The organism is Pseudomonas sp. RT6P73, from assembly GCF_054897715.1.
This window is the reverse complement of record NZ_JBUBUV010000002.1, coordinates 3,812,604-3,870,274: the sequence shown is the minus strand read 5'-3', so window position 1 is coordinate 3,870,274 and position 57,671 is coordinate 3,812,604. Positions and strand designations below refer to the sequence as shown.

The window sequence follows — 57,671 nt, the reverse complement described above, 5'->3', positions numbered from 1 at the left end:
GGCCTCCCAGCTGTTGTTGCGCCATTCCAGATTGGGCGTCAACTGGGTGCCATGACGGTCGCATTGGTAGAAACGCAACAGCCAGGGAAACGCCTGCAGGTGTGGCAAGGCGCTCAGTGGCGCACGGGCCAGGGCCCAGGCTTGCAGGATGGTCATCAGTTCGCAGAGTTGCTGGCGCATCATCATCAGTCGACTGCGTTCGCCCAGTTTCTGCTGGACATAACGCTGGCGCAGTTGTGCGAAACGCTCGACAAAGGCGTCGGTGGCAAAGAACTCCACTTGCGCCCGGGCGAACAGAAACCCCTGTACGTAACGTGAACCGCACTCCAGGGCGAAATTGAGTTGAGCTTCGGTTTCCACCCCTTCAGCGATGATCCAGCAGCCTGTTTTCTCGGCCATTTGCGCCAGCGCCTTCACCACGTCGCTACTGTGACCGCCCAATGCTGCGGCCTGGAACAGTCGCATATCGAGCTTGAGAATGTCCGGTTGCAGGGCCAGCACACGATCAAGTTGCGAGTAGCCGGCACCGAAATCATCGATGGCGATCCGTGCCCCGGCCTGTCGGTAGCGGGCCACGACGTCGGCCAGGCGCTGGATGTTGCCTCCCAATTCGGTGATTTCGAAAACGATGCGCTGCGGGTCGACGTGGTGCCGGCTCAATTGCATGAGGCTCGGCAGCGCCTGGTCCGGCCGTAGACGGTTGATCCAGCGCGGCGATATGTTCAGGCTCAGAAACCAGTCCGAAGGCGCTTCATGCAGACGGCTCAGGGCGTTGTCGCGAATCTGGCGATCAAGACGACGAAGAGCGATGGCGGGCGTTCGCGGATCGGCGAACAGCGGTCCCACCGAGGCCAGTTGACCGTCGGCCTGACGCAGTCGACCCAGCGCTTCCACCCCCGCGATACGTCCCGTGGCGGTATCGATAAACGGCTGAAAGCAGGCGAGCGGTTGCCCGTCGATCACGAGGCCTCCTTAGTAAGGTCTTGTTTTTGGATTAACCTGCTCACCGGGTAGGCACACAGGATTGAACCTCTCGATAAAGAGGTTAATCCCGGTGGTATTGCAAGAATGCAGCCAGATAGAGGCTCTTCAGTCTTTGCGCGAAGAACCCTGCATGACCAGTTTGATCAAGGGCCCCAGCGTTGTACCGAGACGAACCAGCCGAGTCAGGCTGCTGGGACCGCCGCTCTTGGCGCCTTTTCCGGTCAGAAAACCGAGCAGCGTCACGGCCGCCATGCCCCAGAGCGGGGCGTGCTTGATGCCGAAGCCATCGTGCAGGTTTTGCGTCATCCCGCGTACCCGCTGCAAGGGTTGCAGCAGTTGCGCGGATTCGTGACGAATTTCCTGGCGATGCATTTCCATGCGCAGGCGTATCAGCGCCTTGCGCATTTCGGTGCGCGAGCTGTTATGGGGCAGTTCAGGCAGGCTCATGGCAGCAGACGCTCCCTATCGTTGGCCAATTCTTCCAGAGTGCCGTGGAACGGCGAGGACTCATCGAAAATCGCCGCCTTCAGGCGCATGGCACAGAATATTGCAGCCAGGGTGTAGAACACGCAGAGCCCGATGATTGCAGGCAGGCGGTAGGTGTCCCAAAACAGGATCAGCACCAGCGTCGACAATCCCACCAGCAACAGCAAGGCAAAGACCAGCGCCAGGCCTGCAAACAGCAACAGGCTTACGGTGCGCGCTTTTTGTTCCTGCAACTCGATGCCGAACAGTTCGACATGGCTGTGCAACAGTCCAAGAAAAGCGGCACCCAGGCGCCGCGATGAAGAGCTTGTGCCCGTCGCGGACGAGCTGGATTCACCGATAGACATATCAGCGCCGAGTGGCCAGCAGGCCAATCAGAAAGCCGACGCCCGCTGCAATCCCGACCGATTGCCAAGGATTGGTCTGGACGTAATCTTCGGCAGCGGTAACGGCGGCCTGGCCGCGCTCGCGCAGGGAATCTTCGGTCAGCTTCAGGGTTTCGCGGGCACGCAGCAGGCTTTCGTGTATCTGACTGCGCAGCTCATCGGCCTGATCGCCAGCCAGGGTTTTGGTGTGTTCCAGCAACCGTTCGGTGTCGCTGACCAACGTCTGAAAATCGGTCATCAGGATTTCTTGAGCAGTCTTTGCTTTGATGCTGGCCATTGGTGATCTCCGTAAGTGGCTTCTGAAGCGTTCGAGTATGAGCCCTGTGTGAAGGTTCAGTACAAATGACTGGTACAACTTTTGCTACGTCATGGTGCATCAGCCCGCGCCGTTGCGCTGTTGCCGGGCATGATTTCAGGAAAACCCTGATTCAAACAATCATAACTCGCGTGAAGGTTTCGGCCTTTTGCGCCAAATCGGTTCATCGGGATCCACGCCTTGATCCTGGTGGGCCGCAACTTGGTGCAAAAACCGGCTGCGCGAACCGCTTTGGTGCTTTTTTAGCCTTCAGGTCTGCCAACTCCATGGAAAATATGCAAAGCGCTGTGGACAGTCTGGTCCATAGCTCCAATACGTTGTTCATCCTTATCGGTGCCGTCATGGTTCTGGCCATGCACGCCGGTTTCGCCTTCCTTGAGGTCGGTACGGTTCGACAAAAGAACCAGGTCAACGCCTTGTCGAAGATCCTCAGCGACTTCGCGATTTCGACCCTGGCCTACTTCTTTATAGGCTATTGGATTTCCTACGGGGTCACCTTCATGCAACCGGCGGCGGTGATCAGCGCCGATCACGGCTACGGGCTGGTAAAGTTTTTCTTTCTGCTGACCTTTGCTGCGGCGATTCCCGCGATCATTTCCGGAGGCATTGCTGAGCGCGCCAGGTTCGTTCCACAGTTGTGTGCGACGGCGCTGATCGTTGCGTTCATTTATCCGTTCTTTGAAGGCATGATCTGGAACGGCAATTTCGGGCTGCAGGCCTGGTTGCTGGAGCGTTTTGGCGCCAGCTTCCATGACTTCGCGGGCTCCGTCGTGGTGCACGCCATGGGCGGATGGCTGGCGCTCGCGGCGGTGTTGTTGCTCGGGCCAAGGCAAGGGCGCTATCGCGAAGGGCGACTGGTGGCGTTCGCACCATCGAGCATTCCCTTCCTGGCATTGGGGTCGTGGATCCTGATTGTCGGCTGGTTCGGCTTCAACGTCATGAGCGCACAGACGCTGCAAGGCGTTAGCGGACTGGTCGCGGTGAACTCGCTGATGGCCATGGTCGGCGGCACCGTGGCGGCGCTGATCGTCGGGCGCAATGACCCGGGGTTCCTGCATAACGGCCCACTGGCCGGGTTGGTGGCAATCTGCGCCGGTTCCGACCTGATGCACCCGGTGGGCGCGCTGATCACGGGTGTGATCGCCGGGACATTGTTTGTCTGGTGCTTCACCGCGGCTCAGGTCAAATGGCGCATCGACGATGTGCTGGGAGTCTGGCCGTTGCATGGCTTGTGCGGTGTCTGGGGTGGAATCGCCTGTGGCATCTTCGGCCAGAGCGCATTGGGTGGTTTGGGCGGGGTGAGCCTGATCAGCCAGGTGATCGGCACCTCGTTGGGGGTGATCGTGGCGCTGCTCGGCGGTTTTGTGGTGTATGGCGTGATCAAGGCGTTGCATGGTCTGCGCCTGAGCCAGGAAGAGGAGTTTTACGGCGCGGACTTGTCGGTGCACAAGATCGGCGCCGTGAGCCAGGACTGACTCACTTTTCTTCATCGTCGCTCCCGGGATAAAAACCGTGCAGCAGACGATAACGGTCATGCCGTATCTGGTCGGCCCGTTCCTGTACCTGATGCGCGGGTAAACCCAGCATGATCAGTGCGTGGGAGGCGAGCATCAGGCTCGACTCCAGCAGTTCGGGCACGACTTCGCTGGCGCCGGCCGCTTTCAACTCGGCCAGCTGGCTGTCGTCTCGCGTGCGCACCAGGATCGGAACAGTTGGGTTCAATCGGCGCGCCTCCTGGAGAATCAGTAGCGCGATGTCGGTCTGGTCGACGGCAATCACCAGCAGCCTGGCGCGCGCCAGGCCTACCGCCAGCAGCAGTTCACCGCGCCGCGAGTCGCCGTAGTGGACACAGGTTTCACCGACGGCGGCTTCCTGGACACGCACCGGATCGGTGTCCAGTGCAAGGTAAGGTTGCGTTGCATTGCTTAGTGCTCGGCCGATGGACTGCCCCACGCGACCGTAGCCACAGATCACGACGTGGTTGTGCAAATCGGCGTTGAGCGCGCTGATTTCTGCCAGTTTTGTTTCTTGGTTGGGGTTGCGATGCAGGCGGGTCGCAAGGTGGGGAGCGGCGCGCAGCAGCAACGGAGTGACCAGCATCGAGCAGAATGTCGCGGCCAGCAGAAGACCTCCGAAGTCGGCGGGCATCAGTTTGTTTTGCTGCATCAGCGCCATCAGCGCAAAGCAGAACTCGCCACCCTGAGCCAATGCCAGGCCGCTGCGCCAGGCGGTTTCGCCGTCGCTGCCGCGCCATTTGACCAGCAACGCGACCACTGTGCCTTTGATGAGCAGTAAGCCAAGCGTCAGGCCGAGGATCAGCAGGCCGTGGCTGGCAAACAGCTGCAAGTCGATTAGCATGCCGATGCAGACGAAAAACAACCCGAGCAGGATGTCGCGAAACGGGCGGATGTCTGCCTCGATCTGATGCCGATAGTGGCTTTCCCCCAGCAGCATGCCGGCGAGAAATGCACCCAGGGCAGGGGAGAGGCCAAGTAAGTGGGTCAGCCACGCTGTCAGCAAAACGATGACCAGCGCTAGCAGCACGAACAGCTCCGCGGAGCGGGCGGCAGCGACCTCGTGGAACAGGCGCGGCAGCAACCAGCGACTGGCCATTAGCAGACCGACGAACAGAACCACGGTCTTGCCCAACGTGATCGGCAATGCCCAATACCAGACCTGATCGCTGTTGCCAGCGAACACCGGCACCAGGGTCAACAGCAACACCGCCACCACATCCTGGAACAGCAGCACGGCGATGGCGTTCTGACCGTGGCTGCTGAAAATCTCGCCGAGGCTGCCCAGCTCTTTGCTGACAATGGCGGTGGAAGACAGCGACAGGCCGGCTCCGAGTAACAACGCAGGCGTCGTCGACATGCCAAACAGGATCAGTAACGCCCCCATCAATAGCCCGGACAACAACACTTGCAGGCTGCCAAGTCCAAACACCACCCGTCGCAGTGCGATCATTTTCGACAGGGAAAACTCCAGCCCCAAGGAGAACAGCAGGAACACCACCCCCAGCTCGGCAAGGTCTGGTAACTCTTCGCTTTCATTCACCCAGTTGAACGCAGTCGGCCCGATCATCAGCCCTACGCACAGATAGCCCAGCACCGGTGGCAAACGCAGGCGCTGGAACAGTGCAATCACCACCAGGGAGGAGGCGAGGATGATCAAGAGGTTGGCGAACACTAAAAACTCCGGTGATGGGGCTGGCTACTCAAGCGTAGAGGCAAAATAGCCGCGAGCATCGCGTAAATGAGATTGCGCATGAATGATTTGAGTCAGGGGTTTACCGAAATCTTTTGAGATCGGCCGCTGTCCAAACGACTGGGACGCTGGCTCGACTGCGGTTGCTGGCGGGCCTAGAATGAGCGCCTAACTTGTCTGGTGTTGTTGTCATGCCTCCTGAATGTCAGCTTTTCGGCACCATTGGTTGCCATCTCTGTGAAGTCGCTGAAGCCATGCTGATAGAGTTTGTCGAGCACGGTTTGTTGGTTGAACTCGTCGATATTGCGGAAAACGAAGACTGGGTTGAAGACTACGGTTTACGTATTCCGGTACTGAAGCGTATTGATAACGGCGCAGAACTTGATTGGCCATTCAACGCAGATGAGGTTGTAGCGTTCTTGCGCTGATTCCCGATGCTGTTGGCATCACTCCCGCCCGTCGAGGTCCACGCTGATGCATTGGCGAAAGGCAGATTATTGAGTTACTGTATGTCCGTACAGTTATTCTGATCGCCTGCCGTGCTTTCCCTGTTTCGGGTTTGGGCAAGCGATCCTGGAAGTCAGAGGGATGAGCCTTGGTCAATGTCGAACAATTGAAGAACAGTGTGAACCGGATGTCCGCGGATGTGGTGCGCGAGGCTGTCCTCGAATTGCGTCTGGATGGTTTGGTCCTGGAAGGAAAAACACCCTTCAACAAACTGCACTTCAATACCTGTTTTGCCGAAATCGAAGCGTTGTTCCAGCGCGCGGGTTATCACCGGCAGCTGGATGTCGTGGGTTATCAGGGGTTGCTGTATGCGCTTTATGATCCTGGTCGCTGGGAAGCGGTCGATGTGTTGCGCTGGCTCAAGGAGTACACCGAGGCGGCGGCGCGCACGCAGATACCGGCGTGAGGATTCTCTTCTAGGTTCGTTCCGCCCGCTGTTGGATAATGCTGCCCTGCATTGAGGGTCAGAGCGTTCGTATGTCCACTTCATCTTTTTCTGCTGCACACAACCAGGCCAGCACGCTCTACTTACCGCCAGGTCCGTGGCAGACCGTGCTCGATTGCCTGTGCGAACACTTCAGCGCTATCGGTCGTGAACAATGGCTGGACAGAATTGCTCGAGGTCGTGTGCTTGATGGGCACGGTCAACCGATTGCTCTTGATCTGCGTTACAAGGAAGGCCTGCGGATTCATTACTTCCGTGAGGTGCCGGACGAAAAACCGATCCCGGTGGTCGAGTCGATCCTGTACGCCGACGAACACCTGGTGGTGGCGGACAAGCCGCATTTTCTGCCAGTGACGCCTGCTGGCGAATACGTGGAGCAGACGTTGTTGCGACGGCTGATCCGTCGACTGGATAACCCGCATCTGGTGCCTTTGCATCGCATTGACCGGCATACGGCGGGACTGGTGTTGTTTTCAGCGAACCCTGAGAGTCGCTCGGCCTACCAGTCATTATTTCCTACACGGAATATCGAAAAACGCTACGAAGCGATCGCCCGTGCATTGCCTGAGCTGACTTTTCCATTGGTTCATAAAAGTCGGCTGGTCGATGGCGAGCCGTTCTTTCGCATGCAGGAAGGTCCGGGCGTCAGCAACACCGAGACGGCAGTCGAGGTTCGTGAGAAGAAAGGCGATCTCTGGCGTTATGGACTTTACCCGGTGACCGGCAAAAAACATCAGTTGCGGGTGCACATGACCGCTTTGGGCGCCAGTATCTGCAACGATCCGTTCTACCCGCAGGTGCTCAAGGATATCGAGGATGACTATGCCAATCCGCTGAAGCTGCTGGCTCAGGGGCTGCGGTTTGTCGACCCGGTCACCGGCCAGCAACGTGAATTCGAGAGCACCATCACCCTGCAATGGTGATCACAGTGCTCCAGGCACGAAAAAGCCCGCATAAAGCGGGCTTTTCTGTATCCGGTTGAAGCCGCAAAGATTACAACTCTTTAACGGTACGAACCTGATCCTTGTTGATGCGGGTTTGTTTGCCATCCAGCTGTTCGAACTCGTAAAAACCCGAATCTTCATCGTATTTTGGCGCGTCGACGGCCTGGATTTCGCGACCGTCATTCAAGGTGATCACTGTAGGTGATGCGCAACCGGCGAGGGTCGCGAGGCCCAGTGCGAGCATGAAAGTGGCGAGGGTCCGTTGAGTCATGAGTGTGTCTCCGAATATGAATTCTTTTGGTAACTGAGCTTGAGACGTATACAACGCGCGCAAGTTCCTTCTCGTGTCAGTCTGACACAGTGTTGTGTGCACTTAACAGCTCTGGCGTGTTGAGGTTGGCCAGGCGAGGGTCGTTGTCAGGGCATTGCAGGGCGGTAGCGCCCATTCTGCGCATGAGGCGGCCCGGGCTGCGTTCACCGTCGTTCCAGGCGCTTTCGAACTCTGCCGAAAGTGCCGCGGGGATAATGCACAGCAACGGTTCCCAGTGTTCGTTATGGCGCAGCATCAGCGGTTTGTCCGGATGCTGGCGGGCGGTGTCGCGCATGCTGTGGAGCAAGGCCGCATCGATGCGCGGGACGTCGCATGGCAACACCAGCAGAAAGGGATGGCGGGCGGCTTTGAGGCCAGCGCGAATACCGGCCATGGGTCCCGGGAAGTCGCCCTCGTCGTCATGGACCAATTGGTCGGCGTAAGGCGCGTATTTTTCCAGGTTCCTGTTGCAGGAAATGATCAGGTCGTCGCTCAAGGCGCGGGTCTTGCGATGCAGATGCGCAATCAGCGGCTCGCCATGCCATTCCAGCAAACCCTTGTCCTGGCCGCCCATGCGTTGGCCTCGGCCACCTGCCAGGAGCAAAATGGAGCAGGGCGGCAAATGTGTATTCGAGGTCATGGCAAGTCTCCATGGGGGCGGCGAAAAAACGGGGCGCTGTGATATAACACCGGGCTGTTTATCCTACAACTGGACGAGCCTATGAAAGCCAAGGCTGATGTACCTTTCGCGCCGCTCAACATCGCGGTGTTGACGGTTAGTGATACCCGCACCCTGGAAACCGATACGTCAGGACAGGTCTTCGTCGACCGCTTGAGTGCCGCCGGTCATTACCTGGCCGCTCGGGTTCTGCTTAAAGATGACCTCTACAAAATTCGCGCGCAAGTCGCCACCTGGATTGCCGATGATGTCGTGCAGGTGGTGTTGATCACCGGCGGAACCGGGTTCACGGGGCGCGACAGCACACCGGAGGCGGTGAGTTGCCTGCTGGACAAGCAGGTCGACGGTTTTGGCGAGCTGTTCCGGCAGATTTCGGTCGCGGACATCGGCACTTCGACTGTTCAGTCCCGGGCTCTGGCGGGTTTGGCCAATGGCACGCTGGTCTGCTGTTTGCCGGGATCGACCAACGCTGTGCGCACCGGCTGGGACGGCATCCTCGCCGAACAGCTGGATTCCCGGCATCGCCCCTGCAATTTCGTCGCTCACCTGAAACAGGCCGAACCCTGTGAATCCCGTGGGTAAGCCTGGCAAAACCGGCAGACTGATGGCGGTCGAGGTGGCATTGGCGCGTTTGCTGGAAATGGCTGAGGCATCAAGGATACGTGAGCGTGAGCGCTTGCCGTTGGCACAGGTTCAAGGTCGCATACTGGCCGATGACCTGGTCTCGACACTTGATCTGCCGCCCTGGCCGAACAGTGCCATGGATGGCTATGCCTTGCGCATCGCTGACTGGACCGGAAAACCGTTGGTGGTCAGTCAGAAGATTTTCGCCGGCCAGGCCCCCGAACCGTTGAAGCCTGGTACTTGCGCCCGGATCTTTACCGGCGCGCCGGTGCCGGCGGGTGCTGATTGCGTCGAAATGCAGGAGAACGCCGAGGTCCAGGCGGATGAGAGTGTCCGTTTTGTCGAGACGATGACCAAGGGCCAAAACATCCGGCCACAAGGCCAGGAAACCACCGTTGGTGAGCTTGTTTTGCCGGCTGGCACGCGCCTTGGACCTATCGAGCAAGGCCTGGCCGCGTCGCTGGGATGTGCTGAGCTGGACGTGGTGCGCAAGGTGCGTGTGGCGGTCCTGTCTACCGGGGATGAATTGATAGAGCCGGGCCAGCCCCTTGGGCCGGGGCAGATTTACAACAGTAATCGCGTGCTGCTGTGCAGTTGGTTGCAGCGCTTGGGCTGTGAAGTGATCGATGCCGGAATTCTTCCAGATGATTTAGCCACCACTCGTGCGCGTCTTGGCGAGTTGAAGGATGTCGACCTGATCCTCTCTACCGGCGGTGTGTCTGTGGGGGAAGCCGATTTTCTGGGGATTGCCTTGCGCGAAGAGGGTGAGTTGACCCTGTGGAAACTCGCCATCAAACCAGGCAAGCCGCTGACGTTCGGGCATTTTCGCGGCGTGCCTGTGATTGGTTTGCCCGGCAACCCTGCGTCAACGCTGGTTACATTTGCCCTGTTGGCGAGGCCCTATCTCTTGCGTCGCCAAGGCGTGAACGAAGTAGAGCCGTTGAAGTTTCAGGTGCCGGCAGGGTTCGACTGGCCCAAGGCTGGCAGTCGCCGAGAGTATTTGCGTGGGCGTCTGGAGAATGGTCGGGCAATCATCTACAAAAACCAGAGCTCTGGGGTGCTTCGCAGTGCCGCCTGGGCTGATGGTCTGGTTGAAGTGCTTGAAGACCGCACGTTTATAGACGGCGATTACGTGAACTTCATTCCGCTGAGCGAAGTCCTGGGCTGATCCCGGCCACAGTCTTGCCACGCAAGCCCGGTTGATCGCTCCGGACTTGCGTGCATGGCGAGCGTTTAACGCGCCAGAAGTGACACGACCTGATCGAAGCGGCTGTTGGCGACCCAGCCCAGCAGCCCCAGGACAACGGCTGTTCCACCCGCAGAATAGGCCAACCTGTGCTTGATGGATTTCACATCACCACGGACCTCTTCCATGTCTCTTCTGATGTATTTGAGGTGTGTCTCGAGTTCAATGACGCGAGGTTCCATATCAACTCCTCCGGTAGGCTTTGCGATGTTATTGTATTCAGCCTGATGAGTGGCGCGACTTTCTGGCAATGGTGCGACCTGACTGATGGGTAACCTGATGTCATGACTTTGCATGGACTAAAACGCTCCTTGCCTTAAAGCCCTTTGGCTGGCCGACACTATTGTTGATTGCGCTTTGTGCGGCCCTTGAAGAGGGTCTACTCATTGCTTGCACATCCCTGTGTATTTAATGTTGATGACTGATACCGCGGACACCAAGGTGTACCAATCGCCAAGGTTGGTCAATTGAGCCGATTCCTCACATCTTGTAAGAAAATATCCCCCCCTGTAGGACCGCAAGGCTGCGCGCGTCAAAAAAATTCAATTCCTTTCGACTTTTATAGGGGTTGGTGAGGTCAACATCTTCCATACGGATTCCAAACATGGGAGCGACAAAAATGAGTGAGCGCAAGGCGCTGTTGATTCTGCATGGCAAGCAGGCACTCAACGAGGAGGTCCGAGCGGCTGTCGACGTCAAGCGCCAGCAGGGCTGGGAGTTGGCGGTCCGACTGACCTGGGAGGCGGGGGACGCGCAGCGGCTGGTGGAGGAAGCGCTGAATGCAGGCTATACGCACCTGATTGCCGGCGGCGGTGATGGCACTTTGCGTGATATCGCCGAAGCCATGGCAGCGCATTCGACGCAAGCCAGTCTGGTGCTGATGCCGCTGGGCACCGCCAACGATTTTGCGCGCGCCGCCGGTGTGCCCTTGGAACCCGATCTGGCGCTGGACCTTCTGGAGGCGGCCCCGCACGCGATCGATCTGGGGGAGGTGGGCGGGCAGGTCTTCCTGAACATGGCCACCGGCGGTTTTGGTAGCCAGGTCACGGCAAATACGTCGGAAGACTTGAAAAAAGTCCTCGGGGGTGCCGCTTATCTGTTCACCGGGTTATCGCGCTTCAGCGAGTTGCATGCCGCCTACGGCGAGTTGCAGGGACCGGACTTTCATTGGAGCGGTGAGCTATTGGCGTTGGGGATCGGCAATGGCCGGCAGGCTGGCGGCGGTCATGTGCTGTGCCCGGAGGCGCTGGCTGACGATGGTTTGCTGGATATCAGCATTTTGCCTGCGCCGCAGGAGTTGGTCGGTACGTTGAAAACGCTGCTGGCCGATGGCTTCGGCATCGACAACATGTTTGTGCGAGCTCGCCTGCCATGGGTCGAGATCAAGGTCGCGGAAGGTCTCTACATCAATCTGGATGGCGAACCTATTGAGGGCGAGAGCCTGCGATTCTCGGCGCGTCCAGCGGCATTGCGCGTGCATTTGCCGGAGAACTCGCCGCTGCTGAGTGCTTCGAATACGGCTAGTCGTCCAGGCTGATGATTTGCTCGCGCACTGCAAACAGTACCAGGCCGGCCACGTCATAGATCTGCAAGCGCTTCATGATCTGCGAGCGGTGGGTTTCAACGGTTTTGATACTGAGGCCCAGGCCATTGGCAATTTCCCGGGTGGATTTGCCACGAACAATCAGTCGCAGGATTTCCAGCTGACGGGCCGTCAGGTTGTGCGAGTCCGGCGGCTCGGGCCGATGTTTCTGGTTGCGGATAAGCGCCTGGTTGATAACCGTGTGGGCAATGGCCGGGCTCAGGTAGCGTTCGTTATTGCGCAAGGCATCCAGGGCATGTTCCAGCTCGGTGGCCGTGGTGTCCTTGAGCAAATAGCCATGAGCACCGGACTCGAGCGCCTGCATGATGAGGGCGGGGTCGGTGTGCATCGACAGGATCAGCACCTTGCTTTGCGGGCGTACCTGCTTGAGTCGTTGCAAGGCTTCAAGGCCGCCGGTCTCCTTCATGGAGATATCCAGCAGAACAATGTCCGGGGACAGCTTCTCGACCATTTCGAGTAACTGCGAGCCGTCATTGGCCTCACCAATAACCGCGTAGCCAGGAATATCCAGCACCAGAGCGCGCACGCCTGCCCTGATAAGCGAGTGGTCATCCACCAGAAGTAAGTTACAAGTCAATGCATAACCTTATTCGTACTGGCCCGTTCGAGCGCACGGGGCGCCCAGGGAAAGAGTGCTTCGATTTGAGTGCCTTTGCCCGACTCGCTGGTCACCGCCAGGGTACCGCCCAGTTGATCGATTCGTTCCACCATCCCGGCCATCCCGCGCTGTCCTTCTCGACCTGGATCTGCTGCTGGCGCGAATCCCTGGCCATCGTCGCTGATCAACAGTGACAGTCCCTGGGGCATGCGTTGCAGGCGGATCAACAGGTTTTTCGCGTCGGCGTGACGTAGGATATTGGTCACCGCTTCCTGGGTGATCCGGAAGGCGGCCACCGCCATTTCCTCTGGTATGCCGGTCAAGCGTTGATGACATTCCAGGCTCCAGTGTACCGAGGTATTGGCCAGGGTCTTGAGCAGATGCGCACGCAGACTGGCTTCCAGCCCGAGACTGGCCAACTGCCTGGGATTGAGAATGGCTGAAACATCACGAACCTTGGCCAGGGTTTCGTCCAGTGTGTCGCAGAGCACCGAGTACTGCCCCTGCATGTCTTCAGGCATCCGGCGTTTGAGCCATTCACTTTGAAGTTTTGCAGCGGTCAGCAACTGGCCGATGTCGTCATGCAGTTCTCGGCTGAGCCGGTGGCGTTCGTTTTCCTGTACTTCCAGCAGGCGGTCGGCCAACTCTTGCGGCTGAAACTTTATCGACTTGCGCGAGAGTAAATGTTGAACCCAGACGCAGACGAGCGCGGCAGTATTGAGTACAAGCAGGCTCGCGGGCAGTGGAACAGCCAGGCTGAAGGCCAGCAGGCTGCCAAGTGCCGAGCTGGTGCACAGCAAAAGCGTGAACCGCCGCGCGTTTTTTTGGGAGGGTGGCCAAAGGGTGATTGACTTGAGACTGGCGTACATAGCGGATGGAGCCAATGAATGTTCGCTGCGGGCAGACCGGCCATCGTGGTTGACGGGTCTCTGTCTGAAAATCTGTAGTGACTCGTCTCAAGCAGTGCCGTCCAGGATTGAAACTGCAGCCTTTAACTTATGGGCTGCTCTCATCTGAAGTCACTTTGCCATTAATTGGCGTCAACTAATGGTCGGCATAATACCACTTAAGATACCGTCGGTCGCGTTTGCTATATATGTCCATTCGGTCAGGAATTAAAGTTCTGGACGATAGTTCCACAATGGAAAAGTTTTACGGAGGCGGGATTGTTGTTTGTATCGAACTGTCGTTGAGAGGTATGAAATATTCAATTGCGACATGTGCTCACTCAAGTTAATGAGCGGCAGCATGGCAATAAGACTACGCAACAGGGATTTGTTATCTGGCGAATTAAGCCTGTCGCTCCGAATAGCTAACGAGCGTAAACGGTTTGGAGTTAACCGGTAACTGAAAATGGCTTTGCCCGACCTGAATCGCAAAGGCTTCGATCAGTGAAGTCTGTTCACTGTCATCCAGGCTGAGTTGGCCAGTGGTTTGATCGATGAGTTCGAGTTGCCAGGCCATCAGCGTGAAGCAGTCCTTCAGCGCACCCAAGGCCTCGTCGTGCAGGTCCATGTGGCTTTGGGCGTGGTTCAGCAAGCCATGGATGTGCAGAGAAAATTCGGATACCGCTTCCAATGCCAGAGCGTCGGCCTTGCTGGCCAATTTGAGGAGGCTGCTGAGCATGCAATCGATTGCGTCCTTGTCATTGCTGATCAACTGCAGATGGCTCAGGCACTCCTCCGATTTGGTCAGGAGTGTTTCAGCCTCGACGAGAAACTCCGGAAAGCGCTGAGCCCACTGTTTAGGGTCGTTCGGCATGCTTATCTCCACAACGTCATGTCAAATGAGGGGATGTCGTGTGTGTCGACGAGAATGTCCAACGTCCCGACGCTGCCGTGCCGGCATGAGATCGCGCTCCGGCAGGCCGGGGCGCAGGCTGGGGAACTCGAGAGGGTGGATGGCCACTTACCTGCGATCGCACACAAAAGCCTGACTCCGTTCATGCAATGAGAATGGCGTCACATTAATGGCTATTGGATATTGCGAATATCAGGTTGGGCCTGATTGTTACTAGGGGAATCCCTTACACAGGGGAACCTAACGTGCAAACCGAGGTCGCGCCGCAGGGGATGAAGCAGATGAAATCACGGCGCCAGTAAAGCATGATGTTAATGTGACATCAATGCCCGATCGTGGCATTTTGTCTCAGGGTCAAGGTCTGGCAGAAACAGCCGATAACCCTCTTTAGTGAATTCATCAGTACAAGCCCAGGAGTCATTAATGGCCGGCATTCTCGACACGGTAGACCAACGCACGCAACTGGTGGGTGAGAATCGCCTGGAAATTCTCATGTTCCGGTTGGCCGGTCGGCAATTGTTCGCGATCAACGTCTTTAAAGTGCAGGAAGTGTTGCAACTGCCGAAGCTGACCCTGATGCCCCAGCGCCATCCGTTTGTCTGCGGCGTGGTCAACCTGCGTGGCCAGACGTTGCCGGTGATCGACCTGTCCCAGGCCATCGGCATGCGTCCGCTGGTGCCGAGCCCTACCAGTACGATCATCGTCACGGAGTACAACCGTTCGGTGCAGGCGTTCCTGGTCGGCGGCGTGGACCGCATCGTCAACATGAACTGGGAAGCCATTCTGCCGCCGCCTACCAGCGCCGGCCGCCAGCATTACCTGACCGCCATCAGCAAGGTCGACGATCAGTTGGTGGAAATCATCGACGTCGAAAAAGTCCTGGCCGAAATCGTGCCGTACAACGCTAAGGTCTCGCGCGAGAAACTCGACGACCCGGTGCTGGAACGCGCTCGCGGTCGTGAAGTGCTGCTGGTGGACGACTCCAACGTAGCCTTGTCGCAATTGCGCGACACCCTGGGCCAGTTGGGCGTGAAGATGCACATCGCCAGCGACGGCTTGAAAGCGCTGAACATGCTCAAGGCCTGGGCCGATACGGGCGTGTCGATGACCGACAAGCTGCTGATGGTCTTCACCGACGCGGAAATGCCGGAAATGGACGGCTATCGCCTGACCACCGAAATCCGCAACGACCCGCGCCTGCGTGGCCTTTACGTGGTGCTGCACACTTCGCTGTCGGGCAGCTTCAACGACTCGATGGTCAAGAAGGTCGGCTGCGACAACTTCCTCTCCAAGTTCCAGCCGGACAAACTCGTCGACGTGGTGCGCCAGCGCCTGATGCTCGATGAAGTGCCTGCCTGATTTTGCCCTGAGCAATCAACCTGTGGGAGCGAGCTTACTCGCGATGGCGATGTCGCGTTCAGCACTAATGTTGACTGTTCCGTCGCTATCGCGAGCAAGCTCGCTCCCACAGGTTTTTTCAACCTTTGATTCGGCGATCAAGCTCGTATAGGGTGGCTTTTTTTGCCCACCAGAGAGCTGGCCATGTTGCGTTTGAGCGCGCTTTACCGTTATCCGTTGAAATCCGGCAAGGGCGAGACCCTTCAACAGGTCGGCCTCGACAAGCTGGGGCTGGACGGTGATCGACGCTGGATGCTCGTGGACGAGGCCAGCGGGCGCTTCCTGACCCAGCGCGCAGTGGGGCAGATGAGTCAGTTGTCGGCGCTGTGGAATGCCGACGGTGGCTTGACCCTCAGTGCTCCCGGGCGCTCAGCGATTGAAATTGCCTTGCCGGCCAGCGACGCCGAGCTGCGGGGCGTGACGATCTTCAAAGACAGTCTGCGCGTGCCCGATGCCGGCGATGAGGCCGGTGCCTGGGTCAGTGAGTTCATTGGAAAGCCGACGCGATTGGTGCAAATTCCTTTGGATCGCGCGCGCACCACGCAGGCGGGCTACGGCAGGGACGACGATCAGGTGGCCTTCGCCGATGGCTTCCCGCTGTTGCTGATCGGGCAGGCGTCCCTGGAAGACTTGTCGCAAAAGGTCGGGCGCTCGCTGGAAATGCTGCGCTTCCGACCGAATCTGGTGATCGAGGGCAGCGAGGCGTATGCCGAAGACAGTTGGAAGCGTATCCGCATTGGCGATGTCGAGTTCCGCGTGGTCAAGTCCTGCTCGCGCTGCATCTTGACCACCATCGACCCGCAAACCGGTGAGCGCAGCATTGATCGCGAACCGCTGGCCACGTTGCAGAAATACCGTTCCGAGGCCGACGGCGCGATGTTCGGGCAGAACCTGGTCAACGACAGCAACGGCCAACTTGAAGTCGGTATGCCGGTGACGATCCTGGAATAAACAGACTGAATGAAAAAAGCCCGCGTCCAAAAAGGACGCGGGCAATTTTTTTGTCGCTGTGAAAACCCGGGGGTTTAGCCGCGGTATTCGCACAGGTAAGCGGTGTCGACGGCCACTTTCAACTGGAACTTGCTGTTGGCAGGCACGTTGAACTGGCTGCCGGCGTCGAAGGTTTCCCAGTCGCTGCTGTCAGGCAGTTTGACGGTCAGGGCGCCGGTCACCACGTGCATGATTTCGCGCTGGCTGGTGCCGAATTCGTATTCGCCCGGAGCCATGACGCCAATGGTCGCAGGACCTTCAGCGGTGCCAAAGGCGATCGACTTGACGGTGCCGTCGAAGTACTCGTTGACTTTAAACATGGGCGATTCCTCGAAAAGGGCTAAAAAGGGCCGGCCAGTATGCACAAGGCCTCGAATGCCGTCACCTCTCCTGGGGGAAAACCTGTGGCAACAAACGCGCCGTATTGCGCGCGTCCTCCAGTGCCCGATGCTGTTGGCCATTGAACTGCATGCCCACCAGTTGCAGGGCCCCATTGAGTCCCAGCGGGCGCTCCAGGCGTAGGGCCTTGGCAAAGCGCTGTTTGAGATTCATGTGAGGTACGCTACCCAGAACGCTGACCAGTTTTAGTCGCTGCCATTCCTGAAGCAGTTGCTTGCGATCGTAATCACCCCAACTGGCCCAGCCCTCCAAAACCGATTGATGGCGCCCGAGCCATTGCTCGAAGGACGGCCAGACCTCGCTCAGCGTCTGCGCTGCATCGACGTTAGCCTGAGTGATGTGCGTCAGTTCCCGGCAAAACGGCGTCAGCAGCGGCCGCACCAATGGCCGTACGAAGCATTGGAAACAATCCACTTCGCATCCTTTTCGGTCCACCAAGGTGGCACCGATTTCGATGATTTCCATTTCCGTTACTGGCCAGCCACCGTCATCGGTGGTGGCTTCCAGATCGATCACCAGCCAGTGAGGCATCGCAGGGTTCCTGGTATCCGCGTCCTGATAGGGCTTGAGCGTAGCCAAAGCCGACGGATCCGCCTAGCGGCTTATTCGACCTCCAACAAAATCTGACGATTTTTCACCTGATCGCCGACCCGGACCTGCAAGCGTTTGAGCACCCCGTCGATGCCTGATTTGAGCGGGTGTTCCATTTTCATCGCTTCGAGCACCACCAGCAGCTGGCCCTTGCTGACCGGGCTGCCCTCGCTGACCAGCACGTCGACGATCGCCCCGTCCATGGGCGCCTTGAGCGTGCCGGAGCTGACGCTGGCCTGGCTGCTGACCAACGCTTGGGTGCGATCGACAAGACGCAGGCTGCCGGGGCGGGTGAACAGCCAGAGTCGCCCGGCCGTGAGGCGGTAGGCATGGCGTTGGCGGATGCCGTCGATCATCAGTGTTGCCCAATGGCCGTCGCACTGGATGACCTTCAATTCGAGGGTTCGGTCGCCGACTTGCAAGCGGTAAGGCGCGTCAGGCACTGCGTTCAATTCCACCCGCCAGTCCTGATCCTCCAGGCCGATTCGATAGTGCAGGGGCACGCTGGCGTTGTTTCGCCACCCGGCCAGCGGGGCGTGATGAGCTTGCGCCGAAGCGTGATAGAACAGCGCAGCAGCGATGGCCAGTTCTTGTGCGCTCGGTACCGACGGATGCAGGCAAGGATGGTCGGCGAAACAGCTCGGGATGAACCCGGTGCTGAATTCTCCGCTGATGAACTGCGGGTGTTGCAGCAGGCTGGCGAGCAAGCGCTGATTGCTTTGCACGCCTAGCAACACGCTGTCCTGCACCGCCCGCAGCAGTTTGCGCCGGGCTTCTTCACGGGTCGCGCCATGGGCGATGATTTTGCCCAGCAGCGGATCGTAGAACGGACTGATGTTCTGACCTTCAATCAAGCCATGATCGATTCGCACACCGTCTTGCAACGCAAGTTCCCACGCCTCGATTCGACCGGTTTGCGGCAAAAAGCCCTTAGCCGGATCTTCGGCGTACAAACGCACTTCCATGGCATGCCCGTTGAGCTGCACCTCTTCCTGTTTTAAAGGCAGCGGCAGGCCCTCGGCGACGTGCAGTTGCCAAGCCACCAGATCGAGACCGGTGATCAGTTCTGTTACCGGGTGTTCCACTTGCAGGCGGGTGTTCATCTCCAGGAAGTAGAACTGCCCGCGTGCATCCAGCAGGAATTCCACGGTGCCGGCGCCCACGTAATTCACCGCGCGCCCGGCCTTGAGCGCCGCTTCACCCATGGCCTGACGCAACTCGGTGGTCATCACCGGGCAGGGCGCTTCTTCGATGACTTTCTGGTGGCGGCGCTGGATCGAACAGTCGCGTTCGCCGAGGTAGATCAGGTTGCCGTGCTGGTCGCCAAACACCTGGACCTCGACATGGCGCGGATCGATCAGCGCTTGTTCGAGGATCAGCTCGTCGCTGCCAAACCCGTGCAGGGCTTCGGAGCGCGCGGTTCGCAGCTGTTCCAGCAAATCGCCAGCGCTGTGCACCAGGCGCATGCCGCGTCCGCCACCGCCGGCGCTGGCCTTGATCATCAGCGGGTAGCCGATGCGCTCGGCTTCGCGGCTCAGGGTCGCATCGTCCTGTTCGGCACCCTGATAGCCTTTGATGCACGGCACGCCGGCCGCGAGCATGGCGAGTTTCGACAGCCGTTTGCTGCCCATCAACTCGATCGCTTCGGGGCTCGGACCGATGAAGGTGATGCCGGCGTGTTGGCAGGCGAGGGCGAATTCGGCGTTTTCCGAAAGGAAACCGTAGCCGGGGTGAATCGCGTCGGCACCGCTGCGACCGGCAGCGTCGATGATTGCCGGGATGTTCAGGTAGGACTGCTGCACCGGGGCTGGGCCGATGTTGACGCCTTCATCGGCCATTTGTACGTGCAGGGCATCGGCGTCGGCATCGCTGAACACGGCAACGGTGCGGTAGCCCAGGGCGTGGGCAGTGCGCTGGATGCGGCAGGCGATTTCACCGCGGTTGGCGATCAGGATTTTGCTGAGTCCGGGCATGGGTTGTTCCCTTGGTTTTGCGGTGAATGTGATGGCCTCTTCGCGGGCAAGCCTCGCTCCTACAGGGGTTGATGGTGCCTTTGTAGGAGCGAGGCTTGCCCGCGAAGCTTTTTAAGAGGCCCACCCGGGTTTACGTTTTTGCACGAAAGCCATCGTCCCCTCGACCCCTTCAGCCCCGGTCACCGCTTCGCTGAACCACTCGGCCGCTTCATCCAGCAACGCGTCCGACGGTTGTCCCGCACTCGCCAGCAACAGTTTTTTGGTCGTGGCATTCGCCCCCGGCGCGCAGCACAACACATGGGCGAGGATTTCATCGAGGCGCTCGGCCAAGGCTTGCGCGTCATGCTCGACAAAATGCACCAACCCCATGCGCCGCGCCTGGGTGCCATCGAAACGCGCCGCCGTCAGTGCCAGCCGGCGCGCCTGGGTCAAGCCGATGCGCTGGACCACGAACGGCGCGATCTGCGCGGGCAGCAGACCGAGACTGGTCTCCGGCAGACCGAACTGCGCCAGGTGATCAGCCAGGGCAACATCGCTGACGCACGCCAGCCCCAATCCACCGCCGAGTACCGCGCCTTGCAGCACCGTGATCACCACTTGCGGCGCGTGTTGCACCTCTTGCAGCAGCGCGCCGAACGCTCGGTTCAAGTCGCGATAGGCCTGCGAACCTTGAGGCCGGGCATTGGCCATGTCCTTGATGTCGCCGCCGGCACAAAAATGCCCACCGGCACCACCGATCACCAGTGCACGAATCTCTCGATCATCACGCACCGCGGCCAGCACCGCTCGCAGTTCGGCGACCATCTGCAAGCTCATGGCGTTGCGACTTTCCGGGCGATTAAGGGTGATGTGCAGCACGCCGTTATGCGGTTCCAGCAACAAGGTTTGGCAAACCGGCAGGGCGCTCATTTCTTTTTCCCCGGCAGGATGCCCATGAGTTTGCAGATGATCCCCAGCATGATTTCGTCTGCCCCGCCGCCGATTGATACCAGCCGCACGTCACGGTAGGCGCGGGCCACCGGGTTGTCCCACATGAAGCCCATGCCGCCCCAATATTGCAGGCAGCTGTCGCTGACTTCGCGGCCCAGCCGCCCGGCCTTGAGTTTGGCCATCGACGCCAGGCGCGTGACATCCTGGCCTTTGATGTATTGCTCGGTGGCCTGATAGACCAACGCCCGCAAGCATTCGATTTCGGTTTGCAGTTCGGCCAGGCGAAAGTGAATGACCTGGTTGTCGATCAGCGCGTTGCCGAAGGTTTTGCGCTCCTTGCAGTACTCGATGGTGCTGTCGACGCAGTATTCCAGGCCCTTGATCATGTTCGCCGCGCCGAACAAACGTTCTTCCTGGAATTGCAGCATCTGCATCATGAAGCCCGCACCTTCATGGCCGATGCGGTTACGTTGCGGCACGCGCACGTTGTCGAAAAACACTTGGGCGGTTTCCGAACTGCGCATGCCGAGCTTGTCCAGGTGCGAACTGAGGCTGATGCCCGGGGTGTTCATCGGCACCATGATCAGCGACTTGTTGATGTGCGGTTTGTCGTCCGACGTGTTGGCCAGCAGGCAGATGAAGTCGGCGCTTGGCGAGTTGGTGATCCACATTTTGCTGCCGTTGATCACGTAGTCATCGCCGTCCTTGCGCGCGGTGGTTTTCAACCCGGCCACGTCGGAACCTGCACTGACTTCGGAGACGCCGATGCAGCCGACCTGTTCGCCGGTAATCGCCGGGCGCAGGAATTCTTCGCGCAGTTCATCAGAGCCGAAGCGGGCGAGGGCAGGCGTGCACATGTCGGTCTGCACGCCGATGGACATCGGGATTCCGCCGCAGTGAATCGTGCCGAACTCTTCGGCGGCGACGATTGAATAGCTGTAGTCCAGGCCCATGCCGCCAAACTGTTCCGGTTTGGAAATCCCCAGCAAGCCGAGGTCACCGGCCTTGCGAAAGATCTCGTGAATCGGGAAGCGCCCGGCTTTCTCCCATTCCTCGACATGAGGATTGATCTCGTGATCGACGAATTGCCGGACCGTGCGACGCAGTGCTTCGTGTTCCTGGGTGAAGATCATTTTTATTGTTCTCCTGACGAACCCGATCGTTCCCACGCTCTGCGTGGTAACGCCTCTTTGGACGCTCTGCGTCCGCTTTTGGGACGCGGAGCGTCCCGGGCTGCATTCCCACGCAGAGCGTGGGAACGATCAATTAAAATCTCGCGACGCCAAAACTGTTGGTTTGCAACGGCCGCACGTCGGCCTCGTGACAGATGTCCAGCAAGTAGCCGAGCAAGGTCCGGGTATCCCGGGGGTCGATGAGCCCGTCGTCCCACAGGTTGGCGCTGCCATACAGCGCTGTGGACTGGCTGTCGAGTTTCTGCGCCGTGACTTGTTCCAGCATGTCGAGCATCTTCGGGTCAGGCACCAGGCCGTCCTTGAGCTGCTTGGCCTCGGTGACGATTCGCAGCACTTTGCCGGCCTGAGCGCCGCCCATGACGGCGGTGCGGCTGTTGGGCCAGGCGAAGATGAAACGCGGGTCGAGACCACGGCCACACATCGCGTAGTTGCCGGCGCCATAGGAGCCGCCGACGACGATGGTCAGCTTCGGCACCCGGGCGTTGGCCACCGCTTGAATCATCTTCGCACCGTGTTTGATCACGCCTTGCTGTTCCGATTCGGTGCCGACCATGAACCCGGTGGTGTTGTGGAAAAACAGCAGCGGCGTCCGGCTCTGGTCGCACAGCTGAATGAATTGCGCCGCCTTGCTCGCCCCCTTGGGCGTGATCGGGCCGTTGTTGCCGATGAATCCGCAGGCGCGGCCCTGAATCTGTAAATGGCCGCAAATGGTCTGCTGATCGAACTCGCCCTTGAATTCGAGGAAGCTTGAACCGTCGGCAATCCGCGCGATGATTTCGCGCACGTCGTAGGGCTTTTTCGGATCGTCCGGGATCAGTCCCAGCAGCTCATCGACAGGGTGAAGGGGTTCTTTCCACTGCCGTTCGGGCAACCATTGCAACTGCTCGTTCCATGACAACAGGCTGACAATCTCGCGCACCTGACGCACGCCATCGGCATCGTTCTCGGCCAGGTATTCAGCGGTGCCGGCGATTTGCGCGTGCATCTCGGCACCGCCAAGTTCTTCGTCAGTCGCCACCTCTCCGGTCGCGGCTTTCAGTAACGGCGGGCCGGCCAGAAACAGCTTCGCCTTGCCGCGCACCACCACCACGTAATCCGAGAGCCCCGGTTGATAAGCGCCACCCGCCGTGGCCGAGCCGTGGACCACGGTGATCTGCGGCAACCCCATGGCTGACATCCGCGCCTGATTGGCAAAGCTGCGCGCGCCTTCGACGAAAATCTCTGCCGCGTAATTGAGGTTGGCGCCGCCGCTCTCGGCGAGGGTGATCACCGGCAGTTTGTTCTCCATGGCGATCTGTTGCAGGCGCAGGGACTTTTTCAGGCCGCTGGGGGAAATGGTCCCGCCCTTGATCGCGCTGTTATTCGCCACCACCAACACCCGCACGCCGGACACGTAGCCGATCCCGGCGATCAAGCCGCCACCGGCCGAGCTGCCGTCCTTGTCGTCGTGCAATTTGTAGCCGGCCAGGCTCGCCAGTTCGAGGAACGGCGCGCCAGGGTCGAGCAGCAGATTGAGGCGTTCACGGGGTAGCAACTGGCCGCGCTTATCGAATTTTGGCTTGGCTTCGGCCGCTTTGTTCAGCAGGTTTTGTTCGAGCTGGCGGACCTGCTCGATGCCGACCAGCATTGCCCTGCGGTTCTGGGCGAACTGTTCGCTGAACGGGTCAACTTGGGACTGGATCACCGGCATGGCTTATTCCTTGTCCTTGAGTACGTCGGGCAAATACGCTCGATGGAAGCCGTTGTACGACTCACTGTTCTGCGCCTTGTGAATCGGCCAGGCCCGACCGCCAAGGCTCGCCGCACCGTCGATGCGCAGCGTGCTGCCGCTGACGAACCCCGCCGCCGGGCTGAGCAGGAAAACAATTGCCGCGCTGACTTCGGATTCGGTGCCGATACGCTTGAGCGGCACGTGTTCGCGCAAGGTCGGAATCACCGCTTTGAACGCACCTTCGTAGGTGTCCATGCCGCTCGATGCCACCCACCCCGGCGCCACCGCGTTGACCCGCACCCCGGCATAACCCCATTCGAAGGCAGCGGTTTTCGTGAGGTTATCCATGCCCGAACGCGCCGCGCCCGAGTGGCCCATGCCGGGCATGCCGCCCCACATGTCGGCGAGCATGTTGACGATGGCGCCGCCGTGTTTGCTCATCGACTGATTGAACACTTCCCGGGCCATCAGGAAACCGCCCACCAGGTTGGTGCGCATCACGGTTTCGAAACCCTTCTGATTGATCGAAGCCAGGGGCGAGGGGTATTGCCCGCCGGCATTATTGACCAACCCGTGAATCGGGCCGTACTTGCGAATCAACTCGCTGACCAGATGCCTGACCGCTTCCTCTTCACGAATATCGCAGGTGGCCCAATCCGCCTTGCCGCCGTCTTCGGCAATCTCGACGGCGACGCTTTTCAACTTGTCAGCCTTACGTCCGACCAGCAGCACATGGGCACCGAGCGCCGCCAGCTCATGGGCGGTGCAGCGGCCGATGCCGCTGCCGCCACCGGTGACGATGATGTTTTGGCCTGCAAACAGATCGGCTTTGAAAATCGAATCGTACGCCATGGCGACAGTCCTCTAATTGACCTGGTCGGCGATGCGCTGGGGCACCGGAATCTGGATGTCCAGCAACTGCTGGGCGAAGGCTTTGCCTTGCGGATCGATTCGCAGGCTGGCCACGCCACCGCCGCCGAGGGCGTTTTCCAGGAGAAAATTGAAGCTGTGAGTGCCGGGCAAATACCAACGCTCGACACGTCCGTGGACCGGGTCGAGGACGTGGCTCATCCAGTCGACCATCACCTCGGGCGTCAGGGCTTCGGCGATCCATGGCAAGTATTCGGGCTCACGGGCCATGACGCCGATGTTGCTGTGATTACCCTTGTCGCCGGAGCGGGCCACGGCGAGTTTGATCAGGGCCACGCTGGCATCGGCGCGGCCTGTGGGTTGCGGTGGGTCGAACGGGACGGGCAAGTCATCCGGGTCGAGCACATCGACAGCGGGCAGGGCGCACGGATGGCGCTGGCCCTGTAGATCAATTTCCAGCGTGCAGGCGCTTTTGTCGATGAGGAACGAGAACAGCCGGATCAGCGGATACACCGTCGGCCGTCCGCCGACTATCCCGGTCAGCCCCGGCGCCATGCCGGTGGCGGCCTGGGCGATCTCCCGGGAAAACACGATCAATGCCTGTTTGCTCGGATGACGCACCGCGAGTTTGATCACCACTTCCCGGCTGTCCTGGCGCTGGCCGTGGGGGCCGTAGGTGGCTTCGCTGCCGAGCAGTTCGATGTTCACTTCGCTGTAGGGCGCCCAGCCGCGCTGGCTGAAGATGTCCGAGGTTTTGTTGATGATGGCCTCGCTGACCCGACGCGCCTTGTCGACCGCATCGATCCCTGCGATCAGGCAACTGGCCGTGCAGCGGAAACCGTCCGGATAGGTGGCGCTGACCTTGTATTGGTCGGTTGGCGGCAAGCCTTTTGCGCCATGTACCTGAACCGCGTTTTTACCCTGTTGCACGAGTTTGACCTGGGTGAAATCGCAGACCACGTCTGGCAGCAGGTAGGCCTGTGGATTGCCGATTTCATAGAGCATTTGTTCGCCGACCGTCAGTGGCGTGACCAGGCCGCCGGAACCCTCGGGTTTGCTGACGATGAACTGGCTGTCGGCGCTGACTTCGACGATGGGGAAACCAATGTGTTCGTAATCGGGCACGTCGCGCCAATCGGTGAAATTGCCGCCGGTGCACTGGGCGCCACATTCGATGATGTGCCCCGCCAATGCGGCCTGCGCCAGTTTGTCGTAGTCATGCCACCGCCAGCCAAATTCATGCACCAGCGCGGCACTCACCACCGCGCTGTCGACCACGCGGCCGGTAATGACGATGTCGGCTCCCAATCGAAGGGCTTCGACAATGCCCGGTGCGCCGAGGTAGGCATTGGTCGAGACGCACATCGGTGGCAAGGGTGCGCCACTGAACATTTCGTGGAGGCCGTGGCTGCTCAACTGTTTGAATTGCGGTTGCAAGTCGTCGCCCAGCAGCACGGCGATCTTCAGCGCCACCCCGGCCTTGTCGCAGGCGGCTTGCAGGGCGGCGGCGCAGGCCTGTGGGTTGACCCCGCCGGCGTTGCTGATGACGCGGATTTTTTGTTCGGCGAGTTGCCCCAGCAATGGGCTGAGGACTTCGATGAAGTCGCCCGCATAACCCGCCTGCGGATCTTTCATCCGTGCGCCGGCCATGATCGACAGGGTGATTTCGGCCAAATAGTCGAAGACCAGATAGTCCAGACGCCCACCGTCCACCAGTTGCGCGGCGGCGGTCGAGGTGTCGCCCCAGAACGCGCTGGCGCATCCGATGCGAATTGTTTTAGGCGCAGCCAATTCCATAACCACCTCCGACAGAAGTGCATCGAGACTACCAAGCAAGCGCTTGGTTTGTAAACGGCTGAAATATCTTCTGCCCAAGCGCTTGCTTGGTTGCCGTCGCCAGCTTAAATTGCCCGCGCAACCCCACTGTTTTAGCGGTGGGCGGCGCATTTGATTGATCGACTGTAGGAGAGAACGGGTGGACGAGCAAAAAGCCCTGGGGGTCATGCGCGAATTAGTCGATAACGGCCAATTGACCGACCCTGACAGCGCCCGCGGCAAACTGCTGCAAGTGGCGGCTCACCTGTTCCGCAACAAAGGTTATGAACGCACCACCGTGCGCGATCTGGCCGGTGCCGTGGGCATTCAGTCGGGCAGCATTTTTCATCACTTCAAAAGCAAGGACGAGATCCTGCGGGCGGTGATGGAAGAGACCATTCGCTACAACACGGCGTTGATGCACGCCGCCCTGGCCGAGGCCGGCAATGTACGCGAGCGGGTGCTGGCGCTGATTCGCTGCGAATTGCAGTCGATCATGGGCGGCAGCGGCGAGGCCATGGCGGTGTTGGTGTATGAATGGCGTTCGCTGTCCGAAGACGGACAGGCGCAGGTGCTGGCGCTGCGCGATATTTATGAAGCGCTTTGGCTGCAGGTGCTGGGTGAAGCCAAGGACGCCGGTTTTATCCGCGGCGATGTGTTCATCACGCGCCGTTTTCTGACGGGCGCGTTGTCCTGGACCACCACCTGGTTTCGGGCCGGCGGCAGCATGAGCCTCGATCAATTGGCCGATGAAGCATTGATACTTGTGCTCGAAGAGAAGCAATAAGTTGTCATGAACCTGCAGGAAACTGGCTAAGTGGCCGAAACCGCCTAGCTTGAATGCATTGATGCGTATTTTTTGGGGAGTGGGTTGTTTTGATGTCTTCGCCAATTAGGACGGCCTCGCAGCTTTTGCTGGCGTCGCTCGTGGCAGTCTGGGTGTTGCCATCCCAGGCTGCGCAACTGGTGCGGGTCGGTGCCGCACATTTCCCGCCTTATACCGTGCGCCCCGAATCCGGTGCCGACACTGGGCTGTTGCCACAATTGGTGGAAGCCTTGAATCAATTGCAGGGCGACTATCAGTTCGTTCTGGTGCCGACTTCGATTCCCCGGCGGTTCGGTGATTTCAAGCAAGGTCGGGTCGATATGGCCATTTTCGAGAACCCGGACTGGGGCTGGAAGGACATTCCCCACACCAGCGTCGACATGGGCCTTGAAGACGCCGAGATTTTCGTCGCGCAACGTGAGCCCGATCGCCAGCAAAGCTATTTTGCCGACCTCGCCGGCAAGCGTCTGGCCCTGTTCAGCGGCTATCACTATGAGTTCGCCAACTTCAATGCCGAGCCGAAATTCCTCGCACAGAACTACAACGCCACGCTGACCTATTCCCATGACAGCAACCTGCTGATGGTGCTGCGCGGGCGGGCAGACATTGCCCTGGTGACGCGCTCCTACCTGAGCGATTACCTGCTGCGCAACGAGCAAGTGGCCGATCAGTTGCTGGTTTCCCAGCGCATCGATCAGGTCTATCACCACTACGCGATCCTGCGTCCGGCCGCGCCCATCAGCGGCGAAGCGTTCGGCAAGTTGCTGCAAGGGCTGCGGGACAATGGCCAAATGCTGAAGATTTTCGATCCGTACAAGATCGCAGTGGTGCCGGCGCCAAAACCCTGAATCGCGCCGCAGGTCGCGTCATTCGCGACTTCGCTTAAATTTCCTGCCCCGGCTCACGTCACATCGTTGAACTGTCGACGATTATCGTGAGCCCGACCCATGCCCAATCTGAATGACCTGACTGCCCTGGCTTTGCCCAACGGAAGCCGTCTTGTAGCTGATGAAACCCGGAATCGCCTGCACCTCAGCCTGGAAGGGCAGCCGCTGATCGAGCTGCATCTGACCCGCGAACCCGAGTTGCAGGTGCAGGTAGAAAAGCGCTTCGACACGTCTGAAGGTCAGGCGCTCTGGATGGCCTGTTATTGGCTGTTCGCCCGTGATCCGGCGTGCCAGCACCTGACTTTCCAGCTGCAGCAATCGCCCACCGATGCCTTGTCGAGCGGTTTGCTGATTCCCACCGATACCGCCGGCCAATACCGCTGCGAACGCACGCTGTTCTGGCAGTTGCCCCAACCGTGGCTGGGTGAAACGCTGACCAACAGCTATCCGCAGCAAATGGTCATCAGTGGCGGCAAGCGTCATCCACTGCGCCCGATAAAACCACGGGGTGAAGTCTATCGGCGCTTTGATGCGCGACTCGGTGCCTGGATTTCCCTGCGCACGGTGGACATCGATCTTGACCTGGCGCGATTCAATCGCTGGCATAACAGCCCGCGGGTGGCGAGTTTCTGGCAGGAGGAGGGCAGCCTTGAGCAGCACCGTGAATACCTGAGCAAACTCGAAGCCGACCCGCACACGGTGACGCTGATCGGTTGTTTCGATGATCAGCCGTTTGCCTATTTCGAAGCCTATTGGGCCAAAGAAGATCGCATCGCGCCGTTCTATGACGCCGGTGATTACGACCGCGGAATTCACATGCTGGTAGGCGAAGAAAATCACCGCGGCCCGTACAAGGTGGCGAGCTGGTTATCGGCGCTGACGCATTACCTGTTTCTCGACGATCCGCGCACTCAGCGAGTGGTCGCCGAGCCTCGCGCCGACAACGCGAAGATGATCGGGTATATGCAGAACCAGGGTTACCACTGCGAGAAAGAGTTCGACTTCCCGCATAAACGCGCAGCGTTGATGATGCTGGGGCGTGAGCGGTTTTTTGATCGGTGTGCGTTGGCGTGATGTTTATGGCTCAAGATCTGTAGCGGTCTTGAGTCAGCCATCGCGGGCAAGCCCGCTCCCACAGGGTAAGCGCTGAACCTGTGGGAGCGGGCTTGCCCGCGATGGAAGCGCTGCAAATTTCAGATCTTACCGGCGGGCAAAGGTATCCACACGATTGCCAGACACCTTGCGGCAGTGCACCAGCGCATCGCGAATCATGAAGTTCACCAGGGTCGGCGAGACGCCGAGTTCCTTGGCGATGTCCTTTTGCGGCACGCCGTGCAGGCGGTACATCTCGAAGGCGTAACGGGTGCGGCTGGGCAGCTCCGTCAGCGCATCGGCAATGTTTTCCAGGGTCGAGAAATTGATGTGCGAGGTTTCCGGCGAAGCGCCCTGAATCACCACGTTCAGACCTTCCTCTTCGGGCCCGGAATACTTTTGCTCCAGCGCCTGTTTGCGATAGTGATCAATCGCAAGGTTGCGCACGATCTGGAACAGATAACTGAGCTGCGCCTTGAAAGACGACGTGATTTGCGGCGCCGATTGCAGCCGGAAAAACGCATCCTGGACCACGTCTTCAGCACGCGACCGGCAGCCGGTAATCCGTGCTGCAATTTTGACCAGAATCAAACGGTTGTCGACAAAGGCCTGAAGTAGCGGTGAATCGCACCTGCTTGTGGATACTTGTTCCGTCATGGAAATCACCTTGCTGCCAATAGGTTGGTGGGCCGGCGAGGGGGGCCGGCCTACACATCGAGCGACAAATTATGCTGAATGATAATGATTGTCAATTGAGAAAGAGAATTAATGCATCGCGATGGTGCAGAGTGAGAACTGCGACACGCTGCCGCACCTGCTTGCGGCATCCAAACCCGTTGACAATCAAGCCTGGCGACTAATTATTTCAAGACGTCATCCGTTCTCATTGGTGAAAGGCGCCGGGTAAATCCCGGCCAAAACAGCATTCCCAATGCCTTGCGCAGTCGGCGAAGACCGCGTCCTGCATGCCCTCCAGTGGGCGTGACGAAAGAAAACCGATTCCATTTGCAAGCCGAATTCAGGCAGGAAACCTCATGACCGACGCGTTCGAACTCCCAAGCAATCTGGTCCAAGCCCTTCAGCGCCGCGCGGCCCTGACGCCGGATCGGGTGGCCTTGCGGTTTCTCGCCGAAACCCCGGATCAGGCTGTGGTCCTCAGTTATCGCGAGCTGGATCAGCGGGCGCGAACCATTGCCGGTGCGTTGCAGGCCGAGGCTGAATTCGGCGATCGCGCCGTGCTGTTGTTCCCGAGTGGCCCGGATTACGTCGCGGCGTTTTTTGGCTGTCTGTATGCCGGTGTGATCGCGGTGCCGGCTTATCCGCCGGAGTCGGCTAAGCGTCATCACCAGGAACGTCTGCTGTCGATCATCAGGGATGCCGAGCCGCGCCTGTTGCTGACCAGCGCCGGCCTGCGCGACGCCTTGCTGCAGATTGAAGGCGCGCCGCCGTTGCTTTGCGTCGACACCCTCGAAGGTGCATTGGCTGACAGCTGGATCGAGCCGAACCTTGCCGACGACCACATCGCGTTCCTGCAATACACCTCCGGTTCCACTGCGTTGCCCAAAGGTGTGCAAGTCAGCCACGGCAACCTGGTGGCCAACGAACTGTTGATCCGTCATGGTTTCGGCATCGATCTGAATCCGGATGATGTGATCGTCAGCTGGCTGCCGCTGTACCACGACATGGGCTTGATCGGCGGTCTGTTGCAGCCGATTTTCAGCGGCGTGCCGTGCGTGTTGATGTCGCCGGCCTATTTCCTTGGTCGGCCGTTGCGCTGGCTGGAAGCAATCAGCGAATACGGCGGCACCATCAGCGGCGGACCGGATTTCGCCTATCGCCTGTGCAGCGAGCGCGTCAGCGAATCGGCCGTGGAGCGCCTCGACCTGAGCGGCTGGCGCGTGGCGTATTCCGGCTCCGAACCGATTCGTCTCGACACCCTCGATCGCTTCGGCGAGAAGTTCGCGGCGTGCGGGTTCACCACGGACAGTTTTATGGCGTCTTACGGGTTGGCCGAAGCCACCTTGTTCGTCGCCGGAACCCCGCGCGGTCAAGGCATCGGCAACCTGCGCGTGGACGATCAGGCTTTGGCACAGAACCGGGCAGAAGCAGGTGAAGGCAGCGCGATCATGAGTTGCGGCATCAGTCAGCCGGATCACGCAGTGCTGATTGTCGACCCGGTCGCGCTCAATGAACTCGCCGACAACGCGGTCGGCGAAGTCTGGGCCGCCGGGCCGAGCATCGCCCATGGCTACTGGCGCAACCCCGAGGCCAGCGCCAAAACCTTCGTTCTGCACAACGACCGGACCTGGCTGCGCACTGGCGACCTGGGCTTCATGCGTGACGGTGAACTGTTCATCACCGGGCGCCTGAAAGACATGCTGATCGTGCGCGGTCACAACCTTTACCCGCAGGACATCGAGCAGACCGTCGAGCGCGAAGTGGAAGTGGTGCGCAAAGGTCGCGTGGCCGCTTTCGCCGTCAACGTCGACGGTCAGGAAGGTATCGGCATCGCCGCAGAAATCAGCCGCAGTGTGCAGAAAATCCTCCCACCCGACGCCCTGATCAAAGCCATTCGCCAAGCCGTGGCCGAGGCGTATCAGGAAGCGCCGAGCGTGGTGGTGTTGCTCAACCCGGGCGCGTTGCCCAAGACCTCCAGCGGCAAACTGCAACGTTCGGCCTGCTGCAATCGTCTGGCGGACGGTAGCCTCGACAGCTACGCGGTGTTCCCGTCGGCGCACGTTCAGGACGAATCCAAAGCCCAATCAAGTTCCGAACTGCAAACCCTGATCGCCCAGATCTGGTGCGAGCAATTGCAGGTCAAACAGATCAACGCTGACGATCACTTCTTCCTGCTCGGTGGCAACTCCATTGCCGCCACGCAAGTGGTTGCGCGCCTGCGTGAAGAACTCGGTCTGGAGCTGAACCTGCGCCTGCTGTTCGAAGCGCCGACCCTTGGTGCATTCACAGCCGCTGTCGCTCAGTTGCAACAGGATGGCGGCCTGGCCCAAGGCGCGATCACCACGCTGTCGCGCAACGAACCGATGCCGCAATCCCTGGCGCAAAACCGTCTTTGGATCACCTGGCAACTCGATCCGCAGAGCAGCGCCTACAACATTCCTGGCGCCTTGCGCCTGCGCGGCGAGCTGGATGAAGACGCCTTGCGCGCCAGTTTCCAACAGCTGATCGAGCGTCATGAATCCCTGCGCACGCGGTTCTTCGAACGTGACGGTGTGGCGCTGCAACAGGTCGATGTGGCTGGCGAATTCAACCTGCAATTGATCGACATCAGCGACCTGCCCGTCGCCGAGCGTGAAGCCCGTGCGCTGCAAATTCGTGAGGACGAAGCGCGTACCCAGTTCGATCTGGAGAAAGGCCCGCTGTTGTGGGTGACGCTGGTGCGCCTCGACGATGAGGACCATCAATTGCTGGTGACGATGCACCACATCATCGCCGATGGCTGGTCGCTGAACGTGCTGATCGACGAGTTCTCGCGCCTGTATGCCGCCGCCTCTCAAGGACAAACAGCGACACTGCCGGCATTGCCCACGCACTATGCCGATTACGGCAGCTGGCAGCGCCAATGGCTGGCGCAGGGGGAGGGTGAGCGCCAACTGGCGTACTGGAAAGTGCAGCTGGGTGAGGAACATCCAACCCTGAATCTGGCCACCGATCATCCACGCTCGGCCCAGCATATTCACAGCGCTGCTCGTCATTCCATAAAGCTGGACGCGACCTTGAGCGACGCCATTCGCCAGACCGCCCAGGCGCATGAATCGACACCGTTCATGCTGTTGCTCGCCGCGTTTCAGAGTCTGCTGCACCGCTACAGCGGCCAGCGCGACATCCGCATCGGCGTGCCGAATGCCAACCGCCCGCGCCTGGAAACCCAAGGGCTGATCGGCTTCTTCATCAACACCCAAGTGCTGCGCGCCGAGGTGGATTCGCGTCTGCCATTCGTTGAGCTGTTGGCGCAAACCCGTCAGGCCGCATTGGGTGCGCAAGCGCATCAGGATCTGCCGTTCGAGCAACTGCTGGAAGCGTTCCCGCAGGCTCGCGAGCAAGGCCTGTTCCAGGTGATGTTCAACCACCAGCAACGGGATTTGAGCGCACTGCGCCGGCTGCCTGGATTGCTCGCCGAAGAACTGCCGTGGCACAGCCGCGAAGCCAAGTTCGACCTGCAACTGCACAGCGAGGAAGACCAGAAAGGTCGCCTGAGCCTGTCCTTCGACTACGCCAGTGAACGGTTCGACGCGACGACCATCGAGCGTCTTGCCGAGCACTTCAGCAACCTGCTGCGAGCCATTTGCGAACAGCCGTCCACCGCCATCGGCGACCTGTCACTGCTGACCGCAAGCGAGCACGACCAACAAGCTTCCTGGAGCGGCGCACCGTGCACGCCGGCCAGCCAATGGCTGCCGGAGCTGCTCAACGAACAAGCGCGCCTGACCCCGGAACGCACCGCGCTGATGTGGGACGGTGGCAGCCTCGATTTTGCTGAACTGCACACCCAGGCCAACCGCCTGGCCCATTACCTGCGCGACAAAGGCGTCGGCCCGGACGTCTGCGTGGCCATCGCCGCGGAGCGTTCGCCGCAGTTGCTGATCGGCCTGCTGGCGATCATCAAGGCCGGGGGCGCCTACGTGCCGCTGGACCCGGATTACCCGGCCGAGCGCCTGGCCTACATGCTCAGCGACAGCGGTGTGGAGCTGCTGCTGACCCAAACCCAATTGCTGGATCGTCTGCCGGTAACCGACGGCGTCAGCGTGATCGCCATGGATGCGCTGCATCTGGAGAACTGGCCAAGTCAGGTGCCCGGCCTGCACCTGCACGGCGACAACCTGGCCTACGTGATTTACACCTCGGGCTCCACCGGCCAACCGAAGGGCGTCGGCAACACCCACGCAGCCCTCGCCGAGCGGCTGCAATGGATGCAGAACACCTACGGTTTGAATGACACCGACGTGCTGATGCAAAAAGCCCCGATCAGTTTCGACGTATCGGTGTGGGAGTGCTTCTGGCCGCTGATTACCGGCGCACGCTTGCTGATTGCCGGCCCCGGCGAGCACCGCGATCCGCATCGCATCGCGCAGCTGGTTCAGCAATACGGCGTGACCACGCTGCACTTCGTACCGCCCCTGCTTTCGTTGTTCATTGATGAGCCGCTGACGGCCGAATGCACCAGCCTGCGCCGGGTCTTCTCCGGTGGCGAAGCCTTGCCCGCCGAACTGCGCAACCGCGTGCTGGAACAGCTGCCGGCCGTGCAACTGCACAACCGCTACGGCCCGACCGAAACCGCGATCAACGTCACCCATTGGCACTGCACCAGCGCCGATGGCGAGCGCTCACCGATTGGCCGTCCGTTGGGCAACGTGGTCTGCCGCGTACTCGACAGCGACCTCAACCCGGTGCCGGCCGGTGTGCCGGGTGAACTGTGCATCAGCGGTATTGGCCTGGCTCGGGGTTACCTTGGTCGTCCATCTCTGACCGCCGAACGCTTCGTGGTCGATCCACTGGGCGAGCAGGGGGCGCGTCTGTACCGCACCGGCGACCGCGCGCGCTGGACGGCGGATGGCGTGATCGAATACCTCGGCCGTCTCGATCAGCAGGTCAAACTGCGTGGCTTCCGCGTTGAGCCGGAAGAAATCGAAGCGCGTCTGCTGGCCCAGGACGGCATCGCCCAAGCCGTGGTGCTGGTGCGCGAAACCGCGGCCGGTGGGCAGTTGATCGGTTACTACACCGCCACCGACTCAACCGAAACCGAAGACACGCAAACCGCGCGCCTGAAAACCGCGCTGGCCGCCGAGCTACCGGAATACATGGTCCCGGCGCAGCTGATGCGTCTGGACGAAATGCCCCTGAGCCCGAGCGGCAAACTCGACCGTCGCGCCTTACCCGAACCTCAGTGGCAAGTGCGCGAACACGTCGAACCGGTCACTGCACTGGAGCAGCAAATCGCCGGCATCTGGCGCGAAGTGCTGGGCCTTGCACAGATCGGCCTGCGCGACGATTTCTTCGCCCTCGGCGGTCATTCGTTGCTGGCCACGCAAATCATTTCCCGTACCCGTCAGGCCTGCGACGTCGAATTACCGCTGCGAGCGCTGTTCGAAAACAGCGAACTGGGCGCCTTCGCCGAACAGGTGCAACAGCTCCAGGCCAGCGGCAAAACCAACCAGCAACCGCCAATCGAGAAAGTCGACCGCAGCCAACCGGTGCCGCTTTCCTATTCCCAGCAGCGCATGTGGTTCCTCTGGCAGATGGAGCCGGACAGTCCGGCCTACAACGTCGGTGGTATGGCGCGCTTGCGCGGTGTACTCGACGTCGGACGTTTCGAAGCGGCGTTGCAAGCGCTGATCCTGCGTCACGAAACCCTGCGCACCACGTTCCCGAGCATCGACGGTGTGGCCCGGCAACGGGTGCAGGCGCAAACCGGCATGCGTATGGACTGGAAGGATTTCTCGGCGCTGGACGCCGACAGCCGCGAGCAACGCGTACAGCAACTGGCGGACGACGAGGCGCATAAACCGTTCGATCTGGAAACCGGTCCGCTGCTGCGCGCCTGCCTGGTCAAGACCGCCGCGCACGAACACTACCTGGTGCTGACCCTGCACCACATCGTCACCGAAGGCTGGGCGATGGACATCTTCGCCCGCGAACTGAGCGCGCTTTACGAAGCGTTCGTCGATGACCGCGAATCGCCGTTGGCACCGCTGCCGGTGCAGTACCTGGATTACAGCGTCTGGCAGCGCCAGTGGCTGGAGTCTGGCGAGCGTCAACGCCAGCTCGACTACTGGACCGCGCAACTGGGCCGCGAACATCCGCTGCTGGAATTGCCCGCCGACCGTCCGCGTCCTCCGGTGCAAAGCCATCAGGGCGAACTGTTCCGTTTCGACCTGAGCGATGACCTCGCCGCACGGGTCCGCGCCTTCAACGCGCAAAACGGTCTGACCCTGTTCATGACCATGACCGCCGCGCTGGCCGTGCTGCTTTACCGCTATAGCGGCCAGACCGACCTGCGCATCGGCGCGCCGGTGGCCAACCGGATTCGCCCGGAAAGCGAAGGGCTGATCGGTGCGTTCCTCAACACCCAGGTGTTGCGTTGCCAGCTCGACGGGCAGATGTCCGTGGGTGAGTTGTTCGACCAGGTACGCCACACGGTGATCGAAGGTCAGTCCCATCAGGATTTGCCGTTCGATCACCTGGTTGAGGCGTTGCAACCACCGCGCAGTGCCGCTTACAACCCGCTGTTCCAGGTGATGTGCAACGTGCAGCGCTGGGAGTTCCAGCAGAGCCGCACCCTGGCCGGCATGACCGTCGAGTACCTGGTCAACGATGCCCGCGCGACCAAGTTCGACTTCAACCTGGAAGTCACCGACCTCGATCATCGACTGGGTTGCTGCCTGACCTACAGCACCGATTTGTTCGATGAACCGCGCATTGCGCGTATGGCCGGGCACTGGCGCAATCTGCTGGAAGCGCTGCTGACCAATCCGCAACAGCGCCTCAGCGAACTGCCGTTGCTGGAAGCCACGGAACAGCAAAAGCTGCTGGACAGCCTTGGTGTCGAGCCGGGCGAACATCGCCTCGACCAGTGCATTCATCACCTGTTCAGCGAGCAGGCACTGGTCCGCAAGGATGCTCCGGCGCTGACGTTTGCGGGTGAAACCCTGAGCTACGCCGAACTCGACAGCCGCGCCAATCGCCTGGCCTGGATGCTCCGCGAACGCGGCGTTGGCCCGCAGGTTCGCGTCGGCCTGGCGCTGGAGCGTTCGCTGGAAATGGTCATCGGCCTGCTGGCGATCCTCAAGGCTGGCGGCGCTTATGTGCCGCTGGACCCGGAATACCCGCTCGATCGCCTGCATTACATGATCGAAGACAGCGGCATCGGTCTGCTGCTCAGCGATGCGGCGATGTTCGACGCACTCGGTGAGTTGCCGGCAACCGTCGCGCGCTGGTGCCTCGAAGAGGACGCCGCCGAGTTGGCCAGTTACCCGGCCACCGAGCTGCCGTTTATCAGCCTGCCGCAACATCAGGCGTACCTGATTTACACCTCGGGCTCGACCGGCAAGCCGAAAGGTGTGGTGGTGTCCCACGGTGAAATCGCCATGCATTGCCGCGCCGTGATCGAGCGTTTCGGCATGCGCCCGGACGATTGCGAACTGCATTTCTATTCGATCAACTTCGACGCCGCGACCGAGCGTTTGCTGGTGCCGCTGTTGAGTGGCGCTCAGGTTGTTCTGCGCGCCCAGGGCCAGTGGGACGCGGAAGAAATCTGTGGCCTGATCCGTCGCCATCACATCAACATCCTCGGCTTCACCCCCAGTTACGGCAGCCAGTTGGCACAGTGGCTGGCGACTCAGGACGAAACCTTGCCGGTGCGCATGTGCATCACCGGTGGCGAAGCCCTGACTGGCGAACACCTGGCGCGAATTCGCGCGGCGTTCAAACCGAGCCTGTTCTTCAACGCCTATGGCCCGACCGAAACCGTGGTCATGCCATTGGCCAGTCTCGCGCCGGAACAGCTTGCAGAAGGCTTGGGCAGCGTGCCGATCGGCAGCGTGATCGGCGCGCGAGTCGCGTACATCCTCGACGCGGACCTGGCCCTGGTGCCGCAAGGCGCGACCGGCGAGTTGTACGTCGGCGGTGCCGGTCTGGCACAGGGATATCACGAGCGTCCGGGCATGACCGCCGAGCGGTTTGTGGCGGATCCGTTCGCCGCTGATGGCGGGCGTCTGTACCGCACCGGCGACCTGGTGCGCCAGCGTGCCGATGGCTTGGTGGAATACCTCGGACGCATCGACCATCAAGTGAAGATTCGTGGTTTCCGCATCGAGTTGGGCGAGATCGAAACCCGACTGCTGGAGCATCAGTCGATCCGCGAAGCCGTGGTGCTGGCTCTCGACGCTCCGAGCGGCAAACAACTGGTCGGCTATCTGGTGACCGACGTCGCCGAGCAGGACGAAACACGACAAGCGGCACTGCGCGAAGCGTTGAAGACTCACCTCAAATCGCAGTTGCCGGATTACATGGTGCCGACGCACCTGATCCTGCTGGCCAGCATGCCGCTGACCGCCAACGGCAAACTCGACCGCCGCGCATTGCCGGCACCGGACCCGGAACTCAACCGTCAGTACTACGTGGCGCCGAGCAACGAGCTGGAACTGACCTTGGCCGGTATCTGGTGCGAAGTGCTGAACGTCGAGCAAGTGGGCCTCAACGACAACTTCTTCGAACTGGGCGGCGATTCGATTCTGTCGATCCAGGTGGTCAGCCGTGCGCGGCAGCAAGGCATTCATTTCAGTCCGCGTGACCTGTTCCAGCACCAGACCGTGCAGACCCTCGCCGCCGTGGCGACCCGCACCGAGCAGGTCACCGCCGAGCAGGGTTTGCTCATCGGCGAATCACGTTTGACGCCGATCCAGCACTGGTTCTTCGACACCGATATCCCTGAACGTCAGCACTGGAACCAGGCGTTGCTGCTGGAACCGACCTTGAGGCTGGAACCCCATCGCCTGGAGCAAGCGCTGTTGGCGGTGATCGAACAGCACGATGCGTTGCGTCTGCGCTTCACCCAAACCGACGCGCAATGGCGCGCCGAGCATCAAGCGATGTCCGACGTGCCGGTGCTGTGGCAAGTGCGCGTCTCGTCCATGGATAAATGCACCGCGCTGTTCGCCGATGCCCAGCGCAGCCTTGACCTCGAACACGGACCGCTGATGCGCGTGCTGCTGGTCGATGGTCCTGAAGGCCAACAACGGTTGTTCATTGCCATTCACCACTTGGTGGTGGACGGCGTTTCGTGGCGTGTTTTGCTGGACGATCTGCAAACGGTCTACCGTCAGCTCGACGCGCAACAGTTGGTCAAACTGCCGGCGAAAACCAGTGCGTTCAAGGATTGGTCGGCCCGCTTGCAGGCGTATGCCAGCAGCGAATCCCTGCGTGAAGAACTGAGCTGGTGGAAGTCGCAACTGGCCGGACCAAGCGTTGAGTTGCCGTGTGATCGTCCGCAAGGTGATCAGCAGAATCGGCATGCACAAACCGTCAGCGTGCGGTTGGATGCCGAGCGTACCCGCCAATTGCTGCAACAGGCCCCGAGTGCCTATCGCACTCAGGTCAACGACCTGCTGCTCACCGCGTTGGCCCGGGTGCTGTGCAACTGGAGCGGACAGGAATCGGCGCTGATTCAACTCGAAGGCCATGGCCGCGAAACCCTGTTCGACGAGATCGACCTGACCCGCACTGTCGGCTGGTTCACCAGCGCTTATCCGCTGCGTTTGGTCCCAACGACGGAGCAGGGCGCGTCGATCAAGGCGATCAAGGAACAACTGCGCGCCGTGCCGCACAAAGGTCTGGGTTATGGCGTGCTGCGTTATCTGGCCGATGATCTGAGCCGCCAGACTCTGGCTGCGTTGCCCGTGGCGCCGATCACCTTCAACTACCTCGGTCAGTTCGACCAGAGCTTCGGCGTGGACGCCTTGTTCCGTCCGCTGGACGAACCCGTCGGCGCGGCCCACGATCCGCACGCGCCGCTGCCCAATGAGCTGAGCGTAGACAGCCAGGTCTATGGCGGTGAACTGGTGCTGCGCTGGACCTTCAGCGCCGAACGTCACGATCCACAAGCCATCACCGACCTGGCAAATGCTTACTTGAGCGAACTGCAAAGCCTGATCGCGCATTGCTTGCAGGACGATGCCGGCGGCCTGACGCCGTCCGACTTCCCGCTGGCCAAACTGACTCAGCCACAGCTCGATGCGCTGCCGATTCCGCCCGCGGTCATCGAAGACGTCTACCCGCTGACCCCGATGCAGGAAGGCATGTTGCTGCACACTTTGCTGGAACCGGGTACCGGTCTCTACTACATGCAGGACCGCTACCGCATCAACAGCGAACTCGATCCGCAGCGTTTCGCCCAGGCCTGGCAAGCGGTGATCGCCCGCCACGAAGCCCTGCGCGCGTCGTTCTGCTGGAACGTCGGCGAAGACATGCTGCAAGTGATCCACAAACCCGGCAGCACACCGATTGAAGTCCTCGACTGGACTGCGATTGCCGAAGCCGAGCAGGAGCGAAAACTGCAAGCGCTGCTTAAAAGTGAGCGCGAGGCCGGGTTCGATCTGCTCAATCAGGCACCGTTCCACCTGCGCCTGATCAAGGTCGGCGCGGCGCGTTACTGGTTCATGATGAGCAATCACCACATCCTCATCGATGCCTGGTGCCGCTCGCTGTTGATGAACGATTTCTTCGAGATCTACACCGCCCTCGGCGAAGGTCGCGAAGCGCAACTGGCGGTGCCGCCGCGTTATCGCGACTACATCGGCTGGCTGCAACGCCAGAGCCTGGCCGAGGCGCGCCAGTGGTGGAAAACCAACCTGCAAGGTTTCGAGAGGACCACGCCGATCCCGAGCGACCGGCCGTTCCTGCGGGAACATGCCGGTGAAAGCGGCGGCATGATTGTCGGTGACCGCTACACCCGTCTCGATGCCCGTGACGGTGCGCAACTGCGCGAATTGGCGCAGGCGCATCAGCTGACCATCAACACCTTCGCCCAAGCGGCGTGGGCCTTGGTGTTGCGACGTTTGAGCGGTGATCGCGACGTGCTGTTTGGCGTCACGGTGGCCGGGCGTCCGGTGGAAATGCCGGAGATGCAACGCACCGTCGGGCTGTTCATCAACAGCATTGCGCTGCGGGTGAAGATGCCCGAAGACGATCAACGTTGCAGCGTGCGCCAGTGGCTCAGCGGTTTGCTCGACAGCAACATGCAACTGCGCGAGTACGAATACCTGCCGCTGGTGAGCATTCAGGAAAACAGCGAACTGCCCAAGGGCCAGCCACTGTTCGACAGCCTGTTTGTGTTCGAAAACGCCCCGGTGGAAGTCTCCGTGCTGGACCGTGCGCAGAGCCTCAATGCCACGTCGGATTCGGGCCGCACCCACACTAACTTCCCGCTGACGGCGGTCTGCTATCCGGGCGATGACCTGGGCCTGCATCTGTCTTACGACCAGCGTTATTTCGATGAATCGACCGTCGAACGCATGCTCGGTGAGTTCAAGCGTTTGCTGCTGGCGCTGGTCGACGGTTTCCATGGCGACATGGTCGAGCTGCCGCTGCTGGGCACCGAGGAACAGGATTTCCTGATCCATGGCTGCAACCAAAGCGAGCACCATTACCCGCTGGAGCAGAGCTATGTTGCGTTGTTCGAAGCGCAGGTCGCTGAACATCCGCAGCGGATTGCCGCGAGTTGCCTGGATCAGCAACACAGCTATGTCGAGCTGAACCTGCGCAGCAACCGTCTCGGTCATGCGTTGATCGCGGCCGGGGTCGGGCTGGATCAACCGGTGGCGTTGCTGGCTGAACGTAACCTTGATCTGCTCGGCATGATCATCGGCTGCTTCAAGGCCGGCGCGGGTTATCTGCCGCTGGATCCGGGGCTGCCGAGTCAGCGTCTGAGCCGGATCATCGACCTGAGTCGCACACCGTTGCTGGTCTGCACTGAGGCCTGCCGTGAACAGGCAGTCGCGTTGCTGGAGGAATTCAGTTGCGCCAATCGGCCGAAGTTGCTGGTCTGGGAGGAAGTGCAGGCGAGCGATGCATCGGTGGCGAATCCGGGTATTTACAGCGGCCCGGACAACCTCGCCTATGTGATCTACACCTCGGGTTCCACCGGTTTACCGAAAGGCGTGATGGTCGAGCAGCGCGGCATGCTCAACAACCAGTTGAGTAAAGTGCCGTACCTGAATTTGAGCGATGTCGACGTGATCGCCCAGACCGCTTCGCAAAGCTTCGACATTTCGGTCTGGCAGTTCCTCGCCGCGCCGCTGTTCGGGGCGCGGGTGGACATCGTGCCGAACACCATCGCCCATGATCCGCAAGGGTTGCTGGCGCACGTGTCGGCCCAGGGCATCACGGTACTGGAAAGCGTGCCGTCGCTGATTCAGGGCATGCTCGCCCAGGAACGCATGAGCCTCGATGGCCTGCGCTGGATGTTGCCGACCGGTGAAGCGATGCCGCCGGAACTCGCCCATCAATGGCTGTTGCGCTACCCGGAGATCGGGCTGGTGAACGCTTATGGACCGGCGGAATGCTCGGACGACGTGGCGTTCTTCCGCGTTGACATGGCCTCGACCCGGGGCAGTTATCTGCCGATCGGCACGCCGACCGACAACAACCGTTTGTACCTGCTCGATGGTGCGCTGGAACTGGTGCCGTTGGGTGCGGTGGGCGAGTTGTGTGTCGCCGGCACCGGGGTCGGACGCGGTTATGTCAGCGATCCGTTGCGCACGGCGCAGGTGTTTGTACCGAACCCGTTCGGCGCGCCGGGGGATCGTCTGTATCGCACCGGCGACCTGGCCCGTCGGCGCAGTGACGGTGTGCTGGAATACGTCGGGCGTATCGACCATCAAGTGAAGATCCGCGGTTACCGCATCGAACTGGGTGAAATCGAAGCGCGCCTGCATGAGCAAGCGGAAGTCCGCGAAGCGGCGGTCGGCGTGCAGGAAGGCGCGAACGGCAAGCACCTGGTCGGCTACCTGGTGGCGGCTGACTCAGCGCTGAACCCGACCGAACGCCTGGAGCGCATCAAGCAACGCCTGCGCGCCGAACTGCCGGAGTACATGGTGCCGCTGCACTGGTTGTGGCTGGAGCGGATGCCGCTCAATGCCAACGGCAAACTCGATCGCAAGGCACTGCCGACGCTGGAGATCGGGCAGTTGCAGAGCCAGGATTACCAGGCGCCGCGCACTGAGCTGGAGCAGACGCTGGCGGATATCTGGGCTGAAGTGCTGAAGGTCGAACAGGTGGGCGTTCGCGACAACTTCTTCGAGCTGGGCGGTCATTCGTTGCTGGCGACGCAGATTGCTTCGCGAGTGCAAAAGGCCCTGCAACGTCATGTGCCGTTGCGGGCGATGTTTGAGTGCAGCACGGTGGCGGAGTTGGCCGAGTACATTGACGGGTTGGCGGCGAGTGATATCACCGAGGAGAAGGTGGATCGCCTGAATGACCTGATGGCGGAACTGGAAGGACTGTAATTCTCTAGTGTCTGTTAGGCCTTCTTCGCGGGCAAGCCTCGCTCCTACAGGATTTGTGTCATTCGCAATTTTTGTGATCGTCACAAATCCTGTAGGAGCGAGGCTTGCCCGCGAAGGCGTCATTGAAATTTGCGCGAATTTGCGCGTTGACTGCCGCTTCGGACCGGCTCAGGCTGCCTCTGCTTTTTTTGGTGAATTCCCTTCACAAAGGAGACAGTCAATGCCCTTCGTAACGATTGACGGACAAGCCCTTCACTACATCGATCAAGGCACCGGCCCGGCTGTGCTGCTGGCCGGCAGCTACCTGTGGGACCAGGCCATGTGGGCCCCGCAGATTGCTGCGTTGTCGCAACACCACCGGGTCATTGCCCTGGACCTGTGGGGCCACGGTGAATCCGGGAAACTTCCCGAAGGCACGCAATCGCTGGATGACATCGCCCGTCAGGCCCTCGCGCTGCTCGATCATCTGGACATTGATCGTGTCACGCTGGTCGGTCTGTCGGTCGGTGGCATGTGGGGTGTTCGACTGGCGCTGTCCGCGGCACAGCGGATCAACGGTCTGGTGCTGATGGACACCTACGTCGGTGTCGAGCCGGAACCGACTCGCCAATACTATTTCTCACTGCTCAAGCAGATCGAAGACACCGGCATGATCGCGCCGCAGCTGCTCGACATTGTGGTGCCGATTTTCTTCCGTCCGGGGATCGATCCGCAGTCAGCGCTGTATCAGGATTTCCGCGCCAAACTGGCTGTTTTGCCGTCCGAACGTCTGCGTGAAAGCATTGTGCCGATGGGGCGGATCACGTTTGGTCGGGATGATCTGTTGCCACGTCTGGGCGAACTGAATCCTGAAACCACGTTGCTGATGTGCGGCGATCAGGACAAACCGCGGCCACCGTCGGAAACGAAGGAAATGGCTGAGTTGATCGGTTGCCCATCTGTGCTGGTGCCGGAGGCGGGGCATATCTCCAATCTGGAGAATCCGCAGTTTGTGACCGAGACGTTGTTGAAGTTTCTGGCTGAAAGAAATTAGTCGATCTTTCGGACGCCTTCGCGGGCAAGCCTCGCTCCTACGGGATTGTGTCGATCACAGAAATCGCGAACGACACGATCCCGTAGGAGCGAGGCTTGCCCGCGAAGGGGCCGATGAGGTCACTTGGCCCCGAGAATCTTCACCAACTTGTCCGGCGAAGGCGCGCCTTGCTGTTGTTGCAGCTCGCCCTTGTCGTCCATGTAGAAAATCGCCGGGGTGGCCTGCAGTTCCAGGTCTTCCATCAGCTGCATGTTCGCCGCCAGTTTTGCCTGAATCGCCGGCGGCACGTCTTTCAAGGCTTTCAGCGAGCTGCTCTTGCCTGACTTTTCGTGAGTTTCCAGCGCCTTGCTCGGGTCCTTGGCGGCCAGCAGCGCGGCGGATTTGCCCGGGCTGTCTTCGCGAATGATCCCGACCATGATGTGCCGCAGTTGCACCTTGCCCGCCTTGACCCATGGCCGCGCCTGTTCCCAGAACATGTTGCAGTAAGGGCAATTCGGATCGCTGAACAGATAGACGACGCGCGGCGCATCCTTGTTGCCGTCACCGATCCAGTTGCTGGCCTCCATCTTGCCCCAGACTTCCTTGGCCATCGGTGCATAAACCAGTTTCTGCAATGGCGCGCTGCTCAGGTCATTGCCCTCGGCGTCGTACAAATTACCGAGCAACACGTGCTTGCCGTCAGGGGTCAGGTACAACGCCATGCCGCGGCTCTGGTATTGCGCGGCGTAACCGCGCAGACCGTCAGGTGCGTCGAACTGACCGACGATCTTGGCGCCCTTGGCTTCGATCTTCTTGATCGCCTCAGGCAATTCTTCGGCGGCCTGCACCGACGGCAAGTGCAGCAACGCTGCACCCAGGGTCAGGGTCAGCAGGTGGCGGAGGCGGGGCATGGCAGTTTCCTTGAAGAGGTGGCCGGTACGGCAGGAGAAGGTGTGTCGAAGTTTTCCAGGGCGCGGGCCAGGCTGGCGTCCGAGAGTTCGCCCAAGTGGCTGCCCAGCAATCGACCGTCGGGGCTATAGAACAGCGTAGTCGGCAATGCCATGGAACCCACGGCCTGACCCAATCGACCACTGCCGTCGAACAGCACGTTGGTCAGGCTCAGGCCCTGGGTTTCGAGGAAGGTGCTGACGCTTTGCATGCTTTCCGCCTGATTGACGAACAGGAAGGTCAGGTCCGGGCGCTGTTGCTGGGCGTTTTCCAGCACCGGCATTTCCCGGCGGCACGGCGGGCACCAAGTGGCCCAGAGATTGATCACCAACGGCCCGCCCTTGTAGTCCGCCAGTTGCACGGTTTCGCCGGCGGCATTGCGCAGGGTGATTTCCGGCAGGCGCGTGCCTTGTTCGTAAATACTCAGGGAGAAGGTCGCCAACAGCCAGAACGCCAGGCCGCTGGCCACGCCGAAGCCCAGCGGGCGGCGCAAACCCGGTCGACGCCAACCGCGATACAACGCGGTGAGCAGCAGCACAATCACCCCGGGCCAGACGAGGAAACCGCCATCGCGCAGGTCGATGATCTGCCACGGATCGTTGTGATAGTGCGCCCAGTAGGCGACCACGAAACCAACCCGCGCCGCCAGCATGCCGAGCAAAAACAGGCTGAACAGCGCCGACTCGGGGTTTTCGCCACCGCGCTTGGCCACCCGCCAGCCGACAAACGTCGCCAGCGCCAGGGCACTGATCAGCAGCAAATGGTTAAGCGCGATGGCAAAGGTGCCGAGGGTAAAAGTCAGCATTAACGGGCGTCTCGGGTGGTGGTCCAGCGTTGCAGGAAGGTGTCGGCATCGACCTCGCCGGTGATGCGCTGGCTGCGGCGCTCCTGGCCGTCTGCGCCGATCCACAGAAAACTCGGTGGCCCCGGCACTTTATAACGGCCGAGCAGTTCGCGGCTGGCAGCATTGTCGGCGGTCACGTCCAGCCGTAGCAAGCGCACATCGCTCAGCGCTTCCATCACATTGGCTTTGCCGAAGACCTGTTTTTCCATGACCTTGCACGACACACACCAGTCGGCGTAGTAGTCCAGCAGCACCCATTGGCCCTGGGCCTGAGCGGCGTCCAGTTCCCGTTGCAACGTGGCGGGGTCATTGATGGTGGTGAACGCCTCATGGCCGGTCGGGCGAGCGGTATTGCCAGAAGCGGAGGCGCTGTAGACCTGCAACGGTTTGAGCAAATCATCACCGCCACCGGCGGCGCCGATCATCAGCAGACCGCCCCAAATCCCGAGCAACAGCGAACTGGCGCCGAACAGATGGGCAACGCGGCCGAAACCTTCCGATTGTTTCCAGGCACTGTAGGCGGCAATCAGCAGCAAGGCGCCGCACAAACCGATCCACAGGGATTGATCCAGCACTGGGCGCAGCATCAGCAGGGCGGTGGCAAGGAACAGGAATCCGAACACGCCTTTAAGCAGGTTCATCCAGGCACCGGGTTTGGGCAGGAAGCGATTGCCCACGGTCACCAGCAGCAACAGCGGCACACCAATGCCGACGCCCATGGCGAACAGAATCAGCCCGCCATGCAGCGCATTTCCGCTTTGCGCGATGTACAGCAGCGCGCCAGCCAATGGCGCGGTCATGCACGGGCCGACCAGCAACCCCGACAAGGCCCCCAGCACGCCGGCGCCGATCAGGCTGCCGCCGCGTTGATTGCGCGACACATTTTCCAGCCGATCACGCACCGCCACCGGCAGTTGCAGCTCGAAGAAACCGAACATCGGTAACGCCAGCAGGACAAACATCGCCGCGAAGCTGCCCAGCAACCACGGGTTCTGCAACAGTGCCTGAAGGTTGGCACCGAGCAGCGCAGCCAGCACGCCCATTGCCGCATACACCAGCGCCATGCTCACCACGTAGCTGGTGGCCAAGGCGAAACCGCGTTTGGGCGTGGCCCCACTGCCAACAATCAACCCGGCCAGGATCGGCAGCATCGGCAACGAGCAAGGGGTGAAGGCCAGCAACAGACCCAGACCAAAGAACACCAGCAAGCTCCAGCCCAGCGCCCGTTGTTGCAGGCCGCTGGCCAGGGCCTGGTCCAGTGCTTCGTTGGTGGCGATCGCGGCGCTGCCGCCCAGATCCACGACCTGGGTTTGCGGCGGATAACACAGACCGGCATCGGCACAGCCCTGGAAGCCGATTTTGATCTGACCGGTGGCGCCCGCCGGAATCTTCAGCTCCAGGCCTTGGCGATAAATCTGCTGTTCGCCGAAGAACTCATCACTGTGCGATTCGCCTTCAGGCAATACCGGATGCTGCTCCGGGGGCAAACCTTCGAATTTCAGGCGTTTCTGATAAAGGTAATAACCATTGGTAATCTGCCAATAAAGCTGTGTTTCACCCGATTCAAGGCGCTCGGAGGTAAAGACAAAGGCTTTTTCCACCGGCAGGAATTCAGGTTTGGTATTGAACGGATTGATCCCTGCCTGGGCCACACCCGAGATCAAGAGAACAAAAAACAAAAACAGTCGACGCATGGGTAAGCCTTATCCCTGTGCAAGTGAGGTGCACAATGGGAGGCGGCGATTAACCGATGATTAACCGCGACGCCCTTGTGGCCATGGCGCTTGCGGCATAATGTCCGCTTAATCGGCCAACGGCTTAATCACCTTTTTTCTACGGGGCTCACCATGCATGTACTTGTCTGCGAAGACGATGAGCTGATCGCCAGCGGCATAGTCGCCGGCCTTACGGCCCAGGGTCTGACGGTGGAGCACGTCGCTACCGCGTCGGCTGCCCGGGCGATGCTCAAGGTGGCTGAGTTCGACGTCATGGTGCTCGACCTTGGCCTTCCGGATGAGGATGGCCTGAAGCTGTTGCAGCAGTTGCGTTCCAGTGGTCTGGAGATTCCGGTGCTGATCCTCACGGCGCGGGACTCGGTCACCGACCGCGTTGACGGCTTGCAGGCCGGCGCCGACGATTACCTGCTCAAGCCGTTCGACCTGCGTGAACTCGCCGCGCGTCTGCACACTTTGTTGCGACGAGTGGCGGGGCGTAGCGTCAATCTGATCGAACACGGCCGTCTGACCTACGACCCGAGCAGCCGCGAAACCATGCTCAGCGGTCAGTCAGTCGACCTTTCGCGGCGTGAACAGTCGCTGTTGCAGGCCTTGTTGCATAACCGTGGCCGGGTGCTGTCCACCGAGCAACTGAAGGACAGCGTCTACGGTTTCAATGACGAACTGGAAAGCAACGCCCTCAACGTGCATATCCATCACCTGCGGCGCAAACTCGGCAATGGCATTGTCGAGACCGTGCGCGGCCTGGGTTATCGCCTGGGGCCGGCCGATGGTGGAGAGGAATTGAAAAAGTGATGAGCCTGCGTTTGCGCCTGAGCCTGACGCTCGGCGCCGCTTTTGCGCTGATCTGGGCCCTGGCGGCGGCCTGGATGCTCAGCGACCTGCGCAACCAAATGATGTTTTCCCTCGACCAGCGGCTGGTGGCATCGGCGCGCATGGTCGCCGGCCTGATGGAGCAATTGCCGGCGTTGCCAAGCAAGGGCGAGGGCACCCATTTCAGCGCTGAACAGCTTAATATTCCTGGTGGCATGGCCTGCCAGGTCAGCTCGTTGCGCGGCGAAATCCTCGCCCGCAGCCACACCGACCCGCAACAAACCCTGGAAGCCGAGAAAATGGGCTTTCACGATCAGATGATCGACGGTGCACCCTGGCGCAGCTTCACCCTGGCTCGCGGTGATTTGCGTATCACCACCGCCGATCGGCAAATCGAACGCGAGGCGCTGAACATGTCGATCCTGCTGGCCGCCTCGGTGCCTGTGGGCGTGGCGCTGCTCGGTTGCCTGTGCCTGTTGTGGCTGGGGATCGGCCAGGGGCTGGCGCCGCTGAACCGGATGCGCGATGCCTTGATGCGCCGCAGTGCCGACTCTCTTGAACCCTTGCAAATTCAGCCGCTGCCCAGCGAACTTCAACCGTTGCTGGACACCCAGAATCAGCTGTTCCAGCGCATCGGCAAAACCATCGAGCGCGAACGCCGCCTGACCGGCGACGCGGCCCACGAATTGCGCAGCCCGCTGACGGCGATCAAAACTCACCTGCAAGTGGCGCGCATGACCGAGGGTGCGGCCCGGGATCAGTCCCTGGCCCGGGCCGAAGAAGGTGCCGACCGCATGCACCGCACGCTGGAGCAATTGCTGCTGCTGGCGCGGGTTGAGGGCAGTCTGTCGTTCGATGACGGCGTGCAATGCAGCGCAGAGCAAGTGGCGAAACTGGCGATTCAGGATGCTGCCAGCGGTGATCGGCGGCGGATCAAGTTGCAAATGCCGGCGAAATTCTCCGATGCACCGGTGCAGATGCCCGCGGTGCTGTCGATCGCCGCATTGCGCAATCTGCTGGACAACGCCCTGCGCCATACCCCGGGCGATGGGGCGGTGGAACTGAGCCTGGAAACCACCGGCAGTCGTGCGCGCTTTCTGGTCCGCGACCACGGCCCGGGCATTGCCGAAGACGACCTGCAACACCTGACCCAACGCTTCTGGCGCCACGGCCAGAGCACTGGCTGTGGATTGGGCCTGGCGATTGTCCAGGCGATTGTTCAGCGCTGCGGCTGCACCCTGCATTTCGACAGCCGCCCGGATGGGTTGCGGGTTGAGTTGACGATGCCTTTGCAGCCGGTGTGAACTTCAAAATCCACCCCTCACCCCAGCCCTCTCCCCACGGGGGAGAGGGGAAAGGGAGTCGTTCTCTGGGCTTTTCAAATCCTGAGTTCGATTCGATATTGCAGGTCGATGTAGCTCGAATTAACACCTCGGTCAGCTCCCTCGCCCCTTTGGGGCGGTCCGACGTTTCGGGAGGGTTGGGGTGAGGGGGGAATTCTGCAGGCACACCAAATGTAACGTCTCTCCATTAGCCACCCACTCGCCATGGCGCTATCGTCCCCGGCAGCTTTTTCTCAATGGATTGAGGTAACAGCGCCATGGATGCATCGATTCACATCTGCAAGGCAACCCCCGCCGACGCCGGTATCATCAGCCGGATCGTCGAGCGTTCCATTCGTGTGGGCTGCGCGCTCGACCATCGCAACGACCCGCGAACCGTTGCCACCTGGACCCACAACAAAACCATCGAACACGTGCAACCCTGGCTGACCGACCAACGGTTGTACCTGAACATCGCCCTGTTGCAGGACAAACCGGTCGGTGTCGCGATGGCGGCAATCAGCGGCAAGGTCGCGTTCTGCTACGTGCAGCCGGAATGGTTTCGTCGCGGTGCCGGAGAGGCGCTGGTTCGCGACCTCGAAGGCTGGTTGAAAGGCTTGGGGCTGGCTCAGGCTCGACTCAACAGCACCCGCACCAGCGAGGCCTTTTACCGTCATTTGGGTTACCGGCCCTGCGCCGAAATATTCTCCGTGGCCGGGCTCCACGCCATCCCCATGCACAAAGCACTGACACCGCCTTCATAGAAAGCTGATCGAGGGTCTAAATCCTCGGCGCCCTGAAGCGTTTCCAGAACAGGAAAACCTTATTGAGGGGTCGAGAGATGTCAGTCGCTACCAGCCTTATGGAAGATCAGTCGGCCCGGATCACTCCGGCGCCGGCCGAGACGCTGTATCAGTTCAACGAATCGCCGTTGCTGGCCCGTCAAAACCAGCAGGAGTCGAATGCCCGCAGCTACCCGCGGCGCATTCCCCTGGCGCTCAAGCGCGCCAAGGGTATTTATGTCGAAGACGTCGAAGGCCGCCGTTTCATCGACTGCCTGGCCGGCGCCGGGACATTGGCCCTGGGGCATAACCATCCGGTGGTGATCGAAGCGATCCAGCAAGTGCTGACCGATGAACTGCCGCTGCACACTCTCGACCTGACCACGCCGGTCAAGGATCAGTTCGTCCAGGACCTGTTCGGTCTGCTGCCAGCGGCCTTGGCTGCGGAAGCGAAGATCCAGTTCTGCGGCCCGACCGGCACCGACGCGGTGGAAGCCGCGCTGAAACTGGTGCGCACCGCCACCGGACGCAGCACTGTGCTGTCGTTCCAGGGCGGTTATCACGGCATGAGCCAAGGCGCGTTGAGCCTGATGGGCAGCCTGGGGCCGAAAAAGCCGTTGGGTGCCTTGCTCAGCAACGGCGTGCAGTTCATGCCGTATCCCTACGATTACCGCTGCCCGTTCGGGCTCGGCGGCGCGCAAGGGGTGAAGGTCAACCTCAGCTACCTGGAAAACCTGTTGAATGATCCGGAGGCCGGCGTGCAATTGCCGGCGGCAGTGATTGTCGAGGCAGTGCAAGGTGAGGGCGGAGTGATCCCGGCCGATCTCGATTGGTTGCGCGGCCTGCGACGCATCACCGAAAAGGCCGGCGTGGCGCTGATCGTCGATGAAATCCAGAGCGGTTTCGCCCGCACTGGCAAGATGTTCGCGTTCGAGCACGCCGGGATCATTCCGGACGTGGTGGTGATGTCCAAAGCTATCGGCGGCAGCCTGCCGCTGGCGGTGGTGGTCTATCGCGACTGGCTCGACACCTGGCTGCCGGGCGCCCATGCCGGGACCTTCCGCGGTAATCAGATGGCCATGGCCGCAGGTTCTGCGGTGATGCGTTACCTGACCGAACACAAAGTCTGCGAGCACGCCGCCGACATGGGCGAACGCTTGAGCGAACACCTGCGCATCCTGCAGCGGGACTTCCCGCAACTGGGCGATATTCGTGGTCGCGGCTTGATGCTTGGCGTTGAGCTGGTCGATCCGACGGGCGCGCCCGATGCATTGGGTCATCCACCGATCTTCGGTCGCCTGGCGCCGCTGGTGCAGCGTGAATGCCTCAAGCGTGGGCTGATTCTTGAGCTGGGCGGCCGTCATGGCGGCGTGGTGCGCTTCCTACCGCCGCTGGTGATTACCGCCGCGGAAATCGATCGGGTGGCCGAGATTTTCGGCCGGGCCATGGCCGCTGCCACTGCCAGCCTCTAAATTTTTCGAACTGCAGAACGTTCCTTCTACATACCGGCTGCGCACGCAGTGCAGCCCACCCTACAGCGATGGAGAAACACCATGACGTCAGTATTCGACCGCGAGGACATCCTCTTTCAGGTCGTGGTCAACCACGAAGAGCAATACTCGATCTGGCCCGACTACAAAGCCGTGCCTGCGGGCTGGCGCACCGTGGGCAAGAGCGGTCTGAAAAAGGAATGCCTGGCCTACATCGAAGAAACCTGGACCGATATGCGCCCGTTGAGCTTGCGTCAGAAGATGGACGAGCAGGCGGCAGTGGCGAATTAAGTCACGGCGTAAAAAAAGCCCGCTGGACTGTTAACAGTCAGCGGGCTTTTTTTGGTCCGGGATTTGTGTTGCCTGTCAGGCCGCCTTCGCGGGCAAGCCTCGCTCCTACAGATCACCGAACCTGTAGGAGCGAGGCTTGCCCGCGAAGAACGATGACGCGGTGTAACTGAGGTTACGCGCCACTCAACCCCTTGATCAGCAAATCCACATTCCCTTCCAGCTCCGCCACCGGATCCGCCGCGTCCACACTCAACACCACCAACCGGCTGCCAGCCTCGGCAATCATCGCTTTCACCGCATCCGACGGCTGTCGATGATGCAACACCACCGCCACATCATTGTCCTTCAGCGTCGCGCCCAATTGCTTCAGCGCTTCCGGTGTCCACTCGGCATCCGGCCGCGCATCGAGGCCAACCAGCTCCAGATTCAGCCCGCCGATCAGGTAGACGAAGTGATCGCTCAGGCTCATCACACTAAGGTTGTCGGCACTGGCCAGGCGTGCTTCGCTGTCCGCGCTGAGCTTGAGCAACCGCTGCTTCAACGCCGCCAGGTTAGCCTCGATCGCAGGCTTCGCCTCTGGCGCCAGGCGCACCAGATCTGCCGCCATCACATCCGCCATCCGCCCCATGTTGTTGCTGGAAAACCACGGCTGACTGTTCAACCCGTCGACCTTGTTGCCCGGCTGCACGGCGATGCCGGGCAGGGCGCCGTCCACCGGGCGGGCGGCATCGACTTCGATGATACGGATGTTGCTGCGCCGGGAAATCGGGTACAGCGGATCATCCGCCCACAGCGAACGCAGACCGATCACCGCATCGGCGTCGGTTGCCAGTTTGGCCAGCGCCGGAGCGCCACGGCCGGTGAAGTACGCAGTCTGACGGCTGCCCGGCAGGTTCGCCGGCGCAGCTCGCTCAAGGCTGACGTCGGTGCCCTTGAGCAGAACTTCGCCCAGCCCGTAAGTGATGGGCAAGGACGCCAGCACGCGCAGTGGTTTTGTGTCCGCCGCAAAGCTGGTAGTGACCAGGCCACACAGGGCCACGGCCAGGGTCAATTGACGCAGAGAAAAAGTCATTTATCCGAGATTCCCTTTCAGACTTGGGACAACGCCACGCGCAATCGCGGCCAGAGCAAAAGCGATACCGGCGACCAGAATGATTGCGGCACCGGACGGAATTGGCAGGTCGAAGACGATCGGCGCGAGGATCCCGCACAGCGTGCTGACCGTGGCGATCAGCACCGAACACCAGAAGAAGCCCTTCAGCGATTGGCTGAGCAAGCGTGCTGCTGCGGCTGGAATCACCAGCAGCGCACCGACCAGAATCGCGCCGATGACTTTCACCGCGGCCACGGTGATCAGGGTCACCAGAATCACAAACAGATAATCCAGGGTCTTCACCGCCACACCGCGTACCGCCGCCAGTTGCGGGTTGAAACTGGCCAGCATGATGCGGTTGTACAGTGGCAAGGCCAGCGCCATGACCAGCGAGCCGACGATGGCCAGCACCAGCAGGTCATTACCGTTGACCGTCAGCACCGAACCGAACAGCACGTTTTCGAGGATGTGCACGTTGATCTTGCCCGCCAGGATCAGCAGCAGGCTCGCGCCCAGCGCCAGCGACACCGAGAGAAACACGCCGATCAACGTATCCGGCGCCAATCCCGTGCGGTTGCGCAGGTAGTTAAGCAGGATGCCGAACAGCAGGCAGTAACCGAACAGGCTGCCGTAAGGCCCGGTGTACGGTTCGCCGAGCAGGATGCCGATGGCCACGCCGGTCAAGGCCGCGTGCCCCACCGCTTCGGAGAAAAACGCGAAGCGCTTGACCACTACCAGCGTGCCCAGACCGCCCAGCACCGGGCCGATCAGCAAACCGGCAAGCAGCGCGTTGACCACAAATCCGTAGGCCAACGCTTCGGGCAGGTAACCCGAAGACGCCCAGCCCTGGACCATCAAACGAAAGGCTTCATAACTCATCAGGCAGCGCTCCGGGGATGGGTCGAGAACAGGGTCAGCAAGCGCTCCGGCGTCAATGCTTCCTTGGGCGTGGCATCGAACAGCACTCGGCGATTGAGCCCGGTGACGTGGTCCGCCAGACGTCCGACCGCCTCCAGATCATGCTCGATCCACAACACGGTGATGCCGCTCTGGCGCCAGTCGCCGAGCAGCCGTTCGAACACCTGGATACCGGCTTCATCGAGGGCCGACATCGGTTCGTCGAGCACCAGCAACTGCGGTGCCGGGATCAGCCCCTGAGCGAGCAACACACGCTGACGCTCACCGCCGGATAACGCGCCCATGCGGCGCTTGCGCTTGTCCTGCATGCCGACCCGTTCCAGGGATTCGCCAATCGCGGCGGCGTAGTGCTTGCTCAAACCGAGGAACGCGGGACGGCGCTGACACATCGCGGCCATGAAATCGTCGACGGTCATCGGCAGGCCGCGATCGAACTCCAGCGCCTGAGGCACGTAGCCGATGGTCCCGGGTGTGCCGGGCCATTGCAGGCTCAAACGGCCCTGATGCGGCATCTGTCCGAGCAGCGTCTTGATCAGCGAGCTCTTGCCACCACCGTTGGGGCCGACCAGCGCATGCACACTGCCGGGCTGAACCTGGAACGTCACGTTGTCGAGGATCATAGTGCGCCCCAGCGTCAAGCTGACCTGCGCAAAATCCAGCGTCGGCCCCGAACCCTGTAGGAGTGAGCCTGCTCGCGATAGCGCTGGGTCAGTCAACATCGATGTCGACTGACACTCCCTCTTCGCGAGCAGGCTCGCTCCTACAGGGGTTTCGCTGAGTGTTTCTTTAGCCGTCATTTCCCCGACTCCTGAATCGCCCGGACCACCGTATTGAGGTTGCCGGTCATTTCCTTTTCATACTTGTCGGCGGTGTATTCACCATAGGAAATGTGCGACAGCGGATACAGCTTCACCCCGGATTCACGCTGGATGGTGTCGACATAGGAGGACGGGAAATCCATCTCCGAGAAGATCACCTTCACGTCCAGTTCCCGCAGTTGATCAATAGTCTTCTTCAACTGGCTCGGGCTTGGCTCGATACCGTGGGCCGGCTCGACCACGGCCGTCACTTCCAGGCCGAATTCACGCAGCAGGTAGTCATAGGCCGCGTGAACCGTGGCCACCCGCAGTTCGGCGTTCGGCGCCTGGGTCAGTTTCGCCAGGGCATCGGCGCGCATCTGCCGCAGGCGTTTGCCATAGGCGCGGGCGTTCTGGGTGTAGGTCTTGGCATTGGCCGGGTCGAGCTTGCCCAGTTCACGGGCGATGTTGTTGACCTGGGCAATCGAGGCGCTGATCGACAGGAACGTGTGCGGGTTCACGACCTTGCCGGCACCGCGCGCGGCAACACCGGTGGCGGCCAGCAGCGGCACGTTTTCGTTGGCTTCGATGACCGGGACGTTCGGCGTTTCGCTGGCGGCAATCATGCGGTCGGCGAAGTCGTCATGACCGACGCCGTTGAGCACGATCACGTCGAGCCCGCTGATGCGCTTGATGTCCTCGGCGCGGGGCTCGTAGGCGTGCGGGTTGAAACCGGCCGGAATCAGCGGCACCACTTCGGCCTTGTCACCGACGATGTTGGCCACGTAGCTGTAATAAGGGTGCAGGGTGATGCCGATGCGCAGGCGCTTGCCTTCCTCGGCGCTGGCCAGTGGCGTCAACAGCAGGGTAAGCAGGCCGACCAGCAGCGGGCGCAGGAATGAGCGTTGAGATGAAATAGGCATGGGAAAGCGGTCTTCTCTCGGGTGAAGGCGAGGGTTCAGTGCCGGTGCTGGCGGGTCACGCCGGCATCGAATTGCGCGACGATCTGCTGCCAGCCGGCGCTTTCGAGCGCGGCGTCAGTGAGATCAGTCGGGGCCGCGAGGGCTTTGCCGCGGTTGAGCCAGACGTCCGGCGCATCGTCGTTGGCAGTCAGGCGCATCAGAAACGAACCGGCCACGGCGGGCGTCTGGCTCTGACCGAAGTAAGCCTTGGCGTCGAGCAACTGCCACGCATGGCCGCCACGGCTGACGGAACTGGCGTCCTGGGCAAACGGTGCAAAGCCTTCATCGGCAAGCGTTGCCGGTGTCGGCAGCGCCTGTTGTTCCTGGCGCAGCAGATGAATCTCGTCCAGCGTCACCCGCAGGTCGGCGTAGATCCCTTGCTCGGATGCGCTCAGATCACGACGGGCATCCAGTTGATGGCTGTTAACGCTGCTGACTTCCTGGGACTCATGGCGCCAGGCAACCACCGAACCGGCCACCGCCAGGATCATCAGGCACAACAGCAACACATACAGGGTTTCATGGCCGGCACCGGCCGGGCGGACGACGTGCGTTGTAGGCGTACTCATGGGGCTTCGATGTCCGCTTGGTCGATCTCGACAACGTGGCCGGGGCCGGCGTCGAACAGCACGTAGAATTCGGCACCGGGCTTCTTGAAGGTCAGGGTCGAATCGGCGCCGAGCTTGCCCGGCACGAGGATAGTTTCGTCGTAGCCGATCACGTCCAGCGTCACCCCCGGCGCGCCACTGCCGTCGGAGAAGCCGCCCGTGCACTGGATTTGTTCGGCGTCGATGGCTTTGCATTCGCACATCGGGTTGTGGGCCAGGGCGCTGGCGCTGAAACCGGCGCAGAACACCAGCAAAGCCGCGTTTAGAGAACGTAGCGTCATGGTTTGCCTCCTTGTTTGTTCAGCCACGCGAGGGTGGCGGGGGATGCCTGGCTCAGCGGGATCGACGCTTGATGCATCGCGCCGTCCCAGCCTTCCATGGTGATCCACAGTTCGGCGTCGGCTTTGGTCTTGTCCGGGATCGGCAGCATGGCGCCCATGCGGTACGGCGTGCCGAAGAAAATCACCCCGGCGGCGCGCAGGCTGCGGGGTTTGCCGATGCGCAGGTACGTCGCCTTGACCTGATCTCGACAGCTGTCGCACAGCGCGGCGTTGAAGTTCTTCATGTAGCCGGCCGGGCCATCGAGGGTCGGTGGTTCGTTGCGCAATTCGGCGAGGCGCAGGCTCCAGGGCCCGACCTTCACTTCACCGATTTCTCGCTCGCCGAGGCCGGTGTCGCCGCGAAACAGTGCCGCGTCGGCGAAGTACTTGGGCATGAACCCCAGCGGCACCAGCAACAGCAGGACGTTGATGTGGAAGCGCCATTTGTGCCAGAAGCGGCTTAGTTTCGAGGCCGGTTTGTCGGCGGCGAACAGGCTCATTGGCTGACCTCCGTGGTTTCACGGCTTGTGACGGCGGCGGTGCGCGGGCGTTTGTCTTTGCGCTTGAGGGCGTTGGCCGTGGCCAGGGCGGTGCGCTTGGTCCAGATCAGCAGGCCGCTGAGCACCATCATGCTCAGGATCCAACCGAAGAAGAACCAGATCAGCTTGATCCAGATGCCGCCGAAATCACCGGTGTGCAACGGCCGCATGGATTCGGTCACCAACTCCAGGCCGGAACGGTCCGACAGCAGGCGGGTGGCGGCGATATCGCCGGTGTAGGGGTTGATCTCGGCGGTCTGGAACATCAAGGGATACCAACTGCGACCGCCCACCGTCAGGTAGCTGTAGGCATTGGCGGGCATGCTGACGAAGCTGTCTTCCAGGCCGGGGATGCGTTCCTTGGCCTG

General features: G+C 60.8%; 50 protein-coding genes (2 of these 50 cut by a window edge). 19 read left to right on the top strand and 31 right to left on the bottom strand.

From position 1 onward, the window contains the following. The 4 genes from ACYZT6_RS18125 to ACYZT6_RS18110 form a co-directional block, all read right to left on the bottom strand. On the bottom strand, positions 1-963 hold the 5' portion of the coding sequence (locus ACYZT6_RS18125; RefSeq protein ID WP_462028071.1) for an EAL domain-containing protein. It extends 201 nt beyond the left edge of the window; the window shows 963 of its 1,164 coding nt (coding positions 1-963); it begins with the start codon at positions 961-963; its stop codon lies beyond the left edge, outside the window. 126 nt (positions 964-1,089) lie between these two features. Next, complete coding sequence (locus ACYZT6_RS18120; RefSeq protein WP_461975389.1) at positions 1,090-1,431, bottom strand: hypothetical protein; 342 nt, start codon at positions 1,429-1,431, stop codon at positions 1,090-1,092. Then, a complete protein-coding gene (locus ACYZT6_RS18115) occupies positions 1,428-1,817 on the bottom strand; it encodes a phage holin family protein (RefSeq protein WP_094468343.1) in 390 nt (129 codons plus the stop codon). Before ACYZT6_RS18115 ends, ACYZT6_RS18120 begins: the two co-directional genes overlap by 4 nt. 1 nt (position 1,818) lies before the next feature. Further along, positions 1,819-2,133, bottom strand: coding sequence for an ElaB/YgaM/YqjD family protein (locus tag ACYZT6_RS18110; RefSeq protein ID WP_462028070.1), 315 nt, complete (start codon positions 2,131-2,133; stop codon positions 1,819-1,821). Positions 2,134-2,438: 305 nt separating this feature from the next. On the opposite strand from ACYZT6_RS18110, the gene ACYZT6_RS18105 reads away from it, so the two are divergent. Then, the gene (locus ACYZT6_RS18105; protein ID WP_462028069.1) at positions 2,439-3,647 is read left to right on the top strand and encodes an ammonium transporter; all 1,209 of its coding nucleotides are present in this window, start codon (positions 2,439-2,441) and stop codon (positions 3,645-3,647) included. A gap of 1 nt (position 3,648) precedes the next feature. Here ACYZT6_RS18105 and ACYZT6_RS18100 read toward each other — a convergent pair whose 3' ends face one another. Further along, positions 3,649-5,361, bottom strand: a complete 1,713-nt coding sequence (locus tag ACYZT6_RS18100; protein ID WP_462028068.1) for a cation:proton antiporter — start codon at positions 5,359-5,361, stop codon at positions 3,649-3,651. Between the two features lie 209 nt (positions 5,362-5,570). Between ACYZT6_RS18100 and ACYZT6_RS18095 the strand changes: the two genes are divergently transcribed. The 3 genes from ACYZT6_RS18095 to ACYZT6_RS18085 all read left to right on the top strand — a co-directional run bounded on the left by ACYZT6_RS18095 (position 5,571) and on the right by ACYZT6_RS18085 (position 7,254). Further along, complete coding sequence (locus ACYZT6_RS18095; RefSeq protein ID WP_462029975.1) at positions 5,571-5,807, top strand: glutaredoxin family protein; 237 nt, start codon at positions 5,571-5,573, stop codon at positions 5,805-5,807. A gap of 167 nt (positions 5,808-5,974) precedes the next feature. Beyond that, on the top strand, positions 5,975-6,292 hold the full coding sequence (locus tag ACYZT6_RS18090; RefSeq protein ID WP_462028067.1) for a transcriptional regulator: 318 nt from the start codon (positions 5,975-5,977) through the stop codon (positions 6,290-6,292). 71 nt (positions 6,293-6,363) lie between these two features. Beyond that, the gene (locus ACYZT6_RS18085; protein ID WP_462028066.1) at positions 6,364-7,254 is read left to right on the top strand and encodes a pseudouridine synthase; all 891 of its coding nucleotides are present in this window, start codon (positions 6,364-6,366) and stop codon (positions 7,252-7,254) included. A 70-nt stretch (positions 7,255-7,324) separates the two neighbouring features. Here ACYZT6_RS18085 and ACYZT6_RS18080 read toward each other — a convergent pair whose 3' ends face one another. Then, the gene (locus ACYZT6_RS18080; protein ID WP_462028065.1) at positions 7,325-7,546 is read right to left on the bottom strand and encodes a YgdI/YgdR family lipoprotein; all 222 of its coding nucleotides are present in this window, start codon (positions 7,544-7,546) and stop codon (positions 7,325-7,327) included. Between the two features lie 76 nt (positions 7,547-7,622). Further along, the gene (mobA, locus tag ACYZT6_RS18075; RefSeq protein WP_462028064.1) at positions 7,623-8,225 is read right to left on the bottom strand and encodes a molybdenum cofactor guanylyltransferase MobA; all 603 of its coding nucleotides are present in this window, start codon (positions 8,223-8,225) and stop codon (positions 7,623-7,625) included. A gap of 81 nt (positions 8,226-8,306) precedes the next feature. Here mobA and moaB point away from each other — a divergent pair, with 81 nt between their 5' ends. Further along, positions 8,307-8,846 (top strand): molybdenum cofactor biosynthesis protein B, encoded by a 540-nt coding sequence (moaB, locus tag ACYZT6_RS18070; RefSeq protein ID WP_462028063.1) that lies wholly within the window; start codon positions 8,307-8,309, stop codon positions 8,844-8,846. Beyond that, on the top strand, positions 8,830-10,056 hold the full coding sequence (locus tag ACYZT6_RS18065; RefSeq protein WP_462028062.1) for a molybdopterin molybdotransferase MoeA: 1,227 nt from the start codon (positions 8,830-8,832) through the stop codon (positions 10,054-10,056). Before moaB ends, ACYZT6_RS18065 begins: the two co-directional genes overlap by 17 nt. Before the next feature lie 65 nt (positions 10,057-10,121). Here ACYZT6_RS18065 and ACYZT6_RS18060 read toward each other — a convergent pair whose 3' ends face one another. Continuing rightward, entirely contained in the window at positions 10,122-10,430 is a 309-nt protein-coding gene (locus ACYZT6_RS18060) for a hypothetical protein (RefSeq protein ID WP_462028061.1), read from the bottom strand. A gap of 323 nt (positions 10,431-10,753) precedes the next feature. Between ACYZT6_RS18060 and yegS the strand changes: the two genes are divergently transcribed. Further along, the gene (gene yegS / locus ACYZT6_RS18055; RefSeq protein WP_462028060.1) at positions 10,754-11,671 is read left to right on the top strand and encodes a lipid kinase YegS; all 918 of its coding nucleotides are present in this window, start codon (positions 10,754-10,756) and stop codon (positions 11,669-11,671) included. Here the strand turns inward: yegS and ACYZT6_RS18050 are convergent. From ACYZT6_RS18050 to ACYZT6_RS18040, 3 genes are all read right to left on the bottom strand, one after another. Further along, positions 11,655-12,314 (bottom strand): response regulator transcription factor, encoded by a 660-nt coding sequence (locus tag ACYZT6_RS18050; RefSeq protein ID WP_462028059.1) that lies wholly within the window; start codon positions 12,312-12,314, stop codon positions 11,655-11,657. The genes yegS and ACYZT6_RS18050 overlap by 17 nt on opposite strands. Further along, on the bottom strand, positions 12,311-13,204 hold the full coding sequence (locus ACYZT6_RS18045; RefSeq protein ID WP_462029974.1) for a sensor histidine kinase: 894 nt from the start codon (positions 13,202-13,204) through the stop codon (positions 12,311-12,313). Before ACYZT6_RS18045 ends, ACYZT6_RS18050 begins: the two co-directional genes overlap by 4 nt. Positions 13,205-13,625: 421 nt before the next feature. Next, on the bottom strand, positions 13,626-14,096 hold the full coding sequence (locus tag ACYZT6_RS18040) for a hypothetical protein (RefSeq protein ID WP_462028058.1): 471 nt from the start codon (positions 14,094-14,096) through the stop codon (positions 13,626-13,628). A 462-nt stretch (positions 14,097-14,558) separates the two neighbouring features. On the opposite strand from ACYZT6_RS18040, the gene ACYZT6_RS18035 reads away from it, so the two are divergent. Further along, positions 14,559-15,494, top strand: coding sequence for a chemotaxis protein CheV (locus ACYZT6_RS18035; protein WP_131060074.1), 936 nt, complete (start codon positions 14,559-14,561; stop codon positions 15,492-15,494). A gap of 183 nt (positions 15,495-15,677) precedes the next feature. Further along, complete coding sequence (locus tag ACYZT6_RS18030; protein WP_462028057.1) at positions 15,678-16,484, top strand: MOSC domain-containing protein; 807 nt, start codon at positions 15,678-15,680, stop codon at positions 16,482-16,484. Between the two features lie 74 nt (positions 16,485-16,558). On the opposite strand, the gene ppnP is transcribed toward ACYZT6_RS18030, so the two are convergent. The 8 genes from ppnP to ACYZT6_RS17990 all read right to left on the bottom strand — a co-directional run bounded on the left by ppnP (position 16,559) and on the right by ACYZT6_RS17990 (position 25,987). Next, positions 16,559-16,843, bottom strand: a complete 285-nt coding sequence (ppnP, locus tag ACYZT6_RS18025; RefSeq protein WP_462028056.1) for a pyrimidine/purine nucleoside phosphorylase — start codon at positions 16,841-16,843, stop codon at positions 16,559-16,561. Positions 16,844-16,904: 61 nt separating this feature from the next. Then, positions 16,905-17,453 carry a 3'-5' exonuclease gene (locus ACYZT6_RS18020; protein WP_403103940.1) on the bottom strand — a complete coding sequence of 183 codons (549 nt, stop codon included), beginning with the start codon at positions 17,451-17,453 and terminating at the stop codon, positions 16,905-16,907. Between the two features lie 71 nt (positions 17,454-17,524). Continuing rightward, a complete protein-coding gene (locus tag ACYZT6_RS18015; RefSeq protein WP_462028055.1) occupies positions 17,525-19,486 on the bottom strand; it encodes an acetyl/propionyl/methylcrotonyl-CoA carboxylase subunit alpha in 1,962 nt (653 codons plus the stop codon). Between the two features lie 111 nt (positions 19,487-19,597). Beyond that, positions 19,598-20,395 (bottom strand): enoyl-CoA hydratase/isomerase family protein, encoded by a 798-nt coding sequence (locus ACYZT6_RS18010; RefSeq protein ID WP_462028054.1) that lies wholly within the window; start codon positions 20,393-20,395, stop codon positions 19,598-19,600. Next, positions 20,392-21,549 carry a citronellyl-CoA dehydrogenase gene (gene atuD / locus ACYZT6_RS18005; protein ID WP_462028053.1) on the bottom strand — a complete coding sequence of 386 codons (1,158 nt, stop codon included), beginning with the start codon at positions 21,547-21,549 and terminating at the stop codon, positions 20,392-20,394. Before atuD ends, ACYZT6_RS18010 begins: the two co-directional genes overlap by 4 nt. Positions 21,550-21,682: 133 nt before the next feature. Further along, positions 21,683-23,299 (bottom strand): geranyl-CoA carboxylase subunit beta, encoded by a 1,617-nt coding sequence (gene atuC / locus ACYZT6_RS18000; protein WP_462028052.1) that lies wholly within the window; start codon positions 23,297-23,299, stop codon positions 21,683-21,685. 3 nt (positions 23,300-23,302) lie between these two features. Next, positions 23,303-24,172 (bottom strand): SDR family oxidoreductase, encoded by an 870-nt coding sequence (locus ACYZT6_RS17995; protein ID WP_462028051.1) that lies wholly within the window; start codon positions 24,170-24,172, stop codon positions 23,303-23,305. 12 nt (positions 24,173-24,184) lie between these two features. Next, positions 24,185-25,987, bottom strand: coding sequence for an acyclic terpene utilization AtuA family protein (locus tag ACYZT6_RS17990; protein ID WP_462028050.1), 1,803 nt, complete (start codon positions 25,985-25,987; stop codon positions 24,185-24,187). Between the two features lie 178 nt (positions 25,988-26,165). Here ACYZT6_RS17990 and ACYZT6_RS17985 point away from each other — a divergent pair, with 178 nt between their 5' ends. The 3 genes from ACYZT6_RS17985 (at position 26,166) to ACYZT6_RS17975 (ending at position 28,792) form a co-directional block, all read left to right on the top strand. After that, positions 26,166-26,792, top strand: coding sequence for a TetR/AcrR family transcriptional regulator (locus tag ACYZT6_RS17985; RefSeq protein WP_462028049.1), 627 nt, complete (start codon positions 26,166-26,168; stop codon positions 26,790-26,792). Between the two features lie 92 nt (positions 26,793-26,884). Beyond that, positions 26,885-27,679, top strand: coding sequence for a substrate-binding periplasmic protein (locus tag ACYZT6_RS17980; protein ID WP_462028048.1), 795 nt, complete (start codon positions 26,885-26,887; stop codon positions 27,677-27,679). A gap of 99 nt (positions 27,680-27,778) precedes the next feature. After that, a complete protein-coding gene (locus ACYZT6_RS17975) occupies positions 27,779-28,792 on the top strand; it encodes a GNAT family N-acetyltransferase (protein ID WP_462028047.1) in 1,014 nt (337 codons plus the stop codon). Positions 28,793-28,918: 126 nt separating this feature from the next. Here ACYZT6_RS17975 and ACYZT6_RS17970 read toward each other — a convergent pair whose 3' ends face one another. Then, on the bottom strand, positions 28,919-29,467 hold the full coding sequence (locus ACYZT6_RS17970) for an RNA polymerase factor sigma-70 (protein ID WP_010461205.1): 549 nt from the start codon (positions 29,465-29,467) through the stop codon (positions 28,919-28,921). A 377-nt stretch (positions 29,468-29,844) separates the two neighbouring features. Here ACYZT6_RS17970 and ACYZT6_RS17965 point away from each other — a divergent pair, with 377 nt between their 5' ends. Together ACYZT6_RS17965 and ACYZT6_RS17960 are read left to right on the top strand one after the other, a co-directional pair. Continuing rightward, entirely contained in the window at positions 29,845-42,828 is a 12,984-nt protein-coding gene (locus tag ACYZT6_RS17965) for a non-ribosomal peptide synthetase (protein ID WP_462028046.1), read from the top strand. A 220-nt stretch (positions 42,829-43,048) separates the two neighbouring features. Next, the gene (locus tag ACYZT6_RS17960) at positions 43,049-43,861 is read left to right on the top strand and encodes an alpha/beta fold hydrolase (protein ID WP_462028045.1); all 813 of its coding nucleotides are present in this window, start codon (positions 43,049-43,051) and stop codon (positions 43,859-43,861) included. Positions 43,862-43,980: 119 nt separating this feature from the next. Here the strand turns inward: ACYZT6_RS17960 and dsbG are convergent, their stop codons facing one another. Genes dsbG through dsbD form a run of 3 tightly spaced genes read right to left on the bottom strand, consistent with a single transcriptional unit; the run spans position 43,981 to position 47,326 of the window. Beyond that, positions 43,981-44,751, bottom strand: coding sequence for a thiol:disulfide interchange protein DsbG (gene dsbG, locus ACYZT6_RS17955; protein ID WP_462028044.1), 771 nt, complete (start codon positions 44,749-44,751; stop codon positions 43,981-43,983). After that, complete coding sequence (locus ACYZT6_RS17950; RefSeq protein ID WP_462028043.1) at positions 44,727-45,593, bottom strand: TlpA family protein disulfide reductase; 867 nt, start codon at positions 45,591-45,593, stop codon at positions 44,727-44,729. Before ACYZT6_RS17950 ends, dsbG begins: the two co-directional genes overlap by 25 nt. Next, positions 45,593-47,326: a protein-disulfide reductase DsbD gene (gene dsbD / locus ACYZT6_RS17945; protein ID WP_462028042.1), complete on the bottom strand. Its 1,734-nt coding sequence runs from the start codon at positions 47,324-47,326 to the stop codon at positions 45,593-45,595. Before dsbD ends, ACYZT6_RS17950 begins: the two co-directional genes overlap by 1 nt. Positions 47,327-47,479: 153 nt before the next feature. Between dsbD and ACYZT6_RS17940 the strand changes: the two genes are divergently transcribed. The 5 genes from ACYZT6_RS17940 (at position 47,480) to ACYZT6_RS17920 (ending at position 52,066) form a co-directional block, all read left to right on the top strand. Further along, complete coding sequence (locus tag ACYZT6_RS17940) at positions 47,480-48,163, top strand: response regulator (protein ID WP_462028041.1); 684 nt, start codon at positions 47,480-47,482, stop codon at positions 48,161-48,163. Continuing rightward, the gene (locus ACYZT6_RS17935; RefSeq protein ID WP_462028040.1) at positions 48,160-49,485 is read left to right on the top strand and encodes an ATP-binding protein; all 1,326 of its coding nucleotides are present in this window, start codon (positions 48,160-48,162) and stop codon (positions 49,483-49,485) included. The genes ACYZT6_RS17940 and ACYZT6_RS17935 overlap by 4 nt, the downstream gene beginning before the upstream one ends. A gap of 296 nt (positions 49,486-49,781) precedes the next feature. Continuing rightward, positions 49,782-50,267, top strand: coding sequence for a GNAT family N-acetyltransferase (locus ACYZT6_RS17930; protein WP_462028039.1), 486 nt, complete (start codon positions 49,782-49,784; stop codon positions 50,265-50,267). Positions 50,268-50,344: 77 nt separating this feature from the next. Then, complete coding sequence (locus ACYZT6_RS17925) at positions 50,345-51,757, top strand: diaminobutyrate--2-oxoglutarate transaminase (protein ID WP_462028038.1); 1,413 nt, start codon at positions 50,345-50,347, stop codon at positions 51,755-51,757. An 81-nt stretch (positions 51,758-51,838) separates the two neighbouring features. Further along, the gene (locus tag ACYZT6_RS17920; RefSeq protein ID WP_010461182.1) at positions 51,839-52,066 is read left to right on the top strand and encodes an MbtH family protein; all 228 of its coding nucleotides are present in this window, start codon (positions 51,839-51,841) and stop codon (positions 52,064-52,066) included. Between the two features lie 172 nt (positions 52,067-52,238). Here the strand turns inward: ACYZT6_RS17920 and ACYZT6_RS17915 are convergent, their stop codons facing one another. From ACYZT6_RS17915 to ACYZT6_RS17880, 8 genes are all read right to left on the bottom strand, one after another. Further along, positions 52,239-53,138, bottom strand: coding sequence for a metal ABC transporter substrate-binding protein (locus ACYZT6_RS17915; RefSeq protein ID WP_462028037.1), 900 nt, complete (start codon positions 53,136-53,138; stop codon positions 52,239-52,241). After that, entirely contained in the window at positions 53,139-54,038 is a 900-nt protein-coding gene (locus tag ACYZT6_RS17910) for a metal ABC transporter permease (RefSeq protein WP_003226663.1), read from the bottom strand. Next, positions 54,038-54,796, bottom strand: a complete 759-nt coding sequence (locus ACYZT6_RS17905) for a metal ABC transporter ATP-binding protein (protein WP_462029973.1) — start codon at positions 54,794-54,796, stop codon at positions 54,038-54,040. The genes ACYZT6_RS17910 and ACYZT6_RS17905 overlap by 1 nt, the downstream gene beginning before the upstream one ends. A gap of 74 nt (positions 54,797-54,870) precedes the next feature. Continuing rightward, positions 54,871-55,797, bottom strand: a complete 927-nt coding sequence (locus ACYZT6_RS17900; RefSeq protein WP_462028036.1) for a metal ABC transporter substrate-binding protein — start codon at positions 55,795-55,797, stop codon at positions 54,871-54,873. 35 nt (positions 55,798-55,832) lie between these two features. Further along, positions 55,833-56,405 (bottom strand): DUF6162 family protein, encoded by a 573-nt coding sequence (locus tag ACYZT6_RS17895; protein WP_462028035.1) that lies wholly within the window; start codon positions 56,403-56,405, stop codon positions 55,833-55,835. Next, positions 56,402-56,725, bottom strand: coding sequence for a hypothetical protein (locus tag ACYZT6_RS17890; RefSeq protein WP_462028034.1), 324 nt, complete (start codon positions 56,723-56,725; stop codon positions 56,402-56,404). The genes ACYZT6_RS17895 and ACYZT6_RS17890 overlap by 4 nt, the downstream gene beginning before the upstream one ends. Beyond that, positions 56,722-57,264 (bottom strand): thiamine pyrophosphate-binding protein, encoded by a 543-nt coding sequence (locus ACYZT6_RS17885; protein WP_462028033.1) that lies wholly within the window; start codon positions 57,262-57,264, stop codon positions 56,722-56,724. The genes ACYZT6_RS17890 and ACYZT6_RS17885 overlap by 4 nt, the downstream gene beginning before the upstream one ends. Next, positions 57,261-57,671: the end of a PepSY-associated TM helix domain-containing protein gene (locus ACYZT6_RS17880; RefSeq protein WP_462028032.1), read on the bottom strand. 783 nt of this gene lie beyond the right edge of the window; 411 of the gene's 1,194 nt are visible here — the last part of the coding sequence; its start codon lies beyond the right edge, outside the window; the stop codon is at positions 57,261-57,263. Before ACYZT6_RS17880 ends, ACYZT6_RS17885 begins: the two co-directional genes overlap by 4 nt.

Coding starts and splice junctions, on each gene's coding strand:
- ACYZT6_RS18120 (WP_461975389.1), bottom strand. CDS start 1,431: ATGAGCCTGCCTGAACTGCCCCATAACAGCTCGCGCACCGAAATGCGC.
- ACYZT6_RS18115 (WP_094468343.1), bottom strand. CDS start 1,817: ATGTCTATCGGTGAATCCAGCTCGTCCGCGACGGGCACAAGCTCTTCA.
- ACYZT6_RS18110 (WP_462028070.1), bottom strand. CDS start 2,133: ATGGCCAGCATCAAAGCAAAGACTGCTCAAGAAATCCTGATGACCGAT.
- ACYZT6_RS18105 (WP_462028069.1), top strand. CDS start 2,439: ATGGAAAATATGCAAAGCGCTGTGGACAGTCTGGTCCATAGCTCCAAT.
- ACYZT6_RS18095 (WP_462029975.1), top strand. CDS start 5,571: ATGCCTCCTGAATGTCAGCTTTTCGGCACCATTGGTTGCCATCTCTGT.
- ACYZT6_RS18085 (WP_462028066.1), top strand. CDS start 6,364: ATGTCCACTTCATCTTTTTCTGCTGCACACAACCAGGCCAGCACGCTC.
- ACYZT6_RS18080 (WP_462028065.1), bottom strand. CDS start 7,546: ATGACTCAACGGACCCTCGCCACTTTCATGCTCGCACTGGGCCTCGCG.
- mobA (WP_462028064.1), bottom strand. CDS start 8,225: ATGACCTCGAATACACATTTGCCGCCCTGCTCCATTTTGCTCCTGGCA.
- moaB (WP_462028063.1), top strand. CDS start 8,307: ATGAAAGCCAAGGCTGATGTACCTTTCGCGCCGCTCAACATCGCGGTG.
- ACYZT6_RS18060 (WP_462028061.1), bottom strand. CDS start 10,430: ATGCAAAGTCATGACATCAGGTTACCCATCAGTCAGGTCGCACCATTG.
- yegS (WP_462028060.1), top strand. CDS start 10,754: ATGAGTGAGCGCAAGGCGCTGTTGATTCTGCATGGCAAGCAGGCACTC.
- ACYZT6_RS18045 (WP_462029974.1), bottom strand. CDS start 13,204: ATGTACGCCAGTCTCAAGTCAATCACCCTTTGGCCACCCTCCCAAAAA.
- ACYZT6_RS18040 (WP_462028058.1), bottom strand. CDS start 14,096: ATGCCGAACGACCCTAAACAGTGGGCTCAGCGCTTTCCGGAGTTTCTC.
- ACYZT6_RS18035 (WP_131060074.1), top strand. CDS start 14,559: ATGGCCGGCATTCTCGACACGGTAGACCAACGCACGCAACTGGTGGGT.
- ACYZT6_RS18030 (WP_462028057.1), top strand. CDS start 15,678: ATGTTGCGTTTGAGCGCGCTTTACCGTTATCCGTTGAAATCCGGCAAG.
- ppnP (WP_462028056.1), bottom strand. CDS start 16,843: ATGTTTAAAGTCAACGAGTACTTCGACGGCACCGTCAAGTCGATCGCC.
- ACYZT6_RS18020 (WP_403103940.1), bottom strand. CDS start 17,453: ATGCCTCACTGGCTGGTGATCGATCTGGAAGCCACCACCGATGACGGT.
- ACYZT6_RS18015 (WP_462028055.1), bottom strand. CDS start 19,486: ATGCCCGGACTCAGCAAAATCCTGATCGCCAACCGCGGTGAAATCGCC.
- ACYZT6_RS18010 (WP_462028054.1), bottom strand. CDS start 20,395: ATGAGCGCCCTGCCGGTTTGCCAAACCTTGTTGCTGGAACCGCATAAC.
- atuD (WP_462028053.1), bottom strand. CDS start 21,549: ATGATCTTCACCCAGGAACACGAAGCACTGCGTCGCACGGTCCGGCAA.
- atuC (WP_462028052.1), bottom strand. CDS start 23,299: ATGCCGGTGATCCAGTCCCAAGTTGACCCGTTCAGCGAACAGTTCGCC.
- ACYZT6_RS17995 (WP_462028051.1), bottom strand. CDS start 24,172: ATGGCGTACGATTCGATTTTCAAAGCCGATCTGTTTGCAGGCCAAAAC.
- ACYZT6_RS17990 (WP_462028050.1), bottom strand. CDS start 25,987: ATGGAATTGGCTGCGCCTAAAACAATTCGCATCGGATGCGCCAGCGCG.
- ACYZT6_RS17980 (WP_462028048.1), top strand. CDS start 26,885: ATGTCTTCGCCAATTAGGACGGCCTCGCAGCTTTTGCTGGCGTCGCTC.
- ACYZT6_RS17975 (WP_462028047.1), top strand. CDS start 27,779: ATGCCCAATCTGAATGACCTGACTGCCCTGGCTTTGCCCAACGGAAGC.
- ACYZT6_RS17970 (WP_010461205.1), bottom strand. CDS start 29,467: ATGACGGAACAAGTATCCACAAGCAGGTGCGATTCACCGCTACTTCAG.
- ACYZT6_RS17965 (WP_462028046.1), top strand. CDS start 29,845: ATGACCGACGCGTTCGAACTCCCAAGCAATCTGGTCCAAGCCCTTCAG.
- ACYZT6_RS17960 (WP_462028045.1), top strand. CDS start 43,049: ATGCCCTTCGTAACGATTGACGGACAAGCCCTTCACTACATCGATCAA.
- dsbG (WP_462028044.1), bottom strand. CDS start 44,751: ATGCCCCGCCTCCGCCACCTGCTGACCCTGACCCTGGGTGCAGCGTTG.
- ACYZT6_RS17950 (WP_462028043.1), bottom strand. CDS start 45,593: ATGCTGACTTTTACCCTCGGCACCTTTGCCATCGCGCTTAACCATTTG.
- dsbD (WP_462028042.1), bottom strand. CDS start 47,326: ATGCGTCGACTGTTTTTGTTTTTTGTTCTCTTGATCTCGGGTGTGGCC.
- ACYZT6_RS17940 (WP_462028041.1), top strand. CDS start 47,480: ATGCATGTACTTGTCTGCGAAGACGATGAGCTGATCGCCAGCGGCATA.
- ACYZT6_RS17930 (WP_462028039.1), top strand. CDS start 49,782: ATGGATGCATCGATTCACATCTGCAAGGCAACCCCCGCCGACGCCGGT.
- ACYZT6_RS17925 (WP_462028038.1), top strand. CDS start 50,345: ATGTCAGTCGCTACCAGCCTTATGGAAGATCAGTCGGCCCGGATCACT.
- ACYZT6_RS17920 (WP_010461182.1), top strand. CDS start 51,839: ATGACGTCAGTATTCGACCGCGAGGACATCCTCTTTCAGGTCGTGGTC.
- ACYZT6_RS17915 (WP_462028037.1), bottom strand. CDS start 53,138: ATGACTTTTTCTCTGCGTCAATTGACCCTGGCCGTGGCCCTGTGTGGC.
- ACYZT6_RS17910 (WP_003226663.1), bottom strand. CDS start 54,038: ATGAGTTATGAAGCCTTTCGTTTGATGGTCCAGGGCTGGGCGTCTTCG.
- ACYZT6_RS17905 (WP_462029973.1), bottom strand. CDS start 54,796: ATGTTGACTGACCCAGCGCTATCGCGAGCAGGCTCACTCCTACAGGGT.
- ACYZT6_RS17900 (WP_462028036.1), bottom strand. CDS start 55,797: ATGCCTATTTCATCTCAACGCTCATTCCTGCGCCCGCTGCTGGTCGGC.
- ACYZT6_RS17895 (WP_462028035.1), bottom strand. CDS start 56,405: ATGAGTACGCCTACAACGCACGTCGTCCGCCCGGCCGGTGCCGGCCAT.
- ACYZT6_RS17890 (WP_462028034.1), bottom strand. CDS start 56,725: ATGACGCTACGTTCTCTAAACGCGGCTTTGCTGGTGTTCTGCGCCGGT.
- ACYZT6_RS17885 (WP_462028033.1), bottom strand. CDS start 57,264: ATGAGCCTGTTCGCCGCCGACAAACCGGCCTCGAAACTAAGCCGCTTC.